Annotated in this window: 54 protein-coding genes and 1 pseudogene (1 of these 55 only partly in view); 34 read left to right on the top strand and 21 right to left on the bottom strand. The window is 61.1% G+C overall.

The features are described from left to right. Positions 1-347: 347 nt before the first annotated feature. Positions 348-1,238, bottom strand: coding sequence for a LysR family transcriptional regulator (locus ACSQ8V_RS34090; RefSeq protein ID WP_213762975.1), 891 nt, complete (start codon positions 1,236-1,238; stop codon positions 348-350). A 103-nt stretch (positions 1,239-1,341) separates the two neighbouring features. Between ACSQ8V_RS34090 and ACSQ8V_RS34085 the strand changes: the two genes are divergently transcribed. Both ACSQ8V_RS34085 and ACSQ8V_RS34080 read left to right on the top strand, forming a co-directional pair. After that, entirely contained in the window at positions 1,342-2,409 is a 1,068-nt protein-coding gene (locus ACSQ8V_RS34085; RefSeq protein ID WP_436208757.1) for an alkene reductase, read from the top strand. Beyond that, positions 2,406-3,329 carry an NADP-dependent oxidoreductase gene (locus tag ACSQ8V_RS34080; RefSeq protein WP_436208756.1) on the top strand — a complete coding sequence of 308 codons (924 nt, stop codon included), beginning with the start codon at positions 2,406-2,408 and terminating at the stop codon, positions 3,327-3,329. The genes ACSQ8V_RS34085 and ACSQ8V_RS34080 overlap by 4 nt, the downstream gene beginning before the upstream one ends. Positions 3,330-3,433: 104 nt before the next feature. Here ACSQ8V_RS34080 and ACSQ8V_RS34075 read toward each other — a convergent pair whose 3' ends face one another. The 5 genes from ACSQ8V_RS34075 to ACSQ8V_RS34055 form a co-directional block, all read right to left on the bottom strand. Continuing rightward, positions 3,434-3,868: a DUF2934 domain-containing protein gene (locus tag ACSQ8V_RS34075; RefSeq protein WP_436209244.1), complete on the bottom strand. Its 435-nt coding sequence runs from the start codon at positions 3,866-3,868 to the stop codon at positions 3,434-3,436. A gap of 282 nt (positions 3,869-4,150) precedes the next feature. Next, positions 4,151-5,629 (bottom strand): amino acid permease, encoded by a 1,479-nt coding sequence (locus ACSQ8V_RS34070; RefSeq protein WP_436208755.1) that lies wholly within the window; start codon positions 5,627-5,629, stop codon positions 4,151-4,153. Between the two features lie 42 nt (positions 5,630-5,671). Next, a complete protein-coding gene (locus tag ACSQ8V_RS34065) occupies positions 5,672-7,057 on the bottom strand; it encodes a glutamate decarboxylase (RefSeq protein WP_436208754.1) in 1,386 nt (461 codons plus the stop codon). Positions 7,058-7,443: 386 nt separating this feature from the next. After that, entirely contained in the window at positions 7,444-8,136 is a 693-nt protein-coding gene (locus tag ACSQ8V_RS34060; RefSeq protein ID WP_436208753.1) for a CBS domain-containing protein, read from the bottom strand. Positions 8,137-8,296: 160 nt separating this feature from the next. Then, positions 8,297-8,962, bottom strand: coding sequence for an OmpW family outer membrane protein (locus tag ACSQ8V_RS34055; protein ID WP_213762988.1), 666 nt, complete (start codon positions 8,960-8,962; stop codon positions 8,297-8,299). On the opposite strand from ACSQ8V_RS34055, the gene ACSQ8V_RS34050 reads away from it, so the two are divergent. Further along, positions 8,941-9,459: a sensor histidine kinase gene (locus ACSQ8V_RS34050; RefSeq protein WP_436208752.1), complete on the top strand. Its 519-nt coding sequence runs from the start codon at positions 8,941-8,943 to the stop codon at positions 9,457-9,459. The two genes, ACSQ8V_RS34055 and ACSQ8V_RS34050, sit on opposite strands and share 22 nt — an antisense overlap. Before the next feature lie 16 nt (positions 9,460-9,475). On the opposite strand, the gene ACSQ8V_RS34045 is transcribed toward ACSQ8V_RS34050, so the two are convergent. Together ACSQ8V_RS34045 and ACSQ8V_RS34040 are read right to left on the bottom strand one after the other, a co-directional pair. After that, a complete protein-coding gene (locus ACSQ8V_RS34045) occupies positions 9,476-9,712 on the bottom strand; it encodes a hypothetical protein (RefSeq protein WP_213762992.1) in 237 nt (78 codons plus the stop codon). 110 nt (positions 9,713-9,822) lie between these two features. Further along, positions 9,823-10,860, bottom strand: a complete 1,038-nt coding sequence (locus ACSQ8V_RS34040) for a zinc-dependent alcohol dehydrogenase family protein (RefSeq protein ID WP_436208751.1) — start codon at positions 10,858-10,860, stop codon at positions 9,823-9,825. A gap of 344 nt (positions 10,861-11,204) precedes the next feature. On the opposite strand from ACSQ8V_RS34040, the gene ACSQ8V_RS34035 reads away from it, so the two are divergent. Together ACSQ8V_RS34035 and ACSQ8V_RS34030 are read left to right on the top strand one after the other, a co-directional pair. Further along, on the top strand, positions 11,205-12,035 hold the full coding sequence (locus tag ACSQ8V_RS34035; RefSeq protein WP_213762996.1) for a universal stress protein: 831 nt from the start codon (positions 11,205-11,207) through the stop codon (positions 12,033-12,035). Positions 12,036-12,075: 40 nt separating this feature from the next. Beyond that, positions 12,076-12,585, top strand: a complete 510-nt coding sequence (locus ACSQ8V_RS34030; RefSeq protein WP_213762997.1) for a universal stress protein — start codon at positions 12,076-12,078, stop codon at positions 12,583-12,585. Between the two features lie 79 nt (positions 12,586-12,664). Here ACSQ8V_RS34030 and ACSQ8V_RS34025 read toward each other — a convergent pair whose 3' ends face one another. Beyond that, a complete protein-coding gene (locus ACSQ8V_RS34025) occupies positions 12,665-13,162 on the bottom strand; it encodes a universal stress protein (protein ID WP_436208750.1) in 498 nt (165 codons plus the stop codon). 124 nt (positions 13,163-13,286) lie between these two features. On the opposite strand from ACSQ8V_RS34025, the pseudogene ACSQ8V_RS34020 reads away from it, so the two are divergent. The 17 genes and pseudogenes from ACSQ8V_RS34020 to ACSQ8V_RS33940 form a co-directional block, all read left to right on the top strand. Beyond that, positions 13,287-14,651 (top strand): annotated as a pseudogene (locus ACSQ8V_RS34020) (histidine kinase); the annotation flags it as partial. Further along, complete coding sequence (locus tag ACSQ8V_RS34015) at positions 14,648-15,295, top strand: response regulator (protein ID WP_213763001.1); 648 nt, start codon at positions 14,648-14,650, stop codon at positions 15,293-15,295. The pseudogene ACSQ8V_RS34020 and the gene ACSQ8V_RS34015, both read left to right, overlap by 4 nt. 181 nt (positions 15,296-15,476) lie before the next feature. After that, on the top strand, positions 15,477-15,875 hold the full coding sequence (locus ACSQ8V_RS34010; RefSeq protein WP_213763002.1) for a response regulator: 399 nt from the start codon (positions 15,477-15,479) through the stop codon (positions 15,873-15,875). Between the two features lie 84 nt (positions 15,876-15,959). Further along, positions 15,960-16,745 carry a fumarate/nitrate reduction transcriptional regulator Fnr gene (gene fnr, locus ACSQ8V_RS34005; protein ID WP_213763004.1) on the top strand — a complete coding sequence of 262 codons (786 nt, stop codon included), beginning with the start codon at positions 15,960-15,962 and terminating at the stop codon, positions 16,743-16,745. Positions 16,746-17,074: 329 nt separating this feature from the next. Next, positions 17,075-19,048: an acetate--CoA ligase gene (acs, locus tag ACSQ8V_RS34000; protein ID WP_436208749.1), complete on the top strand. Its 1,974-nt coding sequence runs from the start codon at positions 17,075-17,077 to the stop codon at positions 19,046-19,048. Between the two features lie 314 nt (positions 19,049-19,362). After that, the gene (gene atpD / locus ACSQ8V_RS33995) at positions 19,363-20,892 is read left to right on the top strand and encodes a F0F1 ATP synthase subunit beta (RefSeq protein WP_436209243.1); all 1,530 of its coding nucleotides are present in this window, start codon (positions 19,363-19,365) and stop codon (positions 20,890-20,892) included. Next, positions 20,889-21,332 (top strand): F0F1 ATP synthase subunit epsilon, encoded by a 444-nt coding sequence (locus tag ACSQ8V_RS33990; RefSeq protein ID WP_436208748.1) that lies wholly within the window; start codon positions 20,889-20,891, stop codon positions 21,330-21,332. Before atpD ends, ACSQ8V_RS33990 begins: the two co-directional genes overlap by 4 nt. Then, a complete protein-coding gene (locus tag ACSQ8V_RS33985) occupies positions 21,329-21,652 on the top strand; it encodes an AtpZ/AtpI family protein (protein ID WP_436208747.1) in 324 nt (107 codons plus the stop codon). The genes ACSQ8V_RS33990 and ACSQ8V_RS33985 overlap by 4 nt, the downstream gene beginning before the upstream one ends. Continuing rightward, entirely contained in the window at positions 21,649-21,927 is a 279-nt protein-coding gene (locus ACSQ8V_RS33980) for an N-ATPase subunit AtpR (protein ID WP_436208746.1), read from the top strand. Before ACSQ8V_RS33985 ends, ACSQ8V_RS33980 begins: the two co-directional genes overlap by 4 nt. Continuing rightward, positions 21,924-22,622 carry a F0F1 ATP synthase subunit A gene (locus ACSQ8V_RS33975; protein ID WP_213763010.1) on the top strand — a complete coding sequence of 233 codons (699 nt, stop codon included), beginning with the start codon at positions 21,924-21,926 and terminating at the stop codon, positions 22,620-22,622. The genes ACSQ8V_RS33980 and ACSQ8V_RS33975 overlap by 4 nt, the downstream gene beginning before the upstream one ends. Then, positions 22,619-22,867, top strand: a complete 249-nt coding sequence (locus ACSQ8V_RS33970) for a F0F1 ATP synthase subunit C (RefSeq protein WP_031359402.1) — start codon at positions 22,619-22,621, stop codon at positions 22,865-22,867. The genes ACSQ8V_RS33975 and ACSQ8V_RS33970 overlap by 4 nt, the downstream gene beginning before the upstream one ends. Before the next feature lie 13 nt (positions 22,868-22,880). Then, positions 22,881-23,615: a F0F1 ATP synthase subunit delta gene (locus ACSQ8V_RS33965; protein WP_436208745.1), complete on the top strand. Its 735-nt coding sequence runs from the start codon at positions 22,881-22,883 to the stop codon at positions 23,613-23,615. Continuing rightward, on the top strand, positions 23,612-25,207 hold the full coding sequence (locus tag ACSQ8V_RS33960; RefSeq protein WP_213763013.1) for a F0F1 ATP synthase subunit alpha: 1,596 nt from the start codon (positions 23,612-23,614) through the stop codon (positions 25,205-25,207). The genes ACSQ8V_RS33965 and ACSQ8V_RS33960 overlap by 4 nt, the downstream gene beginning before the upstream one ends. Further along, positions 25,204-26,166: a F0F1 ATP synthase subunit gamma gene (locus tag ACSQ8V_RS33955; protein WP_436208744.1), complete on the top strand. Its 963-nt coding sequence runs from the start codon at positions 25,204-25,206 to the stop codon at positions 26,164-26,166. Before ACSQ8V_RS33960 ends, ACSQ8V_RS33955 begins: the two co-directional genes overlap by 4 nt. A gap of 15 nt (positions 26,167-26,181) precedes the next feature. Beyond that, positions 26,182-27,489 (top strand): NRAMP family divalent metal transporter, encoded by a 1,308-nt coding sequence (locus ACSQ8V_RS33950; protein ID WP_436208743.1) that lies wholly within the window; start codon positions 26,182-26,184, stop codon positions 27,487-27,489. A gap of 240 nt (positions 27,490-27,729) precedes the next feature. After that, positions 27,730-28,662, top strand: coding sequence for a DnaJ C-terminal domain-containing protein (locus ACSQ8V_RS33945; protein ID WP_213763018.1), 933 nt, complete (start codon positions 27,730-27,732; stop codon positions 28,660-28,662). An 11-nt stretch (positions 28,663-28,673) separates the two neighbouring features. Then, positions 28,674-28,997 (top strand): chaperone modulator CbpM, encoded by a 324-nt coding sequence (locus tag ACSQ8V_RS33940; RefSeq protein WP_213763020.1) that lies wholly within the window; start codon positions 28,674-28,676, stop codon positions 28,995-28,997. A gap of 1,088 nt (positions 28,998-30,085) precedes the next feature. On the opposite strand, the gene ydiK is transcribed toward ACSQ8V_RS33940, so the two are convergent. The 5 genes from ydiK to ACSQ8V_RS33915 form a co-directional block, all read right to left on the bottom strand. After that, a complete protein-coding gene (gene ydiK, locus ACSQ8V_RS33935) occupies positions 30,086-31,207 on the bottom strand; it encodes an AI-2E family transporter YdiK (RefSeq protein WP_213766021.1) in 1,122 nt (373 codons plus the stop codon). Between the two features lie 397 nt (positions 31,208-31,604). Continuing rightward, entirely contained in the window at positions 31,605-31,739 is a 135-nt protein-coding gene (locus ACSQ8V_RS33930; protein WP_436208742.1) for a hypothetical protein, read from the bottom strand. A 212-nt stretch (positions 31,740-31,951) separates the two neighbouring features. Then, a complete protein-coding gene (locus tag ACSQ8V_RS33925; protein ID WP_436208741.1) occupies positions 31,952-33,448 on the bottom strand; it encodes a succinate CoA transferase in 1,497 nt (498 codons plus the stop codon). A 90-nt stretch (positions 33,449-33,538) separates the two neighbouring features. Next, on the bottom strand, positions 33,539-33,790 hold the full coding sequence (locus ACSQ8V_RS33920; protein WP_436208740.1) for a hypothetical protein: 252 nt from the start codon (positions 33,788-33,790) through the stop codon (positions 33,539-33,541). Positions 33,791-33,954: 164 nt separating this feature from the next. After that, positions 33,955-36,081, bottom strand: coding sequence for an FUSC family protein (locus ACSQ8V_RS33915; RefSeq protein WP_436208739.1), 2,127 nt, complete (start codon positions 36,079-36,081; stop codon positions 33,955-33,957). A gap of 212 nt (positions 36,082-36,293) precedes the next feature. Here ACSQ8V_RS33915 and ACSQ8V_RS33910 point away from each other — a divergent pair, with 212 nt between their 5' ends. Beyond that, the gene (locus ACSQ8V_RS33910; RefSeq protein WP_436208738.1) at positions 36,294-37,295 is read left to right on the top strand and encodes a LysR family transcriptional regulator; all 1,002 of its coding nucleotides are present in this window, start codon (positions 36,294-36,296) and stop codon (positions 37,293-37,295) included. A gap of 90 nt (positions 37,296-37,385) precedes the next feature. Then, positions 37,386-37,706, top strand: a complete 321-nt coding sequence (locus ACSQ8V_RS33905) for a DUF4148 domain-containing protein (RefSeq protein WP_436208737.1) — start codon at positions 37,386-37,388, stop codon at positions 37,704-37,706. Positions 37,707-37,829: 123 nt separating this feature from the next. On the opposite strand, the gene ACSQ8V_RS33900 is transcribed toward ACSQ8V_RS33905, so the two are convergent. Next, complete coding sequence (locus ACSQ8V_RS33900) at positions 37,830-39,353, bottom strand: sensor domain-containing diguanylate cyclase (RefSeq protein WP_213766015.1); 1,524 nt, start codon at positions 39,351-39,353, stop codon at positions 37,830-37,832. 360 nt (positions 39,354-39,713) lie between these two features. Here ACSQ8V_RS33900 and ACSQ8V_RS33895 point away from each other — a divergent pair, with 360 nt between their 5' ends. After that, on the top strand, positions 39,714-40,187 hold the full coding sequence (locus ACSQ8V_RS33895) for a hypothetical protein (protein ID WP_436208736.1): 474 nt from the start codon (positions 39,714-39,716) through the stop codon (positions 40,185-40,187). 525 nt (positions 40,188-40,712) lie between these two features. Continuing rightward, positions 40,713-41,222, top strand: a complete 510-nt coding sequence (locus ACSQ8V_RS33890) for a DUF1993 domain-containing protein (RefSeq protein WP_213766013.1) — start codon at positions 40,713-40,715, stop codon at positions 41,220-41,222. Positions 41,223-41,341: 119 nt separating this feature from the next. Here ACSQ8V_RS33890 and ACSQ8V_RS33885 read toward each other — a convergent pair whose 3' ends face one another. Together ACSQ8V_RS33885 and ACSQ8V_RS33880 are read right to left on the bottom strand one after the other, a co-directional pair. After that, positions 41,342-41,641 carry an ArsR family transcriptional regulator gene (locus ACSQ8V_RS33885; protein ID WP_436208735.1) on the bottom strand — a complete coding sequence of 100 codons (300 nt, stop codon included), beginning with the start codon at positions 41,639-41,641 and terminating at the stop codon, positions 41,342-41,344. 4 nt (positions 41,642-41,645) lie between these two features. Further along, complete coding sequence (locus ACSQ8V_RS33880) at positions 41,646-43,076, bottom strand: PLP-dependent aminotransferase family protein (protein WP_436208734.1); 1,431 nt, start codon at positions 43,074-43,076, stop codon at positions 41,646-41,648. Positions 43,077-43,226: 150 nt separating this feature from the next. Between ACSQ8V_RS33880 and ACSQ8V_RS33875 the strand changes: the two genes are divergently transcribed. From ACSQ8V_RS33875 to ACSQ8V_RS33850, 6 genes are all read left to right on the top strand, one after another. Next, on the top strand, positions 43,227-45,545 hold the full coding sequence (locus tag ACSQ8V_RS33875; RefSeq protein ID WP_436208733.1) for an FdhF/YdeP family oxidoreductase: 2,319 nt from the start codon (positions 43,227-43,229) through the stop codon (positions 45,543-45,545). A gap of 613 nt (positions 45,546-46,158) precedes the next feature. After that, positions 46,159-46,929, top strand: coding sequence for a trans-aconitate 2-methyltransferase (gene tam / locus ACSQ8V_RS33870; RefSeq protein ID WP_436208732.1), 771 nt, complete (start codon positions 46,159-46,161; stop codon positions 46,927-46,929). A 136-nt stretch (positions 46,930-47,065) separates the two neighbouring features. Beyond that, positions 47,066-47,515 (top strand): hypothetical protein, encoded by a 450-nt coding sequence (locus tag ACSQ8V_RS33865; RefSeq protein WP_436208731.1) that lies wholly within the window; start codon positions 47,066-47,068, stop codon positions 47,513-47,515. A 73-nt stretch (positions 47,516-47,588) separates the two neighbouring features. Continuing rightward, entirely contained in the window at positions 47,589-48,623 is a 1,035-nt protein-coding gene (locus tag ACSQ8V_RS33860) for a M14 family zinc carboxypeptidase (RefSeq protein ID WP_436186101.1), read from the top strand. Further along, on the top strand, positions 48,620-49,693 hold the full coding sequence (locus tag ACSQ8V_RS33855) for an alpha/beta fold hydrolase (RefSeq protein WP_436208730.1): 1,074 nt from the start codon (positions 48,620-48,622) through the stop codon (positions 49,691-49,693). Before ACSQ8V_RS33860 ends, ACSQ8V_RS33855 begins: the two co-directional genes overlap by 4 nt. A 2-nt stretch (positions 49,694-49,695) precedes the next feature. Beyond that, positions 49,696-50,703 (top strand): ketopantoate reductase family protein, encoded by a 1,008-nt coding sequence (locus ACSQ8V_RS33850; protein WP_436208729.1) that lies wholly within the window; start codon positions 49,696-49,698, stop codon positions 50,701-50,703. 245 nt (positions 50,704-50,948) lie between these two features. On the opposite strand, the gene ACSQ8V_RS33845 is transcribed toward ACSQ8V_RS33850, so the two are convergent. The 4 genes from ACSQ8V_RS33845 to ACSQ8V_RS33830 form a co-directional block, all read right to left on the bottom strand. After that, the gene (locus tag ACSQ8V_RS33845; protein ID WP_436208728.1) at positions 50,949-52,361 is read right to left on the bottom strand and encodes an FAD-binding oxidoreductase; all 1,413 of its coding nucleotides are present in this window, start codon (positions 52,359-52,361) and stop codon (positions 50,949-50,951) included. Next, positions 52,362-53,105: a FadR/GntR family transcriptional regulator gene (locus ACSQ8V_RS33840; protein ID WP_346730554.1), complete on the bottom strand. Its 744-nt coding sequence runs from the start codon at positions 53,103-53,105 to the stop codon at positions 52,362-52,364. 150 nt (positions 53,106-53,255) lie between these two features. Next, positions 53,256-54,251, bottom strand: coding sequence for a LacI family DNA-binding transcriptional regulator (locus tag ACSQ8V_RS33835; RefSeq protein WP_436209242.1), 996 nt, complete (start codon positions 54,249-54,251; stop codon positions 53,256-53,258). 105 nt (positions 54,252-54,356) lie between these two features. Further along, positions 54,357-55,754 carry an MFS transporter gene (locus ACSQ8V_RS33830; RefSeq protein WP_436208727.1) on the bottom strand — a complete coding sequence of 466 codons (1,398 nt, stop codon included), beginning with the start codon at positions 55,752-55,754 and terminating at the stop codon, positions 54,357-54,359. A gap of 330 nt (positions 55,755-56,084) precedes the next feature. Here ACSQ8V_RS33830 and ACSQ8V_RS33825 point away from each other — a divergent pair, with 330 nt between their 5' ends. Continuing rightward, entirely contained in the window at positions 56,085-56,453 is a 369-nt protein-coding gene (locus ACSQ8V_RS33825) for an NAD(P)-dependent oxidoreductase (protein ID WP_436208726.1), read from the top strand. A gap of 47 nt (positions 56,454-56,500) precedes the next feature. Further along, positions 56,501-57,671, top strand: the 5' portion of a protein-coding gene (locus ACSQ8V_RS33820; protein WP_213766004.1) for an IlvD/Edd family dehydratase. 647 nt of this gene lie beyond the right edge of the window; only the first 1,171 of its 1,818 coding nucleotides appear in the window; its start codon is at positions 56,501-56,503; its stop codon lies off the right edge, out of view.

Genomic DNA, 57,671 nt, shown 5'->3' with positions numbered 1-57,671 from the left:
GGTAGCATAGCGCCAGTGGCACGGGTACGCATGCTGCGGTCAGTTGTCAATGAGCGAGGGCATTGCTCTCGCTGGCCGGTTTGGTGACGCAACGGGCAATCCGCGCGATCCGCGCCCTAACAAAGCGTCGCAGGATGATCGCGCGGGGTTGCACCGAATGGATCACGGACTAACGGTTGCCAAATACATCGTATTCCTTATCTTTATATAATTTGATCATCAAGCGATGGCAATCAAGGCCCAGAAGCCGCAATATCGTTGAGGATGACAACGTTGAGGCCCAGTTCATAGGTTACGCCTGCCGGTACGGTACTGCAGGGACCAGACATCTAGCGCCAAAGACCTCGTCAATTGAGCCGCGCCTTGATGAAATCGATGAACAAGCGGGTCCTGGCCGGCAAGAGCCGGGTATCGGTAATCGCGTGCACCTGGATCGGCGCAAGACTCCACTCCGGAAGTACCCGCCGTAGACGTCCCGACGCCACATCCTCGCGCGCGAGTTCCGTATCGAGCACGGCGATACCCACACCCGCCATCGCCAGCGCACGGCTCAGGCCGACACTGTTCATCCTGAATCGCGACGCAATCATCACATTGACCACCTCGTCCCCGCGATGAAGGGTTCTCGACACGTCCCCCTGGCTCGTCGCCGCTTGCCCGATGCACAGCACGTGATGCGTCAGGTCGTCGGGATGGATCAGCGGCGCGGCAGCCTTGAGATAGTCGGGCGATGCATAGAGATAACGTGGCAACAGCGCGATCTGCCGTGCGACAAGCGTTGATGGCGTTGTCGGCGGCGGTCCCATGCGAATGGCGAGATCGAACGGATCGCTCTGCAAGTCCACGCGTCGCGGCGTCAGGTCGAATTCGAAACTGATGAGCGGATAAGCCTTCGCGAACTCGCTCAGGATCGGCGCGAGATAACCGGTCGCGAGATCGACCGGCATCGACACCCGCAGCGTGCCGCTAGGACGTTCCACAACATCAAGCAGGGATTCGTGCGCAATGCGTGCCTCTTCGACAATGCTCTGACACCGCTTGAAATACACCTCGCCCGCAGCGGTGAGTTCGACCTTGCGCGTCGAGCGATGAAGCAACTGGAGGCCAATTGTCTTTTCCAGTTCCGATATATGTCGCGACAGCGTTGAATTGGGCATATCCAGCGCTTCGGCCGCGCCCCTGAAGCTTTTGGTCCGGGCGACTTCCACGAATAACCGCATATAGCTCAACAGTTCCACGATGATTGCTCCACTGGTGGATCACTGTTTTCAAGTATAGCTATTTATCCCTTGGATGGATCAATGCAACATGTCTACACACCTCCTCAACCAAGGAATCGACATGAACCCGCTCTTCAGCACCACCCGGATTGGCCGCTACACGCTTCGCAATCGCGTTGTCATGGCGCCGATGACCCGCTCACGCGCCGATGACACCACAGGCGTGCCTTCGCCCATGGCGGTGGACTACTACGGCCAGCGCGCCGGCGCCGGCCTGATCATTACGGAAGGCACCTATCCCGCGCCGATGGGCAAAGGCTACGTGCGCACGCCGGGCATCCATTCCGAGGGGCAGATCGAGGGCTGGAAGCATGTCACCGATGCGGTGCATGCCAAGGGCGGCCTTATCTTCCTGCAGCTCATGCACACCGGCCGCATCTCTCATCCGAGCCTGTTGCCGAACGGCGCGACGCCCGTCGCGCCTTCGGCAATCCGTCCCGCCGGCACGGTATTCACCGCGACGGGGCCGCAAGAGTTTGTACAACCGCGCGCCCTTGAGACCGATGAGATAGCGGATATCGTCCAAGCGTATCGGCTTGCCACGCGCAACGCGTTGACGGCGGGCTTCGACGGCGTTGAATTGCATGCGGCGTCGGGGTATCTGCCCGAGCAGTTTTTGTCGTCGGGAACGAACCAGCGGACCGATCTTTACGGCGGCTCGCTTGCCAATCGCGCACGCTTCATCCTGGAAGTATTGGGCGCGATGTCTCAGGAAGCGGGCAGCGACCGCGTCGGTATCAAGATCGCGCCTGAAATGGGCTTCAACGATGTGACCGATGCAACACCGCAGGAGACCTATCGTTATCTCGTGGAGCAACTTGCCGCGCTCAAGCTGGCGTATCTGCATGTGGCGAAGACCAAGAGCGAATTCGATTACCGCACGTTCCTTCGTCCGTTATTCGATGGCCCCTGTCTGGCAGGCGGCGGGCTGACCCGCGAGAGCGCGCAAGCACTGATCGAGCAGGACAACGCGGATGCAACGGTGTTTGGCAGCCTCTATCTCGCCAACCCGGATTTGCCACAGCGCTTTCTCGCCGATGCACCGTTCAACACGCCCGAGCGCGACACGTTCTATTCGCCCGGCCCGACTGGGTATATCGACTATCCCGCACTGGAGAAAGCTCAATGAACCGCGCCCTTCGTATCCACGCCTACGGCGGTCCCGACGCCGTGAAGATTGACAGCATCACGATGCCGGCCGCTGCTTCAAGCGGGGTCGTGGTTCACGTCAAGGCCGCGGGAATCAACGGTCTCGACTGGAAGATCCGCGACGGCTGGTTGCAAAACGATTTCCCGCTGCCCCTCCCCGCGACGCTCGGCGTTGAACTAGCCGGCGAAGTGATTGAAGTCGGCGCCGGCGTGAGCGGATTCGTTATCGGCGACCGGGTCATGGGGCCCGTGGGCGGACTCGGCGCCTATGCCGATTTCGTAGCAGTCGCCTCGAACACGCTGGTGAAAACGCCTGCCAGCCTGACCGACGAGCGTGCTGCGGCTATCCCCGTTGGGGCGCTGACCGCATGGCAGGCGTTGTTCGAAGCCGGAGAACTGGAACGCGGCCAGACCGTATTGATTCATGGCGCGGCCGGCGGCGTGGGGAGTTTCGCCGTCCAGTTCGCGCGCCGTGCCGGGGCGCGTGTCATAGCGACCGCTCAGGGCATCAACGCGGGTTATCTGCGTGGGTTGGGTGCGGATGAAGTCATCGACTATCGGACTTCGTCGTTCTGGGAGCGGACCAGGGACATCGATCTGGTGCTTGATCTGGTGGGCGGCTCGGCGCTCGCCAACTCGTGGCAAGTGATAACCGATGCGGGAAGAATCGTGAGCACGGCCGCGCCGGATATTGCAGCCCATACGCCAGCGGGCAAGCGCGGTATCTGGTTTCAGATGCGACCCGATGCGGCACAACTTGCAGAGATTGTGAGCCTGGTCGATCAAGGCGCGGTGAAGGTGGAAGTATCGGAAGTCGCCAGATTGAGCGACGCTGCCGCTGCGATCGAGCGCAACAAGACGGGACATGGACCGGGGAAAGCGGTGATCCTGTTCCAATGAATAATGACTTCGCTGCGGGGAGCCGCAGCGAAGTCATCCTTACCGATCAAGATGATCGTGGCCGGTCAAACCGTGACTCCCAATCCATGGCATCAAACCTCAGGTCATTGAGCCCCGAATTCACGTACGCGATGCCAGTTTTCATCGGCATGTCCTTCCGGGCTACCCTCTTGTTGCCAGAGCACATACGCACGCTCGCTGAGGTGCTGGTGGGAGGCGCGTTCCCAATAGTCGTCGGCCCGCCCCTCAGGGCAACCATCCTGTTCCCACAAAAAGTAGGCGCGCATGCGGATGCCCTGCTCCAGACCCTCTCTCGTTTCCGAACTATTGTCCAGATCGTCGCCATAAGACGCCAGTTGACCCCCTCGCCCCACGTGGACCCGTGCGCTCAGCCTTGGCAGCTCGGCATCGGGCACCAGGCGCCCGTGAGCCGCTGCCTCCAGTGCCTTTGCTTCGTATCGCGCATCATCGGGGGAATCATCCGCCTGCCCAAGCGTGACCGGGTAGGTATGAATAACCGTTCCGCTGCCGTCCAACACATCAATCAAGCGCTCAGCCATTGCCGTGCTCCCCAAGGGTGTTTGCCGAACCATCGCTATCAAAGAACGAGGTAACCCGGATACAGACGCCGCGTAACCTCAGCCCTGTGCTGCTCGCCAATCACATCTGCTTCATCTTCCACGATGGACCGGCGTTCCCTCGCCTTACATAAAGACGTTGCGCAAGGATCGATCCACGTGAACAAAATTCAGCATCAATCATTCGGCGAACCCGGCCGAACCGCCCAGCGTGTCGGGTTTGCCACGCGGGCGGCTCTTCTCTTATTTCGCGGCGGTGGCTGCCAGCACGGGTGAATCAGCCGGCGCAGCCCAGCTACTGCGGCGCATGTGATGGATGATCAGCGGGACGCCGCCAAACACCACGATGCCAAGCGTCACCAGCCCGATGTACATGGCCGGCGAACCCACCGGCAACTGGTCGGGCGGGAAGAACGACACCACGAAGCTGAACACCACACCCGCGAGGCCCACGCCCGCAAAAATCCACATCCCCACGATCCCGCCCGGCACCGTGAACGGGCGCTTGAGATCGGGCGCGGAATAGCGCAGTTTTATCGCTGCGGCATACATCAGCATGTAAGCGATCAAATACAGCGCGATAGTCATTGCCGAGATCAGGAAAAATGCGACCGATACATCCTTGATGACGAAGTAAAAGCACGACATCAGGGTAACGATCACCCCTTGCACCAGCAGGATATGGGTGGGCATCCCTTTTTTGTTCTTCGCCTGCAGCAGCGGCGGCAGTTCGCCTTCATGAGCCGTTTCAAGCAGTCCACGTGAGGGGCTGCCAAGCCACGCCAGCACCCCGCTTATGGCGCCCACGCCCACGAGCAGCGACAGCGCCGATACCAGCCACTGCATGTGCCAGATATCCGTGATGACCGCGGCGAAGGTATCGAATACGCCGGACTGCAGCGAGATCTTTTCGTACGAAAGAATGCCGGCGATCGGCAGCGCACCAAGCGCAAAAATCAGGATCGAGATAATGGCGCCCAGACCGATTGCTGCAGGGTAGCCGCGGCTCGGGCTGCGCATGTCCATCACGTGCACGGCCTGGACCTCGACGCCGGCGAACAGCAGCACAATGCCGGCGAGAAACGCGATGGTGCCAAAGCCATGGATCGCGGGCCAATAACGCGCCTGACCCGCTTCGGAAAGCGCCGGGTCCTTCAGATGCTGCCAGCCGAGCGCGTGCCCCGTATAGATCCAGTACGCCAGCAACGCGAGCAATACAACCCCAGGAACGATCGTGCCGATAATGAACGTCCAGTTGGCGATCCGCGCGAAAACCTCCACGCCTTGCAGCACCACCCAAGTAGAAAGCCAATAGGCAACGATGCAAAACACGCCGACATAGACGCCATTGGTCGCCAGCTCCGGGCGGCCGATCGTATAAGCGATAGCCGCCGCACCGAACGTCAGCGCGACCGGATACCACACCACGTTTTGAATCCATTGCAGCCAGATAGCGAGGAAGCCCCATCGATTGCCGAATGCCTCGCCCACCCACGTATATATTCCACCGCGCCGGTCGGCGAAAGCACCGCCAAGTTCGGCGGAGATCAGTGACGCCGGGATCAGGTAAAAGATCACCGTGAACGCGAGATAGACGAACATCGTCATCTCTTCCTTCGCGAGCAGCGGCAAGCCGCGCAAGCTGGTCACCACGGCGGCCGCTGTCATCAGGCCGATTGATGTGGCACTCAGGTAAGTGCCCTTTTTTGCTGTTGCAGTCATATCAGACCCCTGGTCGTTAAGTCGTCAACTAAGCCGTCAATGTCAGTTATGGTGAAAGCTCGGTCCCGCCTTTGAATTAGGCACCGGGTTTTCCAGCAGATGCGCGATTGCATTCTTGATGTCGTTTAGCAGCAGACCCGCCATGTCGCGCGTGATGCCCCGGCGAATCAAAATACGCTGGACGATCGTTTCCTCACGGTCAGCGGGAAGCTCGTAGGAGGCGATTTGCCAGCCCCGCATGCGAACACGGTCCGACAAGTCGAACAGCGAAAAACCGGCGGTATCGGGGTGGCGCAGCTTGTAGCAGACCGCGGGCAGCGCGCCACGGCCGTCGTACACCATTTCTATGGGGCTGAGTTTGGCGAGACCGTCTGCCAGGAATTGCGCCGTGTCGGCACATTCTTGCTGGATACGCCTGTACCCCTCGTGGCCTAGCCGGAGCAACAAGTAATACTGCGCGATGATCTGCCCCGCCGGCCGCGAAAAATTGAGCGCGAACGTGGGCATGTTGCCGCCAAGATAGTCGACCATGAAGATCAGGTCGTCAGGCAGGTCCTTCACGCTACGCCATACCACCCAACCTACTCCGAGCGGCGCCAGGCCATATTTATGGCCCGAGCTGTTAATGGATTTCACCCGTTCTATGCTGAAGTCCCATTCCAGATCCGGTTGAATGAAAGGCGCGATAAAGCCGCCGCTGGCGGCGTCCACGTGGATGGGGATGTCCAGGCCAACATCTCGTTGCAACGCGTCCAGCGCGCCGGCGAGGGCCTTGACAGGCTCATAGACGCACGTGAAGGTAATGCCGAGCGTAGCGACCACGCCAATGGTGTTTTCATCGCAATAGGCGGCAAGCTGCTCGGGTTGCAGACCGAGCGAATCGCCGGTGAGAGGGACCTGCCTAAGTTCTACATCGAAATAACGGGCGAACTTGTCCCAGCACACTTGCACGGGTCCGCACACAATATTGGGCTTGTCGACCGGTTTGCCTTCAGCCAGGCGGCGCTTCTTCCATTGCCATTTGAGCGCAAGCCCACCCAGCATGCAGGCTTCGCTCGAACCCGTTGTGGAACATCCCGTTGTTTCCCACGAACGCGGCGCATGCCACAGATCGGCAAGCATATGAACGCAGCGTTTTTCAATCTCGGCGGTCTGCGGATATTCATCTTTATCGATCATGTTCTTATCGATCGATAAATCCATCAAGCGGCGGACTTCATCGTCTGCATAGGTCGTGCAGAAAGTCGCCACGTTCTGACGCGAATTGCCATCCATGAAAAGTTCGTCGCGAACCAGATCAAATACCGCATGAGGCTCCGAGGGCAATTTCGGAATGCGATATTTCGGCAATGACGCGCCGGAGATAGTGGTTGAATACTCGTCATTGTTCGCTTCGGCGCTGCTGAGCGCGGGCTTAAGAAATGTCATTGATCATTCCGATGAGAAGAGTGAGCGGAGACGCCAGGCGTGCGGCGCTTAAAGCCAGGTGGCTTCGTCGCAAAGCCATGCGGTTGATCGCAGCCACGGAAACAAGAGGTGTCTTGCGGCTGTTCGGAGAGCCGGCAAAAGATCAGGTTTGCGGTTCAGGAGCAATCGCTTCGCGCGGCCTGATACCGTTATATGCCGCTGACTCGAACGATTATTGACCTGTGTCATTCTCACTACGTGCAGGTCTTTAATTCCGGCTTTAATCCCGCCATTAATCCCTGAGACCGGCTTTGGTACATGCGCCTTGCGGGTGCTCTTATGCCCGCCGGATAGATACGCTCTGGCGCCACTTGAGTTCAGGTAGCAACGCCAGATTTAGTAGACGATTACATCGCGGGAATTATCATGGGTGCGTCGGTATGGTCTTCCACGCCCTTGATGCCCGGCACCTTTTCAGCGGCAATGCACATGGCGCGCGCTTGCTCGGGCGAGGTGACAACACCCCATAGATGAACCGTGCCGTCGTTCACAATGACGTTCTCAGCGGCCACGGCCCAACGGTGACCGCCAAGTTCCCGGATAACCGCTTCGCGCAAAGTCTCGTCGGGGTTCGGCGTGCTCACGCCTGCGTCCTTAGGAACGCTGGCCAACGCCTTCACCAGGTTCGCACGGCTAACAATTCCAAGCAGCTCTCCGTCGTACAACACCGGAACGCGCTTGATCCGATGCCGCTCCAGAAGGTCCGCTATCTCACTCACCAGCGTGGTCTCCTTGACAGTGATCACCTTGGGCGTCATGACGTCCTTGACCAGGCGCGCGTTCTCCTTGATATACGTCGCGGCAAGATTCTGCGTCGACGCGAAAAATTCAAGCCACCATGAGCGGCGCCGGGCTTGCGTGCCGATCTCGGCTCTATGGATGAGGTCGCCCTCGGTGAGCATGCCGAGCAAGCGGCCCTCGTCATCCACGACCGGTGCCCCGCTGATGTGATTGTCGGCAAACAGGCGCGCGGCCTCTCGCACGGTCGTGCCGGGGCCCACGGTAATGACCTTCCTGGTCATGACATCGACTGCTCGCATGGTATTCCCCTCAATGTGATTGGGCGAGCGCCTGAACAAGGGTTGAACCACCCTCATGAGAGCTCGCCGCCATTAAGAATGCTAGTGAAGGATCGCGCGGCGGACATGATTCAGATCAACCGCGTTCAGATCAACCGTACTCAGGTCAACCGTGCCGCCATCAGAAACGCATGCCTACGCCAACGCCGACTACCAGCGGATCGATCTTGAGCGACCCAAGCGATGCACCGTCCGCCGTCGCGCTGGTGCGCATCCAGATTTTCTTGATGTCGAAGTTGACGAACAGATTGCGGGCGACCTGTACATCGACACCCGCTTGCAGCGCGGGGCCGAAACTTGAGTTCTTGATCGATACGGGCGTATCTCCGGCGTGCAGCCCGTTGTTATAGAACAGCGTGTAGTTCACGCCCGCGCCAACGTAGGGGCGAACCTTGCCCGCAGAGTTGAAATAGTACTGAAGCAAGAGCGTGGGCGGCAGAACGTTCACCCCGCCAAGCGCCCCGGTGTTCGACGTTACCTGATGACGCGACGTGGCAAGGATCAACTCGACGCCAATACTCTGGCGCACCATATAAACAAAATCGAGTTCGGGAACAATGGCGTTGTTCACGCCCGTTCCGATACTTCCCAGCGTGCCGCCCGCGGAGACACTGGGCTGGATGCTGATTGCCCTGACGCGCGCAAGAATGTCGCCCTGATCGGCCTGTGCCGGCAGGCATACCGCCGATAAAGCCGCGCTCAACAGCGCCGCTGCAAATAGTGAATGCTTTTCCACGGATTTTCCCCTTGTTTTTCCGGTCGCGAATGCGCTTTTCCGTATCGGCATTTTCCGAATGCAGCCGATACCGCGCCATGATGTGGATCAGCGAACCAGCAGAACAAGGGTGCGGCGTATTGCGTTTTCCGCGCGAATTGCATCGTTCGCTTCAATATCCGTATTGCCGGGCCCATTCCGTGCTACCTAACCGGCGTATCCCACCGTATCACAATCGATCGCAGGCAAACACCCCCTTTCGCCAGCCCTGCGGTTCGCGCGTGGTGCAGGAGGCATTGACCAATGTCACGCGTCACGCTGAAGCTACCCGGGTGTGCGTTCAGATGCGTGTCGTGCAAGATGAATTCCGGCTGCGCATCGAGGATAATGGCAAAGGAACAACGCTCGATAACAATCGGGGAAAGAAGAATTTCGGACTGCTCGGCATACAGGAACGGGGCCGCCAGCTACATGGACGAATAACATTCGACAGCGCGCCGAACGACGGATTTCGAATCGGCATCTGTTTGCCCGTCGACGCTGTCAAGGCGAACCATGACTGCCACTAAGTCATTGCGTGCCGCCCTACAGATGAATCGTTTTCGCGCGCTTCAGGTCGATCCACACTACACCCTCGCGCAAGCCGTCGAGTACCGTCTCCCACTCGCGGGCGAAGATTTTCGAGTGCCGGAACTGATGCGTGAAATCACCCGCCGTGCCGCCATGGGCTACGTGCACTTCGCAGCAAAAACCGCCGTCGACCGGGATGCTATTGGTGGAAACGCTCCAGCCGTCCCCCGTCACTTGACCCGTCAGCGCCATATCATGCCTCCCTTACTCTCCACCCCCGACACCCCCCGACAACCGGACCATCGTCCCGTGCCGGCGCCGTCCAGCATCCTGGCCGGCAAGGCGGAACGCCTCCCGCTTTTTTACGCTTCGATAATCACCTTAAGCGCACGCGTATCGGCGGCCTGGGCGAAGGTCTCGTAGGCGTTGAGAACGTCGTTCAGCGCAAAGTGGTGGGTGATCAACTTGCCCGCTTCCAGACGCCCGGAACGGACGGTCTTGAGCAGCATGGGCGTGCTGACGGTATCGACCAGTCGCGTCGTGATCGTGATGTTGCGGTCCCACAGCGATTCCATATGCAGATCGACTTTCACGCCGTGTACGCCCACATTGGCGATAGTGCCACCCGGCGCAATGATGGACTGGCATAGCTCGAAGCTGGCCGGCACACCAACCGCTTCGATCGCGCAATCCACGCCAATGCCACCGGTCAGCTTCTTGATTTCAGCCGTCGGGTCGCCGCTTGCATTGTTCACGCACGCGGTCGCGCCGAAGGTTCGGGCCACTTCCAGCCGGTTCGCATCGCGGTCGATCATGATGATCTGCGCCGGGGCGTAGAACTGCGCCGTGAGCAACGCGGCAAGGCCAATGGGACCCGAACCGACAATGGCAACCGTGCTGCCCGGCTGCACTTTTCCGTTCAGCACGCCGCATTCGAAACCGGTCGGAAGGATGTCCGAGAGCATGACTAGCGCGTCTTCATCGGCACCGGCGGGAATCGGATACAAGCTCGTTTCCGCATGCGGGATACGCACGTATTCGGCTTGCGTGCCGTCGATCTTGTTGCCGAGAATCCAGCCACCTGTCGTGCAATGGGAGTACATGCCACGGCGGCAATAATCACATTTTCCGCACGACGTGATGCAGGAAATAAGAACATGGTCGCCGGGCTTGAACGTCGAAACCGCGGCGCCTACCTGTTCGATGACACCCACGCCCTCGTGTCCCAGGATGCGGCCCGGTTCGCAGGTTGGAACGTCGCCCTTCAGGATATGCAGGTCCGTACCGCAAATGGTCGTGCGCGTGACCTTGACGATTGCGTCCGTCGCCGAAAGGAGCTTCGGCATTGGTCGGTCATCGAGGGATTTACTGCCGGGTCCGTGATACACGAGTGCCTTCATCGTCAATCTCCTTTTGTCTGGACATGCTTGGAAACGAGGCTTCCACGACAAAACTTTAGGCTTGGCGAACGCGGGCGCGGTTGACCTGTATCAACCGATAAGAACATGCATGCGGAAGCTCCTGCCGTGACTATCGCAGCATCGCATTGGCCGCGCGCCTTTCAGGACGCGCCGGGATGCGGCTCCTTGATCTGTATCAACGGGAAAAAAACGCGAACTCATAGACTTTTTGTAAGCGTCGGATATCCGGACTGATTCCAGGACCGAATCCGGAGCCGAGTCTGGAGCAACGCCGCCGCTCACTGCGTCACTGACGCCAACGACCCACCAACGGAGCATCTGCGATGAGCTATAAAAGCATCGTCGTTCAACTCGACATGAGCGCGCGCGCCCATCCACGCCTCGAATACGCTTTGCGTCTAGCCAGGCAATTCGACGCGCACCTGACCGGCGTGTTCTCGGCGTTTACTCCAGACCCGCGTTCTTTCTATGTCATGGCCGGCGTAGCGGACTATTACGAAGAGCACCGTAAAACCCGTCAGGAACGCCATGGCGCGCTCGAACGGATCTTTCACGCGGAATTGTTGCGCGCGGGTGTGACGGGGCAGTGGGTCGATCACCCTGATTCCGCGGACGAAGCGATTCCTCGCTATGCCCGTTACGCGGATCTGGTCGTGGCGGGACAGGACGATCCGGACGATCCGGAATCATTTATCGCCGATCATTTCCCTGAAACGCTCGTCATGACCGCGGGCCGCCCTGTGCTGTTCATTCCCTACACCGGGGTGTTTCCGGCGCTTGGCGCGAACATCATGGTTGCGTGGAACGGCAGCCGCGAGTCGGCCCGCGCTGTCCACGACGCGATGCCGCTGCTGCAGGGCGCCGAAAGGGTCACCGTCGTCAGGCTCAACGAGTCGCAAGGCGACAACCGCATTCCAGGCGCCGACATCGCGCTCCTGCTGGCCCGGCACGGCGTCAAGGCCGAAGTCGCGGCAATCGACGGCGTCAACGACGTACCGATGGGCGACATGCTGATTTCGCGCGCGTCGGACCTGGGTGCCGATCTCATCGTCATGGGCGCGTATGGCCACTCGCGCTGGCAGGAACTCGTGATGGGCGGCGCGACGCGCACCATGCTGGAGTCCATGCCCGTACCCGTATTGATGTCGCATTGATGTTGCTTTAGAACCAGGTTTAGAACCAAGGAGATTCTTCATGTACAACCGCATTCTCGTTCCTATCGATGGCAGCGAAACGTCAGAACACGCCCTCGACGCCGCCCTGGAACTCGCTCACGAACACGACGCGGAACTCAAGCCGGTTTATGTGGTGGACGTGCCGCAATTGATGTATTCGGGGCCGGCCTGCGACCCGTCGCTCGTACGCGAAGCTTTTGTCAAAGAGGGGGCGCTAGTGCTGGCCGACGCGGCCGCCAAGATGCTGCGCGCGGGTGTCAAAGGCTCGACGCTCGTCGTTGAAGTCGATCCTTTGGGTGACGATATTGCCCAAAGGATCACGGCCGCCGCGAAAGATTTCAGCGCCGATCTCGTGGTCATGGGCACGCACGGGCGGCGCGGCTGGCGCAGGCTCGTGCTGGGCAGCGTGGCCGAGCGTTTCTTGCGGATTTCGACCCGGCCAGTGCTGCTGGTACCGCTGAATTCCGCGGAAAAAAAGGAACCGCGCAAAGCGAGCAGCACGCCGGACGTTGCCGACGCGTCTTTATAAGCGTCTTTATCAGTAAGGGCGGGACCGTCCCGGTCCGGCCCGACGCATGAGCGCCACATGAGCGCCGCCGGTCGGGCCGTTAGGGAATGCGCCAGAGCGCGAGTGCCGCACCGTGTTCATCGTCGCGCTGATCGTCACGAACGGTGAGGACCGGAACATGACTCGAACGCAAAACTGTTTCCGCGACGCTGCCGATCAAATGCCGGCGCGTGCCACGCGGTCCATGGGTCCCCATCACGATAAGATCCGCTTCGAACGCCTGGGCCGCTTGCATGAGGGCGCCCGGGATGCTTGCGCCGTGTGCATCAATGATCTGAGTAATGCAGCGTACCCCGCTGCGATCGCACAAGTCGCGCACATGATCGAGCTGCCAATGCGCGCCGCTATCGGCCGCCTCGCCCGCCTCTTCTCTGGCCTCTTCTCCGATAACCCCGCCCACAAGATCACAAAAGTCGTGCGAGACAACGCACGCCACCATCAACTCCGCATCGACGACCTGCGCCAGCTTGAGCGCCTCTTCAAGTGCAAGGCGCGCGCTGACGCTGCCGTCGAGCGCTACCAGAATTCGTTTGTACATGACCCGCTCCCCGGATGTCCTTCATGCTTCAGTGTCCGTGTGCAGGCCCGCCGGCCACTTGATCCACATCAATTCACGCGGCCGGGGGTATGCCGCACAAATCACGTCCGGCGCGGCACGGTATGATCCGCACAACCGCCCGACCCTGGCGGCACGCATTTCCCCCTTCCCCGGAGACCCCATGTCCGCGCCACGGCGTAACACGGCATCGCAGACCGCATTGCAGCGCGGCGCCAGCCGACAGACCCGCCTAACGGGCATGGTTGGCATGGCCGGTGCCCTCCTGTTCACCGCGAGCGCCGCCTTCATGGCGTTCAGGCGCCACGGCGCGAAGGCCGCGAAAGCCGCAAACGCCGCAAACGCCGCGACACCGGCTTCAACACGCCTTGACGAGGCGCGACTGCGCGGCATCATCCGCTCGTCGATGGAGGCGATCATTACCATCGACGAAAACCAGCGAATCGTCATGTTCAACCCAATGGCCGAACGTCTGTTCGACTGCCCGGCCGCCGACGCGCTCGGTACTTCCCTTGCCCGCTTCGTTCCCGAGCGCTTTCGCGCCGGTCACGAAGCGCATGTGCGCCAGTTCGGCGTCACCGGCGTGTCCGACCGGCAAATGGGCGGGCGGCGCATCCTGTACGGCCTGCGCGCGACCGGGGGTGAGTTCCCGCTCGAAGCATCGATCTCCCAATTCGGCGATGAAACCGGCAAGCTTTACACGGTGATGCTGCGCGACATCAGCGCGCAAGTCGACGCTGAACGCTCGCTGCAGCGCTCGCACGAGGAACTGCGGGAGCTCTCCGCGAATTTGCTGAGTATCCGCGAGGAAGAAAAGTCCCGTATTGCAAGGGAGTTGCATGACGACCTGGGCCAGCAATTGACCGCGCTGAAAATGGATATCTCCTCGCTCGAACTTAGCCCCGGAACGGACGCCGAGGCGCGCGCGCAATTGCGCGGCATGCAGCGCCTGATCGACGCAACCGTCGCCTCGATGCGCCGGATAGCCGCCGACCTGCGCCCGGTGATGCTCGATGACCTGGGCCTGGTCCCGGCCATCGACTGGCTGGCGATCGACTTTACGAACCGCTACGGCATTGACGTCGAGCGGCGGATCGACGCGAGGCACACCATTTTCAGCCGCGACGGCGCAACCGCCGTGTTCCGGATCGTGCAGGAGGCGCTGACCAATGTGGCGCGTCATGCGCAAGCTACCCATGTCAATCTGGCGTTGTATCTGGAAGGTGAGCGCTGCATCCTGCGCATTGCCGACGACGGCATAGGCGCACATGGGCGTGCCGACGCCGGGCGCAAGTCGTTTGGTCTTATCGGCATCCGCGAACGGGCGCACGGGCTGGACGGGTCGGTCTCGATCGAGTCCGGCATCGGACAAGGGTTTGCTGTGACCGTGACATTCCCGCTGGCGACCTTGCAACAGGACGAGCCTTTCTCCAGCAATCCAGAAAACACCGAGGAAGAACCGCTGCAATGACCCGAGTATTGATCGCCGATGACCACGCCCTCGTACGCGACGGGCTACGCCATATCCTGCTGAGCGCGAATGGCCTGGAGGTCGCTGGTGAAGCCAGCGACGGCGCTTCCACCATGGCGATGATCCGCGCCACCCCAGCGGACGTGCTGGTCCTCGACCTGTCGATGCCCGGCAGGAACGGCGTCGAACTGCTCAAGCAGATCAAGGACGAGAAACCGTCGCTGCGCATCCTGGTCCTGACAATGCATGCCGAACAGCAATACGCGGTGCGTGCGTTCAAGGCGGGGGCATCGGGGTATCTGACCAAGGAAAGCGCGAGCGCTGAACTGGTCACGGCCGTGAGCAAAGTCGCGGCAGGCGGCGTGTACGTCAGCCTCGCGATGGCCGAGCGGCTCGCACAAAGCCTGAACGATCCGGCCGACGACCTGCCGCACCGGCGGCTTTCCGACCGCGAATTCGAAGTATTCCGGCGGATCGCGGCGGGTGAAACGATCACGCAAATCGCCCAGGCGCTGTCGGTGAGCGCCAAGACGGTCAGCACGTACAAAACGCGCATCCTCGAAAAAATGCAGATGCCGCACGACACCGCGCTGGTCCGCTATGCCATGCGCCACAAGCTCTTCGACGACGACTGCGACGCCTGAAAGATCGCCTAAAAACGCGCCTGAAAGCCCGAATACCCCCGCCCAATACGCTTGGCGCCAGCGTGTAGTCCGATCCCTACAGCCCTTCCAAAACCCCTACATCATGTCTGGCCGCTCGCCGATTTTATTTTGAGATAGCCTCGAACATACTTCGAGGCATGAACTCAAACGGTTGCGCTCCATGCTGAAGATCTTCCTCGTCGATGACTCGGGCCTTGTGCGCCGCCGCCTCTCTGCCCTGATTGGCGCGCTGGACAGTGTGGTGATCGTGGGCGAGTCCGAAGAAGCGGACTCGGCGCTGGGGTGTATCCGCATGACCCGCGCCGATCTCGTGATCGTTGACCCGCATCTGGCGGGTGGCAGCGGCATGGAGATCGTTGAATCACTGGCGCGCGCCACGTCGCCTGTCCTGACCATGGTGTTGACCAATCATTCGGGACCGGCATTTCGTGCTGCTTGCCAGCGCGCCGGCGCAAGCTATTTCTTCGACAAGACCGGCGAGTACGAACTGGCCCGCGACACCATCGTGCGACTGGCCAATAAGCACCGCCGCGAGCGCATACGCTGCGAGCCGGCATGACCGTCTCTCACTCGTTGCGCGCCCGATCCGCACAGCTCCTCAGTCCATCCATTCAGTGATCGTCCGACTCTTCTGGAGACAGGCATGACCTCAGCTATCGCTTGCGCGCCCGCCGCTTCAACCTCGACGCCTTTTGCTTATCTGGCACGCTCCTCCACCACGAGTTCGCCGCCACCGGGCGCTCGTGCGGACACGAACTGCTCCGCTTGTTCGTTGCACTCCATCTGCATGCCGCCTCTCCTGAGCGCGACCGAGCTGGCGCGGCTCGACGCGATTGTCTGCTCCACGCGGCTTGTACGACGCGGCGAGACGCTATACCGCGCCGGCGACAAGTTCAAAAGCATCTACGCCGTGCGTGTCGGTTGCTTCAAGACGGTCATCACGCATCGCGACGGCCACGAGCAAGTCACCGGGTTTCATATTGCAGGCGAACCGCTCGGACTCGACGGCGTATGCTCCGATGAACAGAATTGCGATGCAATCGCGCTCGAGGACAGCAAGGTGTGTGTCATCCCGTTCGACTTGCTGGAGGACCTTTGCCACGACGTGAAGGCCATGCAGCAGCACGTGCATCGCATGATGAGCGGCGAGATCGTGCGTGAATCCGGGCTCATGATGATGCTCGGCACCATGACCGCCCAGCAGCGCGTTGCGGCGTTCCTGCTCAACCTGTCGTCGAGAATGAAAACGCGCGGCTACTCTTCCGCGGAATTCAATCTGCGGATGACACGTGAAGAGATTGGCAGCTATCTCGGGCTGAAACTCGAGACCGTGAGCCGGATGTTCTCCAAGCTGCAGCACGCAGGGGTGATCGATACAAACGGCAAGCAGGTACACATTCTCGACAGCGAGAAGCTTGCCGGGGTTTAAGCGAAGCAAACGGACGTGCCCATGGAATTTCATATCGACCCGGCCGCTTTCGGCGATGCTGATCGTGCCGATGATGGACGATCTGATCACGCAGCGTAGGTGAAGCCATGGCGCTGACCTGTCCGCTTGACTTGTATCAATGAGATATCCACTGGACATCTCATAGTCGGATAACGTCGGATAGCGGCCACGCTTTTTCGACAAGCGCATGGGGTGCCCATCCTGCTGCGTCATGGGGTCATCAAGAGCCCTTCATCAAGAACCCCTTGTCAACCGACGATCCTTGTTGGCTCGCCGATCTCACGATCCATGATTAAAGCGAGGAGACCATGTCTACCATCGAATCGACCCCTCTCGTCCCTGCCCAGGAGATTGCTCCGGCAGGCCGCAGCGCGATTGAAAGCATGGACGCTTATCGCGCGCTCGTGGCTGAGGCGGGCCAGGATCACGAAGCGTTCTGGGCACGCCTTGCGCGCGAGCATTTGACCTGGCGCCGTCCGTTCACGCAGATTCTCGACGACCGGGACGCACCGTTTTACAAGTGGTTCGAAGACGGCGAACTGAATGCGTCGTACAACTGCCTCGACCGCAATCTGGCCGCCGGCAATGCGAACAAGACCGCGATCATCTTCGAGTCCGACGACGGCAAGGTTTCGAACATCACGTATCAGGCGTTGTATCACCGGGTATGCCGGCTCGCGAATGCACTGCGCGCACGCGGCGTGAAGAAAGGCGATCGCGTCGTCATCTATCTGCCGATGTCAGTCGAAGGGGTTGTCGCGATGCAGGCCTGCGCGCGCATCGGCGCACCGCATTGCGTCGTGTTCGGCGGCTTTTCCGCGAAGTCGCTGCATGAGCGCATAACGAACGTCGGCGCGGTAGCAATCATCACCGCTGACGAGCAGGTTCGCGGCGGCAAGACACTGCCGCTGAAAAGCATTGTGGACGACGCGCTTGCGATGGACGGCACGGACGCCGTGAAGACCGTCGCCATCTATCGGCGCACGGGTGGCCGGATTCCATGGATCGGCGGCCGCGATGCATGGCTGCATGAACTGGAGCACGCACAGCCGGATACCTGCGAGCCCGAATGGGTGAGCGCCGAGCATCCACTGTTCGTGTTGTATACGTCCGGGTCCACCGGCGCGCCGAAGGGTGTGCAGCACAGCACCGGAGGCTATCTGCTGTGGGCTGCGGTCACCATGAAGTGGACCTTCGATATCAAGCCTGACGATGTCTTCTGGTGTACCGCCGACATCGGCTGGATCACGGGGCATACGTACATTTGTTATGGGCCGACCGCCGTTGGCACGACCCAGATCATTTTCGAAGGCGTGCCGACCTATCCGAACGCGGGCCGTTTCTGGGACATGATCGAGCGCCACAAGGCGACGATTTTCTACACCGCGCCGACTGCCATCCGGTCCCTCATCAAGAGCGCTGAAGCGGATTGCGCGGTGCATCCGGAAAGCTTCGACCTGAGCACGTTGCGCATCCTCGGCACGGTCGGTGAACCCATCAACCCGAGCGCGTGGACGTGGTATTCGGAGCATGTCGGCGGCGGGCGGTGCCCCGTGCTCGATACGTTCTGGCAGACCGAAACAGGCGGTCACATGATTACGCCATTGCCAGGCGTTACACCACTCGTGCCTGGTTCCTGCACGCTGCCGCTGCCCGGCATAGATGCCGCGATCGTCGATGAAACCGGCAATGAGGTCGCGAACGGGCAAGGCGGAGTGCTGGTCATCCGCAAGCCCTGGCCGTCGATGATCCGCACCGTCTGGGGCAACCCGGAGCGCTTTCGCAAAGGCTATTACCCCGACGAACTGGGAGGCAATCTGTATCTCGCCGGAGATGGTGCGATTCGCGACCCCGACACCGGCTATTTCACGATCACCGGCCGCGTTGACGATGTACTCAATGTATCGGGTCACCGCATGGGCACGATGGAAATCGAGTCGGCCCTGGCATCTTGCCCGCTGGTCGCCGAAGCGGCGGTCGTTGGCCGCCCCGATGAAACCTTCGGGGAAGCCATCGTTGCATTCGTCGTGCTGAAAGGTCCACGGCCCGCCGGTGCCGACGTGAAACGTATCGCCAACGAATTGCGCGCATGGGTCGGCAAAGAGATCGGTCCAATTGCAAAACCAAAGGAAATCCGCTTCGGCGATGCGATGCCGAAAACGCGCTCCGGAAAGGTCGTGCGCCGGATGTTGCGCTCGGTCGCGAGGGGCGAAGCGGTTTCGCAAGACACGTCGACCATTGAAAATCCGCAGGTGATCGCGCAGTTTGCCGACCCTGCGTAAGGTGTCGTGAGCGCCATGACCGGTATGGGCGGCACGGTGCCCATACCGGTCGCATACCCCTCCATGCGCTTGATTCAAATCAACCGTCCGGGCGTGCCTGTGGATACAGTTGACTCTCGCCGGCGCTATTCATCCTATGTTGGCAGCAGTCCAGATGCGCTTCGTGTTCGGACCGCCACGCGCACTTCACATTGACGGCAAACAACGCGATGCACGCGCTTTTCAGTTGCGTGACAGCAGCCCCGCCTGAAGGAAGCAAATTGAATACTCGCTACCCAGTCGCCACCCTTGACAACCCTCCACCAACGGGCGGCATGGAGAAGGCGGGTCCGGTCGAACCGCTGCCAAGCCTCGCCGGCCAGACGAGTGTCGAGCCCGCGCCCGCTGCCCCGGTGGAAGGACCCCAGGGCCGCGTAGTCGCGGTACGGGGTGCGATCGTGGATGTCGCTTTCGATAACGCCCCGTTGCCGCTGATTGAAGAGTCGCTTTCCATCTTCACCGATCGCGGACCACCGATCATCGCGGAAGTGCAGGCTCATCTGGATGAACGCACGGTGCGCGCGCTGGCGTTGCAGTCGACCAACGGGCTAAATCGCGGGACGGCCGTGCGTGCATCTGGCGGGCCGATCCTCGTGCCGGTGGGGGAAGCCATGCTCGGACGCCTGATCGATGTCACCGGCACGCCGGGAGACCGCGGCGCACCTTTCGCCGACGACGTCCCGCGCCGCCCGATTCATCGCGCCCCGCCGCCGTTTGCGTCGCAGAGCGCGGCCACCGAGATCTTCTGGACCGGGATCAAGGTCATCGACTTGTTGACCCCGCTCGCGCAGGGCGGCAAGGCCGCGACCTTCGGCGGCGCCGGGGTGGGTAAAACCGTGCTCGTGATGGAGCTCATCCATGCAATGGTCGAACGCTATAAAGGCATCTCGGTGTTCGCCGGGGTCGGCGAGCGTTCAAGGGAAGGCCACGAGATGCTGCTCGACATGCGCAATTCCGGCGTGCTGCCGCGTACCGTGCTGGTCTACGGCCAGATGAACGAGCCGCCCGGCGCGCGCTGGCGGGTGCCGTTGACCGCGCTCACCGTCGCCGAATACTTTCGCGATGAACGTCACCAGAACGTGCTGCTGCTCATGGACAACGTGTTCCGGTTTGTCCAGGCCGGCGCAGAGGTCTCAGGCCTGCTTGGCCGGCTGCCGTCGCGGGTTGGTTACCAGCCGACGCTCGCAAGCGAAGTGGCCGCGCTGCAGGAGCGCATTGTGTCGGTCGGCGGCGTGTCGGTTACCGCGATCGAAGCCGTCTACGTTCCGGCGGACGACTTCACCGATCCGGCCGTGACGACCATCGCGGCGCATGTGGACAGCATGATCGTCCTGTCGCGCTCGATGGCCGCCGAGGGCATGTATCCCGCCATCGATCCGATCGCTTCGTCGTCCATCCTGCTTGACCCGGCTTTTGTCGGCGACGAGCATGCTGCGGTCGCCATCGAAGTGCGCAAGACCATCGAACATTATCGGGAACTGCAGGACGTGATCTCGTTGCTCGGTGTCGAGGAACTCGGCGTGGACGATCGTCGCATCGTTGGACGGGCTCGCCGCCTGCAGCGCTTCCTGAGCCAGCCATTCACCGTCACGGAGGCGTTTACAGGCGTGCCCGGCCGCTCCGTCGCGGTTGCCGATACCATCGCCGGCTGCAAGGCGATCCTCGCCGGCGAGTGCGACACCTGGCAGGAAAGCTCGCTCTACATGATCGGCACACTCGATGAAGCCCGCACTCGCGAAGCGGCGTCGTCAACGCCGCCTGAGAACGCGAACATCAAGACCGCAGCGGGGCATGTCGAACCATGAGCGCGCTCCTGCATTTGACTATCGCCACGCCGGCGCGCGTGCTGTTCGACAGTACCGAAGTCGTCGCGCTACGCGCCGAGGACGCTACCGGCAGTTTCGGCATTCTGCCCGGCCATGCAGCGTTCCTGACCGTGCTCGCGCCGTCCGTGCTGCGATGGCACGAGGCTGACGGCATCGAACAGTTTTGCGCCGTGAAGGAAGGCGTGCTGCGCGTGTCGGGCGGACACGAGATATCGATAGCGTGCCGCGAAGGCGTGATGGGCACGAGCGGCACATCACTCGAGGTACTTGAGGCGCAAGTCGATGCCGCGCGCGCGGCGCAGCTCGATACAGTGCGGCGCGCCCGCGTAGACGAAACGCGTCTTCATGCGCAAGCCGTGCGGCAGTTATTGCGGTATCTGCGCCCGGGCGCGGGACCGGCGGACGGAGCAGGACCGTGACTCAGCCCTCGCCTGACGATATCGATTCCAAGCGTGACGCCGACCGCATGGCGCATGCCGCACAGCAAGCCGTGCGGCGCGAACGTGAAGCGCGGGAAGAGCCGGAACCATCGCTTGGAACCCGCCTCGGTCAGATCGGCATTCTCGGCTGGACCATCGTCGTGCCGACGCTGCTTGGGCTGGTGATCGGCCACTGGCTCGACCGGTACTTCAACACCGGCGTGTTTTTCTCGGCGCCGTTATTAATGGCAGGTGCCGCCGTCGGACTGTGGTCTGCGTGGAAGTGGATGCATCGGCAAACCCGGGGAGATCGGCAATGACACATCACTTACCACTCGCAGCCCAGATCGTGATTGGTGTGAGTGTCGGCCTCGCGGCCGGCGCGCTCCACTTCGCCACCTTGCGCTGGAACGTCCGGTTGCTGATCGCCGGCACGCCGGCCAAGGCAATCGGCCTGCAACTCTTGCGCCTCGCCGGGGTGGCGGTTTTATTCGGTATCCTGGCGAAACTGGGCGCGTGGCCGTTGCTATGCGGCGCGGCCGGGTTGCTGCTGGCGCGCGGCTTTGTTCTGCGACGCGTCCAGGTGACGCCATGATCGCCTCGCCGCTCGTCACTGCCACCCTGTTCCATATCGGACCGATCGACGTATCATCGCCGGTCGTGGCGACGTGGGTCATCATGGCCCTGCTCGCTGGCGGCGCCGCGTGGTACACGCGCCGCTTGTCGCTCACGCCATCGAAAGTACAGACGGTGCTCGAACTGCTGGTCAGCACAATAGACGACCAGATTCGCGACACCATGCAAGCCGAGCCCGAGCGTTATCGCTCGCTGGTCGGCACGCTCTTTCTGTTCATTCTGGTCAGCAACTGGTCTTCACTCCTGCCCGGTGTCGAGCCCCCCACCGCTCACGTGGAAACCGATGCCGCGCTGGCCCTGATCGTATTCTTCGCGACCATTTTCTACGGCATCCGCACGCGCGGCCTGGGCCGTTACCTCGCCACCTTTGCCGAACCCACGTGGATCATGATCCCGCTCAACGTGGTCGAGCAGATCACGCGGACCTTCTCGCTGGTCGTGCGTCTGTTCGGCAATGTGATGAGCGGTGTCTTCGTCGTCGGCATCGTACTGTCGCTCGCCGGATTGCTGGTCCCCATCCCGCTGATGGCGCTCGACCTTCTGACCGGCGCGGTGCAGGCGTACATCTTCACGGTTCTCGCGATGGTCTTCATTGGCGCCGCGCTAGCCGAAAACTCCACAAAAACTTCCAGCAAAGAGGCAGGCCAGCAATGAACAATCTAATCCAGGTGGTGAGCATTCTCGCGGCAGCGCTTGCCGTCTCGTTCGGCGCAATAGGACCGGCGCTCGGCGAAGGCCGCGCAGTTGCCGCCGCGATGGACGCGCTCGCCCGGCAGCCGGAATCGGCCGGCACGATTTCGCGCACGCTGTTCGTTGGCCTCGCGATGATCGAAACCATGGCGATCTACTGCCTGGTGATCGCCCTGCTCGTGTTGTTCGCCAATCCGTTCGTGAAGTGAGCACGCGCTGATCATGCACATCGACTGGTGGACTCTACTGCTACAGACCGTCAACGCGCTGGTGCTTGTCTGGTTGCTGGCGCGCTTTCTGTTTCGCCCAGTGGCGAAGATAGTGGCGGAGCGCCAGCACGCAGCCGCGGCGCTGATGGCCGATGCCACCGCAGCCAAAGCCGCGGCGCTCGGTGAGCAGCAGAAGGCCGCCGCCGACAGCGCTGAACTTGCCGCGCAACGCGCGCATCTGCTCGAAGCGGCAACGGCCGAAGCCGCGCAGCTCAAGACGTCGCTGGAGAACGCGGCACGCACAGACGCGGAACAGATGCGCACGGCGGCACAGACCGCAATCGTTGCCAGCCGCCGCGAGGCCGCCGCAGCCGACTCGGATCGCGCGTCGCAATTCGCACTCGATGTCACGGCGCGGCTGCTCGATCGCCTGCCCGCCGAGGCACGGATCGCGGGGTTCATCGATGGACTCGCGCGTGAGCTCGCCGCGCTGCCCGAGGCTACCCGGGCACAACTGACCGGCGACGATGAACCGGTGCATCTGATCGTGCCTCGCGCCCTCACCGACGATGAACTGGCGGCATGTCAAACTGCGTTCACGCAGGCGCTAGGTCATCCGTTGCAGGTTCAGGTCACAGTCGATCCCGCCGTGATTGCAGGACTTGAACTGGAAGCGCCGCACGCACTCGTGCGCAACAGTTTTCGCCACGATCTCGCCGGCCTGAAAATGGAACTCCTCAGCTCATGACACTCATTAAAACCGACCTCGCTATAGGAGACAACGCAGGAGACAACGACTGGCTCGCCAGCAGCCGCGCCGCCCTCGCACGCGCTCAGTTTGCCCCGCAGGCGGAAACCGTCGGCCGCGTTGAACACGTGTCCGACGGCATTGCCTCGGTCTCCGGCCTGCCCGATGTGCGCCTGAACGAACTGCTGCGCTTCGAGGGTGGCCGCTTCGGCTTTGCGCTCACACTGGACGCCGATGCTATCGGCGCGGTCCTGCTCGACGACGGCGATGCGATTTCCGCCGGTTCCCGCGTCACTGGCACGGGGCAAGTGGTGGAAGTGCCGGTGGGTCCCGGACTGCTCGGGCGTGTGGTCGATCCACTCGGCAGGCCACTCGACAACGACGAACCCGTGCCCGCCGAGAAGCACTTGCCGATCGAGCGGCCGGCCCCTTCCATCATCGACCGGGATCTGGTCGCGCAACCGGTCGCCACCGGCATCCTGCTGATCGACGCGTTGTTTGCAATCGGCCGTGGTCAGCGCGAGCTGATCATCGGGGACCGGGCGACCGGCAAGACCTCGATTGCCATCGACACGATCGTGAACCAGAAGCACACCGACATGATCTGCGTGTACGTGGCGATCGGTCAGCGTGCTACCGCCGTGCAGAGGGTAATCGATGCCGTGCGCCGCCACGGCGCGCCCGAGCGATGCGTATTCGTGGTCGCGTCGGCGGCAGCTTCCCCGGGCTTGCAATGGATCGCGCCGTTCAGCGGTTTCTCCATCGCAGAATATTTTCGTGATCGCGGGCAACATGCGCTCATCGTGATCGACGACCTGAGCAAGCATGCCGCCACACATCGCGAACTCGCCCTGCTCACGCGCGAACCGCCCGGCCGCGAGGCGTATCCCGGCGATATCTTCTACCTGCACGCTCGGTTGTTGGAGCGCGCGGCGAAACTGTCGAAGGAACTGGGCGGCGGATCGCTCACCGCGTTGCCGGTCGCGGAGACCGATGCCGGCAATTTGTCCGCTTACATTCCCACCAACCTGATCTCCATTACCGATGGGCAGATCATGCTCGACGCCGCGCTTTTCGCTGCTAATCAGCGCCCCGCCGTGGATGTCGGCCTGAGCGTGAGCCGGGTCGGCGGCAAGGCTCAATTGCCCGCGTTGAGGAAAGTTTCAGGGCGTCTGCGGCTAGATTATTCGCAATTCCTTGAGCTTGAAATGTTCACGCGTTTTGGCGGCGCGATGGAGCCGAGAGTGAAGGCGCAAGTGGATCGGGGCCAGCGCATTCGCGCTCTGATCACGCAGCCGCGTTTTGCGCCGCTGCGCCCGGTCGATGAAATCGCGCTGCTGGCGGCGCTCGCCGATGGCGTGTTTGACGCGTTGCCAGTCAGTTGCATTGCGGCGGTTCGCACCCGTCTTGCAGGACATCTGGATGCGCACGGCGGCCCTGCGGCGAGCGCCGCGCTTGTTGCCACAGGGACGCTCGATGAGGCCACGTTGAGCGGACTGGTCGCAGCCGTGCGCGACCTTGCAGTACAAGTAAGCGCAACGCCTCCGGCCGAGGGCAAGCCGGAAACCAAGCCCGAGGCCGCACCGACATGAGCAATAAACTCAGCGAAGTTCAGGCGCGCATGAATGGCGTACACGGGCTTGAATCCGTGGTCGGCGCAATGCGTGGGATCGCTGCGGCGCGCTCGCGTGAAGCGCGCAGCCGTCTGGACGGCATTCGGGCGTGCGCGCGGATAGTCAGCGCGGCGATTGGCGACGCGCTGCTGCTGATCGACGATCATGCGTCGCACGAAACCGCAGGCGCAGACACAAAGCGCGACGGGGCCATGGTGATAGTCCTGTGCGCGGAACAGGGGTTTGTCGGCACGTTCAACGAGCATGTGATCGATGCGGCGCTTGCGTCGAGTACTGCGTACGTTCGGACAGAATACCTGGTGCTCGGCGACCGCGGGATCGTGGCGGCGACGGAACGCGGGCTGAACGTCGGCTGGTCCGCGCCCATGATCACGCACGCCGACGAAGTACCTGCACTCGCCGATCGCCTCACCGGTGTTTTGTTCCAGCGCCTGGTCGCCGGGCGGACGACTCGCGTGAGCGTAATCCACGCAACGCCGAACCCGACGGCCAGTGTCCAGACCGTGGAGCAGACCCTGTTGCCGTTCGACTACGGGCGCTTTTCTGCTACGTCATCGGCTACGTCATCATCGTCGCCGGCAATCGCGCGCCGTAATCCGCCGCTCATTAATCTTGCGCCGCAGCGCCTGTTATCGCAGCTCGCGGAGGAATACATCTTCGCGCAGCTTTGCGAGGCCATCATGCTGTCGTTCGCCGCAGAAAACGAAGCGCGCATGCGGGCGATGATCGCTGCACGCACGAACGTGCATGACAAGCTCGAAGCATTGACCGGCGACTTTCGCCGGCTGAGGCAAGAGGAGATCACGTCGGAGATCGTGGAGCTTTCCGCAGGAAGCATCGCCGCCGACAGACCTTCAAAAAAGACGCGCCCTGAACCGACCCGGCACTGCGGGAACGGCTCCGTCCCCTCCTTCTGACACCACCGAGCCATCATGGACGAGCCTTCCCAGGAATACGATGCAGAGGACCGCGATCCGGTAATCGGCCCGACCAAACCCCATTTGCTCGGCGTGCTGGGGCCAGGCCTGATCACAGGCGCCTCCGACGACGACCCTAGCGGCATCGCCACCTACAGTCAGGTGGGCGCGGCCTTCGGCTATGGATTGTCGTGGACGCTGCTGTTCAGCTACCCGCTGATGGTCGCTATCCAGATGATCAGTGCGCGCATCGGGCGCACGACGGGACACGGCATTGCAGGCGTGCTTCGTATGCACTACTCCACGTGGCTGCTGCAGTGGATCGTAGCGCTTCTGCTGATTGCGAACATAGTCAATCTGGGCGCGGACCTGGGGGCGATGGCAGATGCCCTTGCGCTCTTGTTGCCAGGTCCTAAGTGGCTCTACGTGCTGCTGTTCTCGGTGATTTGCGTCTCGATGCAGCTCTTGCTGCAATACACGCGCTACGTAGCGGTGCTGAAGTGGTTCACGCTGTCGCTATTTGCGTATTTCGCCGTGCTGGCGGTGGCCCACGTCAATTGGGGCCAACTCGCCAGCAACCTGTTCTTGCCGCGTCCGGTGTGGACATCGGCGTATCTCACTGCCGTCGTAGCGGTGTTCGGCACCACGATCAGCCCCTACCTGTTCTTCTGGCAATCCGATGAGGAAGTCGAGGACATGCGCGTGCATCCGCGGCGGCTCGATCTATTCGACTCACCCGAACAAGGTCCCAAGGCGCTCCGCCGTATCGAGGTCGACACGCTTGCCGGCATGGGATTGTCCAACCTGGTCGCGCTTGCCATCCTGGCGACCACGGCGGCGACCCTTCATGCGGGCGGTATCGTCGATATTGAAACTTCAGCGCAAGCGGCGCAGGCTTTGAGGCCGATAGCCGGCCCGTTCGCCGCGCTGTTTTTCACGGTCGGGCTGATCGGAACCGGCTTGCTGGCCGTGCCAGTTCTTGCCGGGTCGGCGGCATATGCGATTGGCGAAGCGCGGGACTGGCCTGTGGGCTTCACCCGCAAAATGCAGGAAGCGAAGGCCTTTTACGCGACCATCGCGGTGGCTACGCTGATCGGCATGGTCATTAATTTCACATCGATCAACCCGATCAAGGCGCTCTACTGGAGCGCGGTGCTCAACGGCGTAGTCGCCGTGCCGGTGATGTTCGTGATGATGAAAATAGTGGGCCGTGCGGACATCATGGGAAAGTTTGCGGCCAGGGGCTGGCTGCGCGCACTGGGCTGGATAGCGACGGCGGTCATGCTGGTGATCTCGGTAGGCATGGTGGTCACCTCGATCTGACGTTGCGCTGTTGTGCCGCCGCGGGTGCGCGGATTGCTAAGGCTCGCGTGCTGCCGGCGCGTGGTTGGCCCGTGGTTGAACACTCGTCAGCTACTTCCCGTCCTGCGCCGCATTGACCTACACTCTGCTAACGACGTGATTGATCGAGGTAGCTGGGAGACGCGACCCGGCAGACCCGGCACGCCGTCGCGACGCCTCAGTTCAGACGAAAACCCGTTCTACTTTTCTTTCAGGTCTCAAATGAAATTCAAGGACTATTACGAAGCCTTGGGAGTCGAGCGCACCGCGACACTGGCGGACATCAAGAAGGCGTACCGCAAGCTTGCGCACAAATATCATCCCGACGTCTCGGCCGATCCGGACAGCGAAGCGAAATTCAAGGACGTCGCCGAAGCGTATGCCACGCTGAAGAATCCGGAAAAGCGCGAAGCCTACGACAACCTCGGCAAACATCCGGCCGGCGAATCGTTCACGCCGCCACCCGATTGGCAGCAGCATTTCCATACGGGTGAAGCCGGTCTCGACGACGTCGACCTCGCCGATCTTTTTTCAGCCTTTGGCCGTAGCGGCGGCGGGGGAAGTCATCGCAGACAAAGCTTTCCGGTTCCCGGGCAGGACTACGAGATCGCCGCGCCGGTAACGCTTGAGCAGATCCATCGCGGAGACGAGATCGAGCTGAGCGCCGAGCTTCCTGAGTACGACGCCAATGGCCTTGCGCATCGTGTGCCGCGGACCTTTCGAATCACCATTCCCAAATCGGCGGCAGACGGTCAGCGCCTGCGGCTGGCCGGCAAGGGCGGCCCGGGTTTTAACGGCGGACGGGCCGGCGACCTGTATGTGTCGCTTGTGTTGCAGCCGCATCATCTCTATCGGCCCGATGGCCGTGACTTATATATCGATCTGCCGCTCGCGCCCTGGGAAGCCGTGTTGGGGGCGAGCGTACATGTACCCACCCTGGCGGGCACCGTGGAGCTCAACGTGAAACCGGGCACGACTGCCGGGCAGAAGTTGCGGCTTGCCAAACGCGGACTGGCGTCGGCCGATGGCAGCGTCGGGGCGCTGTATGCCGTGGTCAGGATAGAAGTGCCGAAGACGGTAAGCGCGCGAGAACACGAGTTGCTGGAAGAATTGGCGGCGGCATCGAACTTCAACCCGCGCAAACATTTCGCGTAAGGAGCAAAGCCATGAGCACACCATTGAGCGAGTCGGTCTGGCTTAACGACGTGGACGTTTGCCAGGTTGAATATCTGGCGGAGGTCTCGGGGTTATCGATTGAAGAAATTGAAGATCTCATTGATACCGATGTCATCAAGCCGGTGGACACTGGCACATCGACACGCATGTTTCAGTTGCGTTACGTCGTGACCGTGAAGACGGCAAGGCGGCTACGCGACGATTTCGAACTCGACCGGAGAGGTCTTGCACTGGCATTGTCGTTGTTGCAGCGTATTGATGAACTGCAAGCCGAAATATATGCAACGAAAGCGCGGCTTGGGCATCCTCGATAAATGTGTTGGGGTTTTCGTTCGCACTCGGGGTGGGGGTTGTGCTGGGGTGTTAGGTTCCCGGGTTAGCGGTTGGGGTTGATACCTGGGGGGGGCGGTTCTGGGGTTAGTGGTCGGGGTTGATGCCGGGTTGCCTGGTTCCGGGGTAGCGGTTCTGGGTCTATGCCGGGTTGGTGCTTTCAGCGTTAGTGGTCTGCGAGAGTCGGATTTTCTCTTTATCACTATTAGCCACTGTGCGTGGCGGCACGTCATTTCTTTGTCCAAAGCGACAAAGAAACGAAGCAAAGAAAACGCTTTTAAACCACGCTACCCTAAGTGTCCACAGCGTGCAGTTTTCATTCATAGGTGCCCCAAAAGCACGGTGCTCGCCAGAGCCACCGATGTGTGAACCCCTCCTTCTCCGAACACCGATACCCACACGCTTCGCCACCAGTGATTGAACCTGCCCAAGGACCACCCCGCGCTATCCGCGGACGACCACCCTCCAAATGTGTACGCGCCTCGAACCACGTCGCCAACCCTGCTGAAAATGAGGTCGCGAAGACGCGGGCGGCCGTAACCGACGAAAATAGCTGTACAGAACGCGCAGCCAATTCACAAAAACTGAAGCAGTAAACACAAACACGTATGAAGCTGTGGCGAACGAATACGGTCGCACAGACCAGGTGGCTAACCTGTCAAAAAACCGCAGCCGTAAATACCCGTAGGGCCGTGCGGGTTCCTTAGCAATTGTGCTTGCCCGAGAGCGTACGGGGCGAAGCGTGTTCGTGTCAGGATTCGCGAGAAGGAGGGGTTCACACATCCGTCGCTCTGGCGAGCACCGTGCTTTTGGGGCACCTATGAATCAAAACTGCACGCTGTGGACACTTAGGGTAGCGTGGTTTAAAAGCGTTTTCTTTGCTTCGTTTCTTTGTCGCTTTGGACAAAGAAATGACGTGCCGCCACGCACAGTGGCTAATAGTGATAAAGAGAAAATCCGACTCATGCAAGCCGCTAACGCCGAAAGCAGCAACCCGGCATTGACCCCGACCACTAACCCCAGAACCGCCCCCCCGACACATCAAGCACCGCCCAGCCCCCTCCCCCCACCACTACGAGAAGTCTTTCACATTCCCTTCAGTCGCCACTCGATCACCTTGCGCAGCCTCAACAACGACTATGGGCGCAGGTTCATTGATCCATGCTTCAAGAAGCGTCGACGTAACCGCAAGAATCACCGGCCCGACGAACAGACCGACAATTCCAAACGCAAACATGCCGCCCAACACACCGGCCAAAATCAATAGCATCGAGAGGTTCACCCCACGCCTGATCAGAATCGGCCGCAGCAAACTATCGAGCATGGCGACCGCAACCGACCAGATCAGCAGCAAAATCGCGGCAACAGTCGAGTCATGCATAAAAAGCCACGCAACACCGCCAAGCAAAGGCAACAACGGCCCGATCTGTGCCAGACACAACATCAGCATGACCGCGGTCAATATCCCGGCAGCAGGGACGCCAGCGATCCACAGACCGATCCCGCCCAGTGCAGACTGCGCCACCGCCGTCACGACAATCCCAAGCGCAACCGCGCGAATCGCCAGCCCCGCCAGCTTGACAGCTTCCGCACCACGCTGGGCAGCAAGCCGGGTTGCGAAACGCGTAACGAAGCGGCCCGCTGCTTCTCCCTGGCTATAGAGAATGCCCGCAATGATGATCGTGACGAACATGTGAATCACGAACACGCCCACGGCCGCCGCATGACCAAGCATCCAGCGCGCGACGATCGTCAAATAAGGTTCCAGCTTCGCCAGCAGGCCACCCGGCCCGGCGTCCGACAAGGTCTGCCATTCACGCGCAACACGCTGCCCGGCCAGCGGAACCTCGCCGACCCAGCCGGGCGGCGGCGCCAGTGCATAGCTGGGCAGGCCCTTGATGGCTCCCATGATGTCGCCCGCGTGCAAGGCCAGTGTCGAAATGGCCTCATAGAGCGGCAGCGCGATCACGACCAGCAAGATGATCAGCATCACTGCAGTAGCTATCCATCGGCGATTGCCGACTCGGCGCTGCACCGCCAGCATCACGGGCCAGGTGGCAACCACAATGGTGGTCGCCCAGATGAGGCCGGGAATGAAAGGCCGCAGAATATAGAGGCTGCCGATCGTCAACGCGGACAGGATGACAATAACGAACAGAATGCGGGCAATATCGACGGGTTGACGCGGGGTCATTTCGTGTTCCTGACAAGAATATCCTGGCTGTGCCTGAACGCGCGTTCCAGACACCCAACAGCGGATTCGGCCGCACGAGCCGCACAGCGAGCCCGATGCTAGATTTAGTTTACCGGCTATTGGTTTCCGACAGTGTGCCCAGCTCGGACACATGACGCCGGAGGCTTCCGCAAGAGGTCGCCCCAAATGCGCGGCGAAGCGACTTTGACAGGCTTCGCCCCGGATGTCGATATCTCTCAGGAGCTGAATGTGGTCATGTTGTCAAACTTCATTGCATGGGCCGCGACGTACGACGCGTTCGCATCACCTTATACAGGAAATGAGCACGGCACTCAGCAGTATCGTGAACGCGTCGGTCGGGTCGATGCGCGGCGCGCTGGTCCGCCAGCCGCTGAGTTCACGCGTTCGAAAAGGAAGCCGTGAAACGGGAAATTCCGCTATGGCCGGTGACATCACGAGTCACGTACTTGCCGGGCGCCAGCGGCAGACGCACCAGGAAATGATCGTCGGACGCACCGATGGACTTGTTCACGCCGTCGAACCTGAAGTTGAGGCAATTTGCGCGATCATCACCAGCGCCACGCTCGATCTTCACGCCGACAGGTCTACGTTGATAACCCGTGTGATAAGTTTTTTTTGAGCGTGACGGTCATCAACGCGTGCGACAGCGAAGTGAAAATGTTCCAAAAACTTAAATAAATATCACCCGTTAACACAACCAGCGTAGACAGGTATCCACGACCATTAAAGCCTCATTGTTCCGGTCTCGGCGAACCGCATGTGCAGACCGAACGCGGTCGCCAGGTTATGCGGCGTGTGGCCGCCGAACCTCAGCGCGTCGCGGTAATAATCGCGCAACAGGTCCCGATACGACGGGTGCGCACAGTGCTCGATAATCTGCAGCGCCCGCTCGCGCGGCGCCAGGCCCGTCAGATCGGCCAGCCCCATTTCCGTCACGATCACATCGACGTCATGCTCGTTGTGATCGCAATGCGGCACCATCGGCACGATGCTGGAGATCGCACCGTTCTTCGCCATGGACTTGGTTGCGAAAATGGCATAGGCCGCATTGCGCGCGAAGTCTCCCGAGCCGCCAATCCCGTTCATCATGTGCGTGCCGCCCGCATGGGTGGAATTCACGTTGCCATAGATATCGGCTTCGAGCGCCGTGTTGATCGCAATCAGCCCGAGCCGCCGGATCACCTCCGGATGGTTGCTTACCTCTTGAGGGCGCAACACCAGCTTGTCCCGGTAACGCGAGAGGTTATCGAAGACCTGCCGTTGACGGTCTTGTGACAACGTGATCGACGCGCCGGAGGCGAACGCCACCTTGCCTGCATCCATCAGTTCGAAAGCCGAGTCCTGCAACACTTCGGAATAGATCGTCAGCGCGTCGAAAGGCGAGCTTGCGAAGCCGGACAGCACCGCGTTGGCGATCGTGCCAATACCGGCCTGCAGTGGCGGCAGCGTTCGAGGCAAGCGCCCGCGCGACACTTCGTGCTGGAAAAACTCAATCAGATGGCCCGCAATGCGGGCGGTGTCCTCGTCGGGTTTCTCGACCGTGGAGGGACTGTCCGGGCAGTGGGTCACAACGATCGCGGCAATCTTCCCAGGCGTCACATCGATCGACTGCGTGCCGATGCGCTGATCAGGACGCACAATGGGCAGAGGCTCGCGAAGCGGCCTGTCAGCCGGCAGCCAGATGTCGTGCAAGCCTTCAAGCGAGGCGGGCTGCGCCAGATTGATTTCGATGATCACCTTCTGCGCGCAAGCGGCGAACGTCGCTGAATTGCCAATGGACGTGGTGGGGACTATGCCGCCGGTCTCCGTGATGGCGGCAGCCTCGATGATCGCGATGTCCATCGACCCAAGGCGATTCGTGCGAAGCAGTTCCACCGTCTCGGAAAGATGCTGGTCGACGTACATCACCCGGCCGTTGTTGATCGCTCGGCGCAGCGTACTGTCGACCTGAAACGGCAGTCTTCGCGCCAGCACACCTGCCTCGGTCAGGATCTTGTCTGTGTTGTGTCCGAGCGAAGCGCCGGTGATCAACGTGATGCGCAACGCCTGGCTTTCGCGTTGTGCGCGCTCAGCAAGCGCCGCGGGCACCGCCTTGGCATCCCCGGCGCGCGTAAAACCGCTCATACCGACCACCATGCCGTCATGAATCAACTGCGCGGCGTCGGCACTCGACATGATTTTACTGAGCAGTGCTTTGCAACGAATACGGTCTTCGACCATTTGAATGTTCCTCAGGACCGTCGATCGCAGGGTGCGTTCGTTCTGGTCAGATGAGCGGCGACGCGGGCGCTTGCCGGGACGTCGCGCAGATCAGCTTCCGCCGAAGAAAAGGCTGCAATAGCTGGCGGGTCCAACGCATTCGTCCGGCTTGCGCGCCACATGAGATACCTGGGGTACTTCGCGAACTGCCGCGCCGGCTGTATCGGTTGCAACCGTTCGCTGATCCTGTTGCGCCGCTTGCGGGCTTGCCGCGGCCACTGCACTCACCGAGCCCGATTGCGCATAGGCAGCCGACAGGACAAACCACGAACAAACCACCAGCGCACTCTTCAATAATTTCATTTCACTTTCCCTGTTTCATTACTTGCATGCAGCAATCAATTCGCCGCCGAGGGAAATATATGACTGTGGGATGGGTTGATTAAGGGGCCGTGGTGTAACGCACCCTTCCTCATCTGCGGGCAATCGGCGCCCCACTGTTTGCCACGGCGCGCGGACCACGCCGGTCAGCGCCGATGGAACGGCGCATCGCGATCGAGCAACGCCGTGCGAATGGAATGTAGCGACGCCACCATGCGCCCCACTTCGCGCCCGTGGCCATGCGCAACACCCATCCCAAGGCTTTGTTGCGCCGCTTCGAGCGCCGACACCACTGCCCCAAGCGCCTGAAGCCGATGCTGATCGGTTGGCGCGGTGAAGAGCAGCGAAACTGCTTGCCGGAAGGACTGCATGGCCGCGCGCCAGTGCCCTTGTTCATCGATGGAGACGCCTGACGCCGCTTCACGCAGATCGATAACCGCCTGGCCCACTTCGAGTGTCGCCAGCATCCATCGCAACGCGCGCCGATGTTCCCGCGACCGGTCGGCAAGCAAGCCACGCAACTGGTACATCAAGTCGTGCGTGCTTGCGTGAAAACGATGATTCAATCCAACGAGCCTGCCGTGGCATGCGCGCGCCACCTGAGCCCGCAGCTCGCGTTGAGTTCTTTCAACCAGCCATGCGGCATTGGGCGGACATACGAGCGCGAAGCAGAGCGACGCGGCCAGCAACGCGAGGACCACTGCAACGCCGTTATTCATCAATGTCTCCGGGGCATAGCTCGTGACATTGTCCGGCCCCGCGAGCAAGCAAAAGAACACGAGAAACCCCGTCCCAAAGCCGCCACCATGCCGATGCGACGCCACATAAGCGCCCAGCACCACGACTGGCGCGAGGACTGCGCACAGCAACGCGAAGCCGTCGATGGCGGGATATACATAACGTGTCAGCCCGCAGCCGACGACCACGGCAAGTGCCGCACCGGCAGCCATTTGCAGCGCGAGCCGGGACGGCCGTGCCGAGGTCGCGCACAAACCGCAGGCCAGCGTGGCCGCAATCACGGCCATGCCCCCGCTGGGCCATGCTGTTGCAATCCAGAAGCTGCCGATCAGCGCGACCGTCGTTGCGGTCCGCACGAACGAGGCAAGCACGACACTGAGATGCGTGCGCGCCACGTGCGGATAGGTTACGCGATCAGGAAGCGCGAGCGGTTCGTCGTGTTTCCAGGCGGCATGCGTGCGGGTGTACCGGGCGAAATCATCGACGAAACGAAACAGCAGTTCGATGGCGGTATCGAAATCGGGCAGCAGTGCGGGAGCGTCTGATTCCATCCGTGCGCGTGCGGTGCGGATGGTCTCCTGCATACCGGCCCGGAAGCGCTGCAAGGCCCCGGTGAACTCCGCTTCGTGGTTAAGGCTGTCATGCGTTCGTAAGAGAATCGAAAGTGTATCGAGATGCGTAGAGATGACGGTGACCAGTGCGGCGCCATCGTTCACCAACATGCGCCTGAGCAACTGATGCAACCCATGCAGGCGCGCGCAGGCATCGAGGAATTCGCTGTTGAGCCGCGCAAGACGACGGCTTTGTGCGCGCATGGCCGGCGTCTCATACGCGGCGTAACGAAGCTGGGCATCGAGGGCAATGGTTTCATCGACCCACGCGCCAAAGCGCTGCTCGAACGCTCCTCGCCCAACGCTGCGGCCGAGCACGTTTGCCGCGAAAGCTTTAAAATCCTCATCCCGCCGACGCAAACCCGCCGCGAATACGGTGCTCGCGCGCAAGGGCATCATGAGCGCGCTGATCGTGCCTGAACACAATATGCCGAGCGTGACTTCGGCTGTGCGGTTCAACGAGGCGAGCAACAAACCGTTCGGATCGTCCACGGCCGGTATGCCGATCAGCGCCGCCGTGTACCCTGCCAGCACGAAGCCGTACCACCTAAAGTGACGATACCTCACAGCCAGCGCCGTACAGACGGCAACCCATCCAGTCAGACCGGCCATGTAGGCCTCTGGCTGCTGCACAAACACCCCTCCGAGCACCAGCGCCGCGACCGCACCCAGCAGCGTGCCGAACAACCGGTAGACGCTTTTTGCGAGCACCATGCCCGCCAGCGGTTGCATGAGCACGACGGCGGTGGTCATCGCAACACGAGGCTGCGGCAACTGAAGCAGCATCGCGAGGCCCATCGCGCTCGCGACGGCCATGAATGTTTTCAGCAGATGCAGCCAGCTGGGCGCAGCGGTCGCGAGCCAGTCGCGGGCGGCATCTTTCACCCGATCCAACGCGCTCTCGGGCACCTCTTCGTCGTTCATGAACCAGCACGTTTCCTTGGGCCAGCGTTAGGCGCGGGCAGCTCGGGCGTGCTTCATGCCATCACGCGAGCCGCCATGCGAAGGTGCCGATTGTATGGAGCCGGCGTCGCCGGATTAAGCCGCTGCGCCACAACCCGCTTCTCTGGATTTCGCAACAATGTCTGCGTGCCGCAGGCAGACAATTCGGCCCTCTTCGCCAACACAAGGTTCTGATGGATACGCTACAAAACATGCGCGTCTTTGCGCGCGTGGTCGAATCGGGCAGCTTCACGGCAGCCGCGCTTAGCATGAATTCAAGCACCGGCGCGATGTCACGCGCCGTCTCAGAACTTGAAGAGCATCTGCGCACTCGCCTCATGACGCGCTCCACCCGCAAGCTCTCGCTCACGACAGCGGGCGAGCGTTATCTGAAACGATGCCTGCAGATCCTTGCGGACATAGACGGTGCTGAAGAAGAGGCAAGCTGCGCGCACGAACATCCGTCCGGGACGTTGCGCATGTTCAGCTTCGCGAGCATCGGACAGCATTACGTGCTGCCGGCGATTGCGCAGTATCGGCGGCAATATCCGGACGTCTCGGTCGACCTGACGCTGTCGCAACGCATGCCTGATTTGTTCGAGGGAACCAGCGACGTGGCGATCATCTCGGCGGCGTCGCTGCCCGACTCCGAGATGGTTTCGCAGCCGCTCGGCGCCACCTTCAGCATCTTGTGCGCATCGCCTGAGTATGTACGTTTGCAGGGTATGCCCGAGCGGCCCGCTGATCTCGCGCAGCATCAGTGCCTGACGCTGCATACGCCTGCATTTCCGGCCAATGAATGGACACTCGACGGTCCCGACGGCGTTCAGACGATGAACATAAGCGGCCCGGTGCAAGTGAATATCGCAGAGTCGCTCGCGGTGGCGATTCGCGAAGGTCTTGGCATCGGCATGCTGCCGCTGTATGCCGCCGTAGAGGGCTTGCGCAACGGCTCGCTGGTCCGCATCCTGGACCAGCACATTTTGCAGAAGACGAATATCTATGCGCTTTACGCGTCACGCCGCTTCGTCGATGCAAAGACGCGAACGTGGATTGATTTCCTGCGCACTTACCTGCCCGCCATGATCGCGCGCGATGAAGCGGTTCTCGCGCATGTCGCCAGCACCAAGTCAGTCAAGGCCGACGAAACTTTCCCACCCGATTTCATAACAATGCCTTCCGGGGAGATGTCTTAATCTTAACGGTGTGCTTACCTAGACTTGAGTCACCGGTTGCGAACAAGATTGCTCGCACCGGACCAAGACCTAAACGAGAGGTAAGTCATCATGAAGTCCCTGATTCAAGCCGTTATTGCTGTTGCCGTGCTTTCCTCACCTGTTGCATCGTTCGCTCAGTCGAACGCGCCGGTTACCCGTGCGCAAGTTCGCGCGGAACTGAACCAGCTTGCACAAGCCGGGTATCACGCGGGTGATGGCGATAACACGCGTTATCCCGAGGACATCCAGGCTGCGGAAGCACGCATTGCCGTTCAACACAGCGCGGCGACCGGCGCAGCAACCAGCTATGGCGGCAGCGCCAACGGCACATCGGCTTCGGGTCGCCCCGGCGTATCGGCCGCTGACTGGAACGCGATGTACACCCGTTAAGATGGACACCCGTTAATCAAGTCAGCCGCTGGTTTCCGGCGAAAGCCCGAACTGATCGGGCGGTTCCCGCGCCCCGATGCGCGGGAACCGCCGTTGAATAAACTGCGGTCGTGATCGAACGCATCACGCCTCTGACTCAGCACTCGACACCTTGTTCCGGCCGGCCGCCTTCGCGTTGTATAAGGCCTCGTCCGCGGCTTTGATCACCGTCGTCAGATCGTCGTCCATTTGCGGTTCACGGCTCACCGCGCCAATACTGGCCGTCACGCATCCATACTCGCTGCCCGCGTGCTCGATATGGCATGCGCAAATAGCGGACCGGATCTTCTCCGCGATCAGCGAAGCGCCAAGCGCCGATGTATCGGGAAGCACGACAATAAACTCCTCTCCTCCATAGCGTGCAGCGCTGTCGGACGGACGCCGGATATTGTCGGCAATACAGCGTGCGACTGCCGCCAGGGTATCGTCGCCGGCCTGATGGCCGTAGGTGTCGTTGTAAGCCTTGAATCGATCGATATCGACGAACAGCAGCGACAGCACGCTCCGCGAGCGTTTCGCGCGACGCCACTCAAGTTCAAGTATCTCGCCAAGACTGCGGCGGTTGTTCAGTCCGGTCAGGCCGTCCGTTCTCGCGAGCAATTCCAGCGCCGACTCAGCCCGCATGCGCCGCCGCAATTGCATCCCGAGCAAAATGGAGAGCGCAATGAACGCCGCGCCGAAGACGGCCATCAGCGACCCGATCGTAAGAGCACGGCGCCGCCATGAAGCGTAGATATCCGTCTCGGACGCCGCCACCATGATGATGAGAGGCGCGTGCGGAAAATTGGCAAACCAATACAGGCGGCGATCGCCATCGATTGACGACTTTTCGATGAAGCTCCCCTCCGGCGCCAATAAAAACTGCTTGAACGTAGCGGCGTCCTTGATGTTTCGCCCGATAACACTGGGATCGTACGGCTGCCGCATCAGCATGGAGCCGTCGCTTCCGATCAGCGAAATCGATCCGCGCGGACCCAGCGACAAGCCGGCGAACAAGTCGTGAAAATACGCGATATTCACCGCCAGAAGCACGATCCCCGCAAATGATCCGTCCGGGTTGGAAAGCCGTCTGCTCAGGCCGATGCTTGGCGTGCCGTTGCGCAAGCGAGACAGGTACGGATCGCTTACATAGAGACCCGCATGGGGATTGTCGCGTTGAACCGTGAAATACGGCCGGTCGCTGAAATTACCCGCTCTTGGCGTGTCGCTGCCGGAGTCGATGACAACGTTGCCGAGCGTATCGATCACCAGCATGGAACCAAGATATTTCGCGCTGGCTGCGCGGTCGAAGAGTACTTCGCGGCGCATGTGCGGCGACAGGGCCATCACGTCCGCTTGTTGAAGCCCATCGACCACGGCTTGCAGCGACAGTTCGTAAAGTTCGAGATTGCGTTCTATATCGCGCTGTGCGATGACGGCGATATCGCGCAAAGTGTCGCGGGTATGTTCCAGCGCGTCCTGGCGACTCTGATACAGGACCACGCCGCACAGGCCCACCATGACAACTGCAATAAAAACGCCACACGAAGCGACAGCAACGGATGTCGACAGACCACGCTTGATGCGGCTCACGATGCCGACGCAGCTGGATTGCTCTGCTTTTGTCATTATGGTTACGGTCTTTCCTACTTGATAGAGGACACGGTTCTCGTCCCTGGTCCCGCCGGATCAGCTTCGATGCATCCGCGGATCTCACGCTCAACTAATGTCAGACCGACATCCCGCCGCCAAACCTCCATGCGAAGAACATCACTATCCGCTTCATACCTCGCGTCACTCTATCAGTACTACCGCTAACTACCGGCTCGGCGGTTCATTTGCCATGCCGTCATGCACACGCCATTATTGGCGGGCGGGTTTCCAACGGAGAACGCGCCACCCCACCGCTGTTTCCCGCGTTACGAATCATATTCCATCAACCCCGTACCCAGTGTTTTCGTGGAAAACCAGGCTCATAAGGAGGCGTCGATGTTCCAACCGCTATTTCAAGTCCATGAAGTGACGCAAGACACCAAAGAACTGGCAACGGCGCGCAAGATTGCGGCAATTGTCGCGGCGCTCACCTTTCCCACCATTGCACGTTCACAACTTGCTTACCACGCGCTGCCTGCTGATCTGGAAGCGAAGCTGGCTGGCTATCTCCAGGGGTTTTGCCAGCCGATCTGCGCGGCGTGGCAAATTGAAGACTCCGGTGTTCCGCTCGCAGCCGCCGGCCTTGTCATCGCCTTGATTTTTCCCGATAGCCCGGCATCGTTCACCCAATCGATCGACAGCGCGATCATGAGTTCGGAGGCTTTCAGCAAAGGCATGGAGGCAGGCCGCCGCGACGGCGAACTTTATCGTGCCACCGGACGTAAAGGCACCGGGCTATTGCAGATATTAGCGAGCGATTTCCGGGAGTTTTGCGACTATTCAAAAGTTGCCGCGGACGTGTCTGCGTAAGACTGCTTGACCCTTCGCGTTTATCGCGGATTGCATCGGCATCGGATTGGCGCCGGATTTGCAATCGGGGGGGAATCGAAGCAGAAAAACGCTTCGATGGACGAGTGTTGTCCGCCGTTTCGACATTGGGCCGCTAATCGCCGGCCAACCGGTTTTGGGGTTCAACGCAGCGCGTTAGAAGATCCGGCGTTCACGGCGCACGGCGTGCGAAACACCATCCGCAAACGTGCAAGATTGGGCGCAAAAGCGCATGGCCCGCAACCGCTAACCCCGGAATCACGTGCAATCCGGCGTTGGTCACGGCGCGCTTATAATCTTGCGCGGCACCGGGCTGGGTGCAGCGTTCCGGCTACGCCACGGTTTGCTCCGAAGCAAACCCAGGGCGGACAGGTCAAGCCGCATTGTCAGGCACGTGGCTAGCCGGTTCAATCGCCTGTCCAGGACTGTCCCGAGATTAAACAAGATAAAACAGGCCGGCGCGGCATCGTTCGCGCCGGCAACCCCTCATCGACTGAAAGAGTGATCATGACCATTTCCATGTACAGCACGTCCGTCCCGGTTTTCAAGCAGATGCTGACCGCCCTGTCCGACGTGCTCAAGAAAGCAGAAACACACGCCGCCGAAAAGAACATCGACCCGAACGCGCTGCTGCAAGCACGTTTGTTCCCGGACATGTTTCCGCTGGTGCGCCAGGTGCAGATCGCCGCTGACTTCACCAAAGGCGTGACCTCGCGCCTGGCCGGCGTGGAAGTGCCGTCGTGGCCCGATACCGAAGTCACGTTCGCCGATCTGCAAGCACTGGTGTCCAAGGCGCTGGCTTACATCGGCACGTTCAATGCCGAGCAATTCGAAGGTAGCGAAAACAAGGAAATCGTGCTGCGTCCGGGTACGCCGAAAGAGAAGAAGCTCGCCGGCAGCGCCTACCTGCAACACTACGGCCTGCCGCAATTCTTCTTCCACGTGACGACCGCATATGCAATCCTGCGCCATAACGGCGTGGATATCGGCAAGCGCGACTACATGGGCGCTTATTGATCGAGCTATTGATCGAGCGCATGGGCATCAGGCCGCAACGGGCTTTGACGCTGTCCGTTGCGGCCTGACTGACCGCCAATCGGCAATCGCCAATAGCGCTCGCGCAGACGCACGATCGTTCAGAGCTTGTCGATCTCCGGGGGCGCTTGGGCGAATAGTTGCGCGCATAACTCGCGGCCTGCTTCGCTCAACGCGGCCGTGGGCGTATTCGCGGCGGTTTCACGGGTGGTATCCGGATCGGCCGGGTCAAGCAATGCCGCGTCGGACAGCGCGGTCAAGTGACGTCTCAGGCTGCTCATCGGCACGCCCGATTGCTTCGATAACTTCGCCAGCGACCACGCCCGTCCGGGGGTCTCCTGCGCCGCCCGCCATAACTGCGCGAGAATCGCGATCAGCGCCGGGTCGATCTCATCGTCCATATTCTTAACCCCCGATTTTTTCGCGCGCCATGCCGGCAACCAGTTCGCCCAGCGTCTTCACCGCCGCTTCCGTTTGCGCGTTCCAGGGGTAACTGTAGTTGAGCCGGATGAAATGACGGAAGGCATCGCGCGATGAAAACATGGTGCCGGGTCCGATCGTGATCCCGAGCGCGAGCGCTGTTTCATAGAGTTGCATCGAGTCGACATTGCCGGGTAACTGAACCCACAACACGTAGCCGCCCATGGGCGTTGACGTGTGCGTGCCGGCGGGAAAGAAGCGCGTGACCATTGCGATCATGAGGCGTGCCTGCTGCCGATACACCTTGCGCACATGCCGCAGATGACGGTCATAACCTCCCTGCCGGAGGTAGTCAGCCACCGCAACCTGCGGCACCGAAGGGGTAGTCAGCGTGTTCAGGAACTTGAGCTTTTCCACCTCGCGGCGGTAGCGCCCGGGCATCGCCCAGCCGATCCGGTAAGACGCCGTCAGGCTCTTCGAAAACGACGCGCAATGCAGCACCAGGCCCTTTTTATCGAAGTTCTTAAGCGCGGACGGACGGGCTTCACCGTAGTACAGCTCCTGATACACATCGTTCTCGATCGCCGGTATTTCATGGGCGGCGAGCAGGCCGACAAGCCGCTCTTTGTTCGCATCCGACATCACGAAGCCCAGGGGATTCTGGAAGTTCGGCATGACCATGCACGCGGCGATCCGGTGTTCGCGGATGATGATCGCGAGTGCGTCGATGTCGATACCTTCGGCCGGATGCGTCGGCACTTCGATCGCCCGCATGCCGAGGCGCTCGATTGCGTGGAGCATCGCGTAATAAGTCGGCGATTCGACCGCGACGGTGTCGCCCGGTTTGGCTACCGCCTGCAGACTCAGGTTGATCGCCTCGGTGGCGCCGACGGTAATGACGATCTCGTCGGGATCAACGGGCACGCCGTTCTCCGCGTAACGCCGCGCGATCTGGCGGATCAGTTCGGGGTTGCCCGGCGGTAGGTCGTCCATCAGGTTCCAGCTTGAATGCCGCCGCGCAATGGCGTTCGCCAACTGGTTGATACGGCGCCAGGGAAACAGCGACGGATCCGGATAAGGCGACCCCAGCGGCGTGGCGTCCTGCGAGCGGATAGAGCGAAGCGTGGACAAGACCAGGCGGCTGACATCGACTTTCGATGCAACCGGCGGTGGCTGCGAGGCGGCCTGACTGACCGCTTGCGGCGCAGGCAGTTCGCGCACGAAGTAGCCCGACTGCGGCCGGGTTTCCAGGACACCCCGGCTTTCCAGAAGCGCGTAGGCATGCAGGACCGTCTTGATGCTGACGCCATGCTGGGCGCTTGCCTGACGCACCGACGGCACACGCTCGCCCACGGCGAACACGCCGCGTCGTACGGCTTCCTCGATCTCGGCCGCCAGTTTTTCGTAGAGCGTCACGGTAGGTGAATGAGCAAAAGGGGTTGGCCGAGCCCGGCAAACCCCAAACTGTACTCCTCGTTTATCTATTTTTCTGTATACCGCGTCATTTTCGGAACACAGTAGTCTCGGATCATTGGTGAAAACCCTCATGAATCCGCGGCAGGCATTGTGAAAAAACCCGAACCTCGCATTGAACCGTACACCCACCCCGCAGCCGGCTGGGGCGCGCTCAAGTACGTCGCCCTCAATCTCCTCAAGGAGAAGGTCTCGGGCGGAAATTACCGCACGCTGTTCGGTCAGAACCAGCCAGACGGCTTCGATTGCCCCGGCTGCGCGTGGCCCGATCGCGAACATGCGTCCACGTTCGAATTCTGCGAAAACGGCGTGAAAGCCGTGGCGGCCGAGTCCACCAGCAAGCGCGTCACGCCCGCATTCTTCGAAGAACATACCGTCGAACAGTTGATGGCGCAGTCGGATTACGAGCTTGAACAGCATGGCCGCCTGACCGATCCGCTTGTCTACGACGCAGCCCGTGACCGCTACGTGCCCATTGCGTGGGATGACGCGTTCGCATTGATCGCGGACCACCTGAATCGCCTCGATAACCCCGATCGCGCCGCGTTCTATACCTCGGGCCGCGCGAGCAACGAAGCCGCGTTCCTGTATCAGCTATTCGTGCGTATGTACGGCACCAACAACTTCCCCGACTGCTCGAACATGTGCCACGAAGCGACGAGCCGGGGTCTGCCGGGAACCGTCGGCGTAGGCAAGGGAACCGTGACGCTCGAGGATTTCGAACACGCGGATACCCTGCTGCTCTTCGGCCAGAATCCGGCGACGAACCATCCGCGGATGCTGGGAGAACTGCGCGAGTGCGCAAAACGCGGCGCCACGATCGTCTCGATCAACCCGCTGCGTGAACGCGGTCTCGAACGCTTCGCGAGTCCGCAGCATCCGGTCGAGATGCTCACGGGCGGCAGCACGAAAATCAGTTCGGTGTTTATCCGGCCGAAAATTGGCGGGGATTTTGCGTTGATCAAAGGCGTGGCGAAACGCGTGATCGAACTGGACGATGCAGCGCTCGAGCAAGGCTTGCCGCGCGTGCTCGATATTGCGTTCATCGCCGAGCATACGGTCGGTTTCGACGCCTTCGCCGAAGACCTGCGTGCTGAAAGCTGGGATGCGATCGTGGCGGAATCGGGCGTGCCGAAAGATGAAGTCCTGCAACTCGCCGATATCTACGCACGCGGGCGCGCCGTCATCTCGACGTGGGGCATGGGTCTTACGCAGCACAAGAATTCGGTGCCAACCGTGCAGCTTCTCTCGAATCTGATGTTGATGCGCGGGAACATCGGCCGGCTGGGTGCGGGACTGTGCCCGGTGCGCGGGCATTCGAATGTGCAGGGCGACCGCACGGTTGGAATCGAAGAGCAGCCGACGCAAGCGTTCCTCGACCGGCTCGGCGCCGCGTACGACTTCGAGCCGCCGCGCGAACATGGCTACGACGTCGTGCGTTCAATCGAAGCAATGCTCGCCGGCAAGCTGAAGGTGTTTATCGGGCTGGGTGGCAATTTTTCGATCGCGACGCCTGATACGCCGCGCGTATGGGAAGCCATGCGCTCATGCGACCTGACCGTGCATATCACGACCAAGCTGAACCGCAGCCACCTGATTCATGGCCGCGATGCGCTGATCCTGCCGACGCTCGGCCGCACGGAAATCGACATGCAGAACGGCGTGGCGCAAGGCGTGAGCGTGGAAGACTCCATGAGCATGGTGCACATTTCGTATGGCATGAACCGGCCGGCTTCGCCGAACCTGTTGTCGGAGATTGCGATCGTCGCGCGCATGGCGCTGGCCACGCTCGGCAGCGCCAAGGTTGACTGGCTCGCGCACGCGAACGACTATGCGCTGATTCGCGACGGCATCGAGAAAGTGATCCCTGGCTTTGAGAATTACAACGAGCGGCTCAAGCATCCGGGAGGATTTCATCTGGGTGTGGCATCGCGCGAGCGCGTATGGAATACGCCGAGCGGCAAGGCACAATTCCTCGTGCACAGCATTGAATTCGATACCCCGATTCATCGTGCGCGGATGGTTCATGGCGAGCGGTTGATGACACTCATGACCACCCGTTCACACGATCAGTACAACACGACAATCTATGGTCTCGATGACCGTTATCGTGGTGTGTACGGCCAGCGGCGCGTGTTGTTCGCCAATCAGTTGGACATTGAAATGTTGGGGTTCGAAGCAGGTCAACGGGTGGATATCACAAGCGTATGGGACGATGGTGTCGAGCGGCGCGCGGATAGTTTCCTGCTGGTCGCTTATGACATTCCGCGCGGTTGCCTCGGCGCGTATTACCCGGAAACGAATCCGCTCGTGCCGCTGTCGAGTGTTGCCGATGGGGCGGGGACGCCTACGTCGAAGTCCATTCCTGTGTTGTTGTGTGCTTCTTCCGAGAAGCAACTCGAAGCGGCTTGATGCCGGAGCGCGTTGCCCTTTCGCGGGTACCGCGCGCACCTTGATCATGTCGTAAAGGGCCTGCGTCGGATACGCGCCTTTTTGCACGGCGAGCCGCGGCACCCCCGCCGCGGCAATACGCTCGGCCACCAGCCCGACCGCCGTCGAACTCCACTTCACTTCTACAACGACTGCAAGCCAAGCCCATTCGCACCTCGGCGACGGCAACAAACGCCCTGAACGCCGATTTTCATAAGAAAAATGAACCCATTAGAATAATAAATTCCTTTTACGCAGGACATCTGCGGTGCGCAAACTAGCGGCCCATACCCTTCCCGCAGAGAAAACCACCCTATCTACGCAAGACGAATCCCCCGTTGCAAATGCTGCGCACCTCTCAGACAGCGTGCGACGACGGAGAGGACATCGGCTTGCAAACCTTACACGACCACTAATGGTTTTATAACCGGCAACGCATGTTCACCCGCGTTAGAACCTGCGACCGGTTGCACTCATGCTGTACCTTAGTCAAATCGAGTCGAAGCTTGAACATTGACGCCCGCGGTGTCCGGCTACTGAATGAAGCCCGTCGAAACCGCGCGGCACTGTCATCTATCTATCGAGGAATTACACAGTGAGCTGGTCTGCCAAGCAATATGTAACCTTTGAAAACGAGCGTAATCGTCCCATACGCGACCTGCTCGCTGCTGTTCCGGACATCGATGCGCGCACTGTCGTGGACATAGGATGTGGTCCCGGCAATTCGACCGAAGCGCTCATAGCGCGCTTTCCCAACGCTACGGCAAGCGGATTCGACAGTTCACCGGACATGATCGAAGCAGCCGCCAAGCGGCTGCCGCAAGTTCACTTCGAGATCGCCGATATCAAGGCATGGAATGCCCCCGGTCCGTTCGATGTGATCCTCGCGAACGCAGTGCTGCAGTGGTTGCCCGATCACGCCAGCTTGTTTCCCGCGCTCGTCGCGAAGCTTTCACCTGGCGGCAGTCTCGCGGTTCAGATGCCGGACAATCTCGAGGAGCCGGCACATCAGCTGATGCGTGAGATTGCGGCCGACGGCCCCTGGGCCGGCAAGCTCTCGGAGGTTGCAAAGGCCCGGACGCCGATGGCCAGTCCGGCGTGGTATTTCGAACTGCTTCGTTCTTGCGGCGCGAAACCGGATGTCTGGCGGACTACTTACCATCATGCGCTGGCGGGTGGCGCAGACGCGGTCGTCGAGTGGTTCAAGGGAAGCGGTCTGCGGCCGTTTCTGGAACCGCTTACTGAAGATGAACGGCTGGCGTTTCTGGAGCGTTACAAGACAGCGGTTGGGCTGGCTTATCCCGCGTTAGCGGACGGGACGGTTCTGCTGCCGTTCCCCCGATTGTTCGTGATCGCCGTGCGCTAGGCCTGGAACTGGAATTGACCGTCGTTCGCATCGGCGAACCCGGTAAATCGCTCATGGAACCACACCTCGAAACCCTCGCGCGAGCCATTTCGAAAATCGTATATACTGTTTATACCTTTACTCAACTGGAGATTTCATGCCCGGACCCGCTACGAAGGCCCCTAGCAAGAAGGCTTTTCATTTTCCCAAGACGACGGAAACGGCTGCTGCCGAACCGGCAGCAAGCAAACGCAAGTCAACCGCCAAAGCAGCGGTCGAGGTAGCAAAAGAACCCCAGGGTAAGGCCGCGCAAGCGCCTGCTAAAACGAAAGTCAAAGCGGCGCCTGTCGAGTCCGCTGCATCCGAAGAAAAAATCAAACGGCCGAAAAAAGAGAAGGTCGTGCGTGACAGCTTTACGATGCCCAAGTCCGATTACGACAAAATTGGCCTGTTGAAGCAAAAATGCCTCGCCAACGGCGTGCACGTCAAAAAAGGCGAGCTCTTGCGGGCGGGTTTGCTCATACTTGAGCGCGCTAACATCGAGCAACTCACTGCGGCTGTTGCCGCTGTCGAGACAGTCAAAACAGGAAGGCCAGGCAAGTCCTGAGCGTACCAGGCGTCCTGAGGCGGCCACTCTGTTTCCGGCCGCTTCAGGACGCATCGAAAAACAGGCCGTGGGCATGAGACCATTAAGCGTAGCCTCCGCAAGCTTTGCGGAGTTCGATGACCTCAATGCCATCCTCGCGGCCGGCAGCGCACGCTTTGAATCGCGCACAGTGGGCGAAGTACGCGCCGGCGCACACTCCTTCCCAATCCTTACTGCGGCTATCGGATCGAACGATCCCGAAGCGCCCGCCATTGGCTTTTTTGGCGGCGTACACGGCCTGGAGCGCATCGGTACGCAGTTGATCCTCGACTACATGCGCGCGCTGCTGCGGCGTCTCGAGTGGGACGAACTGCTGCACGAACAGTTACGCTCGGTGCGGCTCGTCTTCATGCCGATCGTGAATCCGGGGGGCATGTGGGCACAAACCCGCTCGAATCCGAACGGTGTCGACCTGATGCGCAATGCCCCTCAAAGCGCCGAAGGGCGGGTCCCCTTCCTTGCGGGCGGCCAGCGTATTGGTTCGTGGTTGCCGTGGTATCGCGGTCCGGTCCAGGGGTCTCTGGAACTCGAGAGCGCCGCGTTGCTCGACGTCGTGAAGCAGGAGCTCATGAGCCGCCCGCTCAGCCTTGCGCTCGACTGTCATTCAGGTTACGGCTGGGACGACAGCATCTGGTTCCCTTATGCGCGAACGAAGCAGCAAATGCCCCATCTCCCCGAGATGTATCAGCTCAAGACCATGTTCGAACAAGCCTATCCGCATCACGGCTACGCGTTCGAACCGCAAAGCCACCAATACCTGCTTCACGGCGATCTGTGGGACTGTGCCTACGACCAGACGCCCGCGCCCAATGTGTTTCTCCCGATGACCCTGGAACTGGGTTCATGGCGCTGGATCCGGAAAAACCCCAGCCAGATCTTCTCTCGCCTCGGCATGTTCAACCCGGTCAAGGCGCATCGGGTCGAACGGGTCTTGCGCCGTCACGCCAACTTCCTGGACTTCCTGACCCGCGCGGCGTTTGCATCGAATAGATGGCTCCCCAAGGGCGACGCGAGAAAACAGATTCTTGAGCGCGCCATTGAACACTGGCAGCGAAAATCCTCACGATGAGCACATGGATCTTGCTGCGCGGACTTACGCGCGAGGGTCGTCACTGGGGATCGTTTCCCGAGCAACTGCGTGTTGAAGCGGATTTCAGCGGCGATGCACACAGCATCACGCTGCTTGACCTGCCCGGGAACGGCCGCGAAAACGCGCTGAGCGCTCCACTCGATGTGGCCGAGATGGTGAAGTTCGTCCGCTCGCGTGCGGCCGATGCCGGGTTGTTGCCGCCGTATCGGCTGATTGCCATGTCGCTGGGCGGGATGGTCGCGACCGGCTGGGCGCAACGCCATCCGGAAGAGATCGAGCGGCTGGTGCTCATCAATACCAGCATGCGGCCGTTTAGCACCATGACCGAGCGCCTTCGACCCGAGGTCTGGCCCGCGCTCATGCGCGTCGCTGCTTCATGGGCGCGTCCCACGAAATGCGAAACGATTGTCCATGACCTGACGTGCAATCGGGTGGACACCCAGTCCGCCGATATCGCTGCGTGGGCCGCGATCAGGCAGAGCGCCGGAGTGAGCGCGGCGAACGGTCTGCGCCAGTTGTGGGCGGCGGCGCGCTTTCGTGCCGGCAATCATGCGCCCGCTTGCCCTACGCTGCTGCTTTCATCGAAGGCGGACCGGTTGGTCAATCCGGTCTGCTCCACGCGCATAGCGGCCCGTTGGGGAACAGCTCACGCCGTGCATGCGTGGGCTGGCCACGATCTGCCCCACGACGATCCGCTCTGGACCTGCAAGGCGATCGCCGACTGGCTGCGCAACTTGCAAAGTCTCGCAGATAAAACGCCGGTTGTGTCCGATAGGCGCGCCGATCCGTCAGAACCACCGGCTGCTCTCGCACGGAATCACGATTGCTCACGCTTTCGCTTTGCTATGGCGCTGTATCGCGCCTGCGAGATTCAGGTCATCAGGCATTCCATGCGTGGAAAGGCGCGGCCCATCACCGATAAAATCGTGAAACGCAGCACGCGGGATTCGCTACAGTGTTCGCCTGCGCATGGCGCTGGGGAGAATGTCCTTGCCGCGCTCATTCGACGCGTCGCTCATATCGACGCTTCATACAGGGGACAGATTTGAATTTGAATCAACAATCCATCAAAATCACCGTGGTTGGCGGTGGTGCTATCGGCGGTATCGTTGCAGCTCGTCTGGCGCGTGCCGGCGTCGCAGTGAACCTCCTGGCGCGCGGGCCGCATCTTGACGCCATACAAAGCAATGGCCTGACTGTCATGGAAGGCGACGACCGTTATGTGGTCGATGTCAACGCGACCGATCAACCCGGCTCGCTCGGGCCGCAGGACCTGCTGTTCATCTGCCTGAAAGGACCCGCGCTGATACAAGCCGCCAGTTCATTGGCGCCGCTCGTGAACGCGGGTACACATATTGTTTCGGCAATGAACGGGGTGCCCTGGTGGTTCCTGAACTCATTCGGTGGCCATCTTGAAGGGCAGCGCCTCGAATCGGTCGATCCGGCAGGTGTGGTGTCCACGGCCCTGTCGCCGTCGCAGGTCTCGGGCTGTGTCGTGCACCTTTCCTCTTCAATAGCCGGTCCCGGAGTGATTAAAAAGGGCAATGGCAACCAGCTTATTGTCGGACCCGCCGCTGCGGGCGTCACCGATCAGGCGGCCCGTGCTATCGAATTGCTCCGTCTCGCTCAATTCGACGTAACGGCGTCGACCCAGATTCGCAGCGATATCTGGGCCAAGCTGTGGGGCAACATGACCATGAACCCCATCAGCGCGATCACGCGCTCGACCGCCGACGTGATTCTCGACGACCCGTTGACGGCGCAGCTTGTTGTGTCGATCATGGAAGAAGCGCGGCGGATCGGCGAAGAGATCGGTATTGAACTGAACATGACAACACAGGCGCGCAACGCGCAAACACGCAAGCTCGGTGCGTTCAAGACGTCGATGCTGCAGGACGTGGAAGCGGGCCGTCAACTGGAGATCGAAGCGATCCTGGGTGCGCCGCATGAGCTGGCGGCGAAGGCTGGAATCCCGGTGCCGTTTCTCAGCATGCTGTATGGGCTCGCCGGTCAGTTGAATGCCAGTCTGGCCAGTAAGGCGAACGCGCCGACGCGCTAGGCATCTGCTCGCGTCATGGCATTCTCTTAGGTAAGCGCCAGACCGTAAGCCGAATGCAGCAGCTTCGTTCGTGTCGCTACTCCATCAAGAATGCCGGGGCATAACCGCAGGATCTCGCGCAGCAACACTTCCCAAGGAAGCTGGATAGTGTTGGTGGCCGCCACGTTGCAGGGCGGGACGTTTTTTTGTCGTATCAATGCGTTTCGGCAGGCGCTCGCGATGATCAGCGAGCGCCCGTGTTCTTGTCAGAAAATCTTGCCCGGATTCATGATGCCGTGAGGATCGAATACCTTTCGAATCTCGCGCATGAGCCGGATTTCCAGCGGGTCTTTATAGCGGCTGAAATACTCGCGCTTGAGTTGTCCGATGCCATGTTCCGCGCTGATGCTGCCGCCATAACGTGCCACTTCGTCCAGCACTTCTGCCGTCAATCCCTCTCCGTGAAGCTTGAAAAAATCGCGCGGCGCACCCGCCGGGCGCGAGAGATTGTAATGAAGATTGCCATCGCCGAAATGACCGAACACGATCAGGCGCACGCCAGCGTGATGCTTGTCGATGCGCTCGCCCGCCGAGGCAAGAAACGCCGGAATGGAAGCAATCGGCAGCGAGACGTCATGCTTCACATGGGGACCATCGGCGCGCTGCGCTTCGGAGATTTCCTCGCGAAGCCGCCACATGCTGTTCACCTGCGCAATTGATTCGGATACCGCAGCATCAATACATAACTCGCGTTCGAGCGCCTCGCCAATGACCGTTTCCACAAGCTCGCGCAACGCGGCTTCATCGACGGTATCGGCGAGTTCGATCAGCACGTAAGCCGGATGACGCTCGGCGAACGGCGCGCGCATGCCATCGACTTGTTCAAGCACCATGTCCAGGCATTCGGCGGTGAAGAATTCGAACGCCTGCATGCGCGGGCCGCCACGTTCGAACAAAAGTTCGAAAAGATCCAGCGCCTGCTGCGACGAATTCACGGCCGCCAGCACAACCACGCGCACGTCGTTGCGCGGATAGAGCCGCAATGCCGCGGCGGTAATGACGCCGAGCGTCCCTTCCGCGCCGATCATCAACTGCTTCAGGTCGTAACCGGTGTTGTCCTTGCGCAGCGTGCGCAGGCCGTGAAAGATCTCGCCGTTCGGCAGGACAGCTTCGAGTCCGAGCACCAGTTCCCGCGTCATGCCATAGCGCACGACATTGACGCCGCCCGCGTTCGTCGACAAATTGCCGCCCAACTGGCACGAGTCCTCGGCGGCGAGACTGAGCGGCAGCAGGCGGTGTTCGTCGGCTGCGACCCGCCGCAGGTTGCCGAGAATACAGCCGGCTTCCGCGACCATCGTGTTGCCGATCGTATCGATACTGCGAACAGCATGCATCCGGTCCAGGCTCAGGATCACGTTCACGGGACTGGCGTCGGGCGTGGCGCCGCCGCACAGGCCCGTGTTGCCGCCGCGCGGCACGACCGGGACGCGAGCGTCCGAGCAGAGCGCGAGGGCCGCGGCTACCTCTTCCGTGCCCGAGGGGCGCACGACCGCTTGTGCGTGGCCGGTGTACATGCCGCGCCAGTCCGACAGCCACGGTGCGATGTCGTCGGCGGCCGTGATAACGGCGTCGGGTCCGAGCTTGTCGATCAGACGTTGGGGGAAAGAGGAGTCGATCATTTATTCGTTCGTCAGTGGACTTGGGGTGGCGGCGCTGTTGAGTGCGTCACGTCCGCGGATCGTGAGGTTCAGGCGAGCGGCCGCGTTCTGCAAATGCGAGGTCGCCGCGATGCGCGCGGCCACAGGATCACCGGCGCGGATCGCGTCGAATACGCGCACGTGTTCGCGATGCACTTCATCGGGCAGACGCTGGCGCGCGAGCGAATGCGTACGAGCCGTCTGCACCGCCTGGCGGATCTGCAAGTTGAGGTACTGGAGCAGATCGACGTAGTAGCGGTTGTGGGTGGCATCGGCAATCGCGACGTGGAACGCAATGTCCAGCTCCACCGCGTGGTCCGGGGTGTAGAGGTTGTCGGCGAGCGATTTGAGAATGGCCGCCAGCGCGTCGATGTCGGCGTCAGTCCGCCGCACGGCAGCCAGCGCCGCTGCTGCGCCTTCCAGATCGAGCCGCAGCTCATAGACGTCAGCGAGGTCCGCCCGGTCCGCGCCGACCGCGTGAGGGACGCGGAAACCGCCCGTTTCCGTGCGAGCCTTCACCGTACAACCCGCGCCCTGCCGGCTGTCGATCAGCCCATTCGAGCGCAAGCGCTCCGTCACTTCGCGGATGACGGACTGGCTGACGCCGAAGCGCACCGCCAGATCCTTGCCGGACGGCAGCTTGGTGCCTACGGGGTAAATCCCATCGCGAATGTCGCCAGTCATTTGCTGGGCGACTTGCTGGGTCAGGGTCAGCGCTTTTGTCACGGGGCTCCGGGCTTCAGCCGTTTGTTTCAGGTTTTCCGGTTTGCATGTTATATGAAAACTTTTGGCGAGTGAATGGGGAAAGATTCTGACGTCGCCGAGGTGAGCCGGCTTCCGTTCGCACCCTGCCCCCTGACCGATATTAATTCGGCCTCAGGTACTCTCCCTCGCGACCACCTGAAACTCCACGCGCCGTTTCTCCGAAAGGCCTTCCAACCCGTTCTTGCGAGCAGCCGCCCCAGCCAATAACATCTCGCCCGCGATGCGCCCGATCGCGTAGGGATCGACCGCCACCGTCGAAATACTCGGATAGCAATATCGCGACACTTCGAAGTCTCCGAACCCGGCCACCGCCATCTGAATGGGAACCGAAATCCCGCGCCGGTGGCATTCCATCAGCGCGCCGAACGCCGACATATCGCTCACGCACATCACGGCGTCAGTATCCGGCCATGCATCCAGCAACCGCGAGAACGCCTCGCCGCCGTGGCTCATGGTCACGGGGGAAGCGCCATGCGCGATCACCCTCGCGTCACCGAGCCCGAACAAACGCAAGCCCTGCCGATACCCCGCTTGCCGGTCCAGGCCGCGACGGTCAAGCCCGGTCGCACCGCCGATAAACCCGATCCGACGATACCCCCGCCCATGAAGATGCCGCATCATTTCGCAAGCGGCATCGACATTGGAAAACCCCACCGCCTGCTGGATCGGCGTGCGCGGCACATCCCATGTTTCGACGACCGGAACCTTCGAACGCTTGAGCATCGCGCGGGTGGCAACGGTGTGAAACGATCCGGTCAACATCACGCCTTCCGGCCGGTGCGCGAGCATCACGCGCAGCAGTTGTTCTTCCTGCTTCGGGTCGTAGTCGGTGTCACCAAGAAGAAGTTGCAGGCCATGCGCGGTCACTGTCGCGTTCAGGCTGTGGACAGTGTCCGCGAAGTTCGAACTCGACATGGACGGCACCAGCGCCACGATGAACGGCGAACGCCCGGACGACAGCGTTCCCGCCGATGCATCCGGCACATAGCCCAGTTTCTTGATCACCGCGAGCACGCGCTCGCGCATGGCTACGGATACATCGCGGTCGGCCAGCACGCGCGACACCGTCATCTTCGACACACCGGCCTCGCGCGCGACATCCGCCATCGTCGGCATGAACTCTGACATTGACTCGCCTGGTCTCGTTGAATAACGCCCGATATCATACCGCGCGAACCGGCGCGGATTAAGCCGCGGGGCCGCCTGGATGCGCTAACTGCCCTTGCCCACGGCGTCGTTAAGCAAGGTCAGGTCGCGCTCGCGCGTCTCGGTAGAAAGGAACGTACCGACAAGCGTCAACACGCACAGCACCGCCATATACACGCCCATCACCCAGAACGCGCCGCCCGACAAACCAATCAGATAGACACCGAGCAACGGTGCAATGCCGCCTGATAAAACCGCGCCCAGTTCGCGGGCCAGCGCGACGCCCGAATAGCGATAGCGGTTGCCGAAGAGCTCGGTAAAGTGGGCGCACTGCGCACCCAGCATGCTGTTGGCGCCAAATGCCAGACCGCCCACCATCGAAACAGTGACCCAGACCGGATTGCCCGTGCTGATCATCCACCATGAAGGCACGGACCAGATCAGCAGGAAGATCGCGCCGCCACGATAAACCGTCAGGCGTCCGATCCGGTCTGACAGCGCACCGAACAGCGGCGTGGTGACAATACTGACGATGCTCGCAATCAACGCCCCAGTCGTACCGATCGCAGCGAGTTCGCCTCGCGGCACGCCAATCTTCGTTGCGACAAAACCGCCGAGGAACGCAATCACGATCGTGTTGTAGATAGTCGAACCGCCCTGCTCCGCAAAACGCATCAGCGTCGCCGCAAGCAAGGGACGGCGCGCCGTGGCTATCACGGTTTTCATCGGCGAGCGGATAACTTCGCGCGATGCTTCCAGCTTCGCGAACACCGGACTTTCACGCAGGCGCAGGCGAATCCAGATTGCAACGCCGATCAATACGACACTTCCGAGAAACGGCACGCGCCATCCCCATGAAAGCATGGCTTCGTCGCCGAGCAGCTTTTGCATGGCGCTGAACGTGAACGTTGCAAGCGCCAGCCCGGCGAACACGCCGACGAACGGCAACGCCGCGAAGAAGCCGCGCCGCTTGACAGGCGAAACTTCAGCCATCAGCGTCGAGGCGCCGGCCTGTTCCGCCCCCGCGCCGAAACCTTGCGCAAGCCGCAACAGCACCAGCAATACCGCGCCCCATGAACCGGCAGGCAAACAGCCGATCAGCGTAGTCGATGCACCCATGATGGCAATAGTCGCAAGCAGCACGAACTTGCGCCCTTTCCGGTCACCGATCGAACCAAAGAACAGGCCGCCGAACGGGCGCGCGAGGAAACCCGCGCCATAGGTCGCGAAGCTCGCCATCAAACCGGCGGTCGCGCCCAGCGATGGAAAAAAGATATGGCCGAACACAAGCGCGGACGCGAGGCCGTAAATCGCAAAGTCATAGTATTCAAGTGCACTTCCCACGGCACCCGTAAGCGTTGCCCGTTGCAACTGCCGGGCTGAAACGGGTGTGGACGCGATATCGGCATGCTCGTTGCCCGATGGCCTTGGATCGCCTGCGAGGGTTGACGGCTGAGAATTCACTTCTGTCTCCTGATTATTGGCTTACGCCTCTTTATGCATCTACGTTCTAAAGCCGCGCGGGTTCCGAACTGTCGCGCAGCAGATAAAAATTCGTAGTGTTCGCGCGGGCCTCGCGTTGGCTATGCCGCGTTTGTCATGACGTCGGCGGTACCCGCTCTGTCGTGTCTCTTTTATTCTGGACATCCCGGTATGCTTTTGATACTGTTACCGGTAACAAATGAAAACCAATTTAGCATGAGGAAACAACGTGCGCAAGCCGGATTTACGGGTGGTCGACCGGTATTCAGAAGATGACATGCGCCAATTGGAGCGACATGACGTCCGCCTGTTTTGTCAGGTTCACCCCAGCCGAACCAAGCAAGCATCGGCACGAAAATCTTCGAGTCCATTCGCACATGCGGCATGCTGCTCAACATCGCTCGCTGCAGCGTCAGCGACGAACCTGCGCTCTTGCAACATCTGTGCGACCATCGCTTCGGCGGCGCGGCACGCAATGTATTCTGGAATGGACCATCGATTGATCCGTGCTTCGCCGAGCTCGACAACGTCATGCTGCAACCGCACAGATCCAGCGCGACAGTAGAAACCCGTACGGCAATGGCCAGCCTCGTTCGAGACAATCTACAAGCGCTCTTCAACGGCGAACCGCTGCTCACCGAATACACGCAATACACTCGATACACTCAATACACCCGCTAAGCCGCCCAGCCGCCCCCCTACAAAACAAACCTGAGACATTCACGCTTATGAACCCGTCCAACCCCACCCATACAAACGACACCAACGACACCGCCACACCGCGTCTGCGCAGCCGCCGCTGGTTCGACGATCCCGCCGACCCCGGCATGACCGCGCTCTATCTCGAGCGCTACATGAACTATGGGATCACGCGTGAAGAGCTGCAGTCAGGCAAGCCGATCATCGGCATCGCGCAGACGGGTTCGGATCTCGCCCCCTGCAACCGTCATCACATCGAGCTTGCGAGCCGCGTACGCGACGGCATCCGCGACGCAGGCGGCATTCCGCTCGAATTCCCTGTGCATCCGATCCAGGAAACAGGCAAGCGCCCCACCGCCGCGCTCGATCGCAACCTCGCTTATCTCGGTCTCGTTGAAATCCTGCACGGGTATCCGATCGACGGCGTGGTCCTCACCACCGGCTGCGACAAGACCACGCCCGCGTGCCTGATGGCCGCCGCTACGGTCAACATTCCCGCCATTGTGCTGTCGGGCGGACCGATGCTCGACGGCTGGTATCACGGCAAGCTTGCCGGCTCCGGGACGGTGATCTGGGACGCTCGCAAGCGCTTGTCCGCAGGCGAGATCGACTACCCCGGTTTCATGGACATGGTGGCTTCTTCCGCGCCCTCGGTCGGGCATTGCAACACGATGGGCACGGCGCTCTCCATGAACTCGCTTGCTGAAGCGCTCGGCATGTCGCTGCCCGGTTGCGCGGCGATTCCCGGGCCGCATCGCGAGCGTGGATGGATGGCGTATGCAACTGGTAAGCGTATCGTCGGCATGGTGGCGGAGAATCTGCGCCCGTCGGATGTCATGACCAAGGGCGCATTCGAGAACGCCGTGGTGGCGGCGGCCGCGCTCGGCGCTTCATCGAATTGTCCGATTCACATGATCGCCATCGCGCGTCACATGGGTGTCGATCACACGCTGGAAGACTGGCAGCGGCTCGGTCCCGAGGTGCCCTTATTGGTGGACTGCCAGCCCGCCGGACGCTTCCTCGGCGAAGCGTTTCATAGGGCCGGCGGCGTGCCGGCCGTGATGAAGGAACTGCTGGATGCGGGCAGGCTCAACGGCGCCGTGCGCACGGTGACGGGGCGCACGCTGGCCGAAGATCTCGCCGCTGTGCCCGCGCCCGATCGCGAGGTGATTCGTGCGTACGCGAACCCGTTGAAGGAGT

The sequence above is a fragment of the Caballeronia sp. LjRoot31 genome (assembly GCF_964253885.1).
GTDB lineage: Bacteria > Pseudomonadota > Gammaproteobacteria > Burkholderiales > Burkholderiaceae > Caballeronia.
This window is presented reverse-complemented; position numbering and strand designations above follow the sequence as displayed.

Bases quoted from the DNA above. Each gene is read 5' to 3' on its own strand.
- ACSQ8V_RS34085 (WP_436208757.1), top strand. From the start codon at position 1,342: ATGAACCCGCTCTTCAGCACCACCCGGATTGGCCGCTACACGCTTCGC.
- ACSQ8V_RS34080 (WP_436208756.1), top strand. From the start codon at position 2,406: ATGAACCGCGCCCTTCGTATCCACGCCTACGGCGGTCCCGACGCCGTG.
- ACSQ8V_RS34070 (WP_436208755.1), bottom strand. From the start codon at position 5,629: ATGACTGCAACAGCAAAAAAGGGCACTTACCTGAGTGCCACATCAATC.
- ACSQ8V_RS34065 (WP_436208754.1), bottom strand. From the start codon at position 7,057: ATGACATTTCTTAAGCCCGCGCTCAGCAGCGCCGAAGCGAACAATGAC.
- ACSQ8V_RS34060 (WP_436208753.1), bottom strand. From the start codon at position 8,136: ATGCGAGCAGTCGATGTCATGACCAGGAAGGTCATTACCGTGGGCCCC.
- ACSQ8V_RS34050 (WP_436208752.1), top strand. From the start codon at position 8,941: ATGCGCTTTTCCGTATCGGCATTTTCCGAATGCAGCCGATACCGCGCC.
- ACSQ8V_RS34055 (WP_213762988.1), bottom strand. From the start codon at position 8,962: ATGCCGATACGGAAAAGCGCATTCGCGACCGGAAAAACAAGGGGAAAA.
- ACSQ8V_RS34045 (WP_213762992.1), bottom strand. From the start codon at position 9,712: ATGGCGCTGACGGGTCAAGTGACGGGGGACGGCTGGAGCGTTTCCACC.
- ACSQ8V_RS34040 (WP_436208751.1), bottom strand. From the start codon at position 10,860: ATGAAGGCACTCGTGTATCACGGACCCGGCAGTAAATCCCTCGATGAC.
- ACSQ8V_RS34035 (WP_213762996.1), top strand. From the start codon at position 11,205: ATGAGCTATAAAAGCATCGTCGTTCAACTCGACATGAGCGCGCGCGCC.
- ACSQ8V_RS34030 (WP_213762997.1), top strand. From the start codon at position 12,076: ATGTACAACCGCATTCTCGTTCCTATCGATGGCAGCGAAACGTCAGAA.
- ACSQ8V_RS34025 (WP_436208750.1), bottom strand. From the start codon at position 13,162: ATGTACAAACGAATTCTGGTAGCGCTCGACGGCAGCGTCAGCGCGCGC.
- ACSQ8V_RS34015 (WP_213763001.1), top strand. From the start codon at position 14,648: ATGACCCGAGTATTGATCGCCGATGACCACGCCCTCGTACGCGACGGG.
- ACSQ8V_RS34010 (WP_213763002.1), top strand. From the start codon at position 15,477: ATGCTGAAGATCTTCCTCGTCGATGACTCGGGCCTTGTGCGCCGCCGC.
- fnr (WP_213763004.1), top strand. From the start codon at position 15,960: ATGACCTCAGCTATCGCTTGCGCGCCCGCCGCTTCAACCTCGACGCCT.
- acs (WP_436208749.1), top strand. From the start codon at position 17,075: ATGTCTACCATCGAATCGACCCCTCTCGTCCCTGCCCAGGAGATTGCT.
- atpD (WP_436209243.1), top strand. From the start codon at position 19,363: ATGGAGAAGGCGGGTCCGGTCGAACCGCTGCCAAGCCTCGCCGGCCAG.
- ACSQ8V_RS33990 (WP_436208748.1), top strand. From the start codon at position 20,889: ATGAGCGCGCTCCTGCATTTGACTATCGCCACGCCGGCGCGCGTGCTG.
- ACSQ8V_RS33980 (WP_436208746.1), top strand. From the start codon at position 21,649: ATGACACATCACTTACCACTCGCAGCCCAGATCGTGATTGGTGTGAGT.
- ACSQ8V_RS33975 (WP_213763010.1), top strand. From the start codon at position 21,924: ATGATCGCCTCGCCGCTCGTCACTGCCACCCTGTTCCATATCGGACCG.
- ACSQ8V_RS33970 (WP_031359402.1), top strand. From the start codon at position 22,619: ATGAACAATCTAATCCAGGTGGTGAGCATTCTCGCGGCAGCGCTTGCC.
- ACSQ8V_RS33965 (WP_436208745.1), top strand. From the start codon at position 22,881: ATGCACATCGACTGGTGGACTCTACTGCTACAGACCGTCAACGCGCTG.
- ACSQ8V_RS33960 (WP_213763013.1), top strand. From the start codon at position 23,612: ATGACACTCATTAAAACCGACCTCGCTATAGGAGACAACGCAGGAGAC.
- ACSQ8V_RS33955 (WP_436208744.1), top strand. From the start codon at position 25,204: ATGAGCAATAAACTCAGCGAAGTTCAGGCGCGCATGAATGGCGTACAC.
- ACSQ8V_RS33950 (WP_436208743.1), top strand. From the start codon at position 26,182: ATGGACGAGCCTTCCCAGGAATACGATGCAGAGGACCGCGATCCGGTA.
- ACSQ8V_RS33945 (WP_213763018.1), top strand. From the start codon at position 27,730: ATGAAATTCAAGGACTATTACGAAGCCTTGGGAGTCGAGCGCACCGCG.
- ACSQ8V_RS33940 (WP_213763020.1), top strand. From the start codon at position 28,674: ATGAGCACACCATTGAGCGAGTCGGTCTGGCTTAACGACGTGGACGTT.
- ydiK (WP_213766021.1), bottom strand. From the start codon at position 31,207: ATGACCCCGCGTCAACCCGTCGATATTGCCCGCATTCTGTTCGTTATT.
- ACSQ8V_RS33925 (WP_436208741.1), bottom strand. From the start codon at position 33,448: ATGGTCGAAGACCGTATTCGTTGCAAAGCACTGCTCAGTAAAATCATG.
- ACSQ8V_RS33920 (WP_436208740.1), bottom strand. From the start codon at position 33,790: ATGAAATTATTGAAGAGTGCGCTGGTGGTTTGTTCGTGGTTTGTCCTG.
- ACSQ8V_RS33915 (WP_436208739.1), bottom strand. From the start codon at position 36,081: ATGAACGACGAAGAGGTGCCCGAGAGCGCGTTGGATCGGGTGAAAGAT.
- ACSQ8V_RS33910 (WP_436208738.1), top strand. From the start codon at position 36,294: ATGGATACGCTACAAAACATGCGCGTCTTTGCGCGCGTGGTCGAATCG.
- ACSQ8V_RS33905 (WP_436208737.1), top strand. From the start codon at position 37,386: ATGAAGTCCCTGATTCAAGCCGTTATTGCTGTTGCCGTGCTTTCCTCA.
- ACSQ8V_RS33900 (WP_213766015.1), bottom strand. From the start codon at position 39,353: ATGACAAAAGCAGAGCAATCCAGCTGCGTCGGCATCGTGAGCCGCATC.
- ACSQ8V_RS33895 (WP_436208736.1), top strand. From the start codon at position 39,714: ATGTTCCAACCGCTATTTCAAGTCCATGAAGTGACGCAAGACACCAAA.
- ACSQ8V_RS33890 (WP_213766013.1), top strand. From the start codon at position 40,713: ATGACCATTTCCATGTACAGCACGTCCGTCCCGGTTTTCAAGCAGATG.
- ACSQ8V_RS33885 (WP_436208735.1), bottom strand. From the start codon at position 41,641: ATGGACGATGAGATCGACCCGGCGCTGATCGCGATTCTCGCGCAGTTA.
- ACSQ8V_RS33865 (WP_436208731.1), top strand. From the start codon at position 47,066: ATGCCCGGACCCGCTACGAAGGCCCCTAGCAAGAAGGCTTTTCATTTT.
- ACSQ8V_RS33860 (WP_436186101.1), top strand. From the start codon at position 47,589: ATGAGACCATTAAGCGTAGCCTCCGCAAGCTTTGCGGAGTTCGATGAC.
- ACSQ8V_RS33855 (WP_436208730.1), top strand. From the start codon at position 48,620: ATGAGCACATGGATCTTGCTGCGCGGACTTACGCGCGAGGGTCGTCAC.
- ACSQ8V_RS33845 (WP_436208728.1), bottom strand. From the start codon at position 52,361: ATGATCGACTCCTCTTTCCCCCAACGTCTGATCGACAAGCTCGGACCC.
- ACSQ8V_RS33835 (WP_436209242.1), bottom strand. From the start codon at position 54,251: ATGGCGGATGTCGCGCGCGAGGCCGGTGTGTCGAAGATGACGGTGTCG.